The sequence below is a fragment of the Streptomyces sp. NPDC002566 genome, assembly GCF_042889585.1.
GTDB lineage: Bacteria > Actinomycetota > Actinomycetes > Streptomycetales > Streptomycetaceae > Streptomyces.
In genome coordinates this window covers 50675-107574 of record NZ_JBIARD010000006.1, presented here as the reverse complement: position 1 = coordinate 107574, position 56900 = coordinate 50675, and the positions used below count along the sequence as shown (strand labels likewise).

49 protein-coding genes, 9 tRNA genes and 1 other RNA gene (1 of these 59 cut by a window edge) are annotated in these 56900 nt (G+C 72.1%); 24 read left to right on the top strand and 35 right to left on the bottom strand.

What is annotated here, in order from left to right:
• Both ACFYXA_RS24660 and ACFYXA_RS24655 read right to left on the bottom strand, forming a co-directional pair.
• On the bottom strand, positions 1-1614 hold the 5' portion of the coding sequence (locus ACFYXA_RS24660) for an MFS transporter (protein ID WP_389036374.1). It extends 939 nt beyond the left edge of the window; the window shows 1614 of its 2553 coding nt (coding positions 1-1614); its start codon is at positions 1612-1614; the stop codon falls past the left edge of the window.
• A 13-nt stretch (positions 1615-1627) separates the two neighbouring features.
• A complete protein-coding gene (locus tag ACFYXA_RS24655; protein WP_352252216.1) occupies positions 1628-2158 on the bottom strand; it encodes a MarR family transcriptional regulator in 531 nt (176 codons plus the stop codon).
• Positions 2159-2399: 241 nt separating this feature from the next.
• Here ACFYXA_RS24655 and ACFYXA_RS24650 point away from each other — a divergent pair, with 241 nt between their 5' ends.
• Entirely contained in the window at positions 2400-2597 is a 198-nt protein-coding gene (locus tag ACFYXA_RS24650; protein ID WP_130439352.1) for a hypothetical protein, read from the top strand.
• An 884-nt stretch (positions 2598-3481) separates the two neighbouring features.
• On the opposite strand, the gene ACFYXA_RS24645 is transcribed toward ACFYXA_RS24650, so the two are convergent.
• The 8 genes from ACFYXA_RS24645 to ACFYXA_RS24610 form a co-directional block, all read right to left on the bottom strand.
• On the bottom strand, positions 3482-4393 hold the full coding sequence (locus tag ACFYXA_RS24645) for an RNA polymerase sigma factor SigF (RefSeq protein ID WP_352252218.1): 912 nt from the start codon (positions 4391-4393) through the stop codon (positions 3482-3484).
• Positions 4394-4739: 346 nt separating this feature from the next.
• Positions 4740-5615, bottom strand: a complete 876-nt coding sequence (locus ACFYXA_RS24640; protein ID WP_130439605.1) for an RNA polymerase sigma factor SigF — start codon at positions 5613-5615, stop codon at positions 4740-4742.
• A 199-nt stretch (positions 5616-5814) separates the two neighbouring features.
• On the bottom strand, positions 5815-6108 hold the full coding sequence (locus ACFYXA_RS24635) for a Dabb family protein (protein WP_130439356.1): 294 nt from the start codon (positions 6106-6108) through the stop codon (positions 5815-5817).
• Between the two features lie 18 nt (positions 6109-6126).
• Positions 6127-6303 (bottom strand): hypothetical protein, encoded by a 177-nt coding sequence (locus ACFYXA_RS24630; protein ID WP_351338634.1) that lies wholly within the window; start codon positions 6301-6303, stop codon positions 6127-6129.
• An 85-nt stretch (positions 6304-6388) separates the two neighbouring features.
• Positions 6389-6473: transfer RNA gene (locus ACFYXA_RS24625), tRNA-Ser, on the bottom strand.
• A 67-nt stretch (positions 6474-6540) separates the two neighbouring features.
• Positions 6541-6972, bottom strand: a complete 432-nt coding sequence (gene tadA, locus ACFYXA_RS24620; protein WP_130439382.1) for a tRNA adenosine(34) deaminase TadA — start codon at positions 6970-6972, stop codon at positions 6541-6543.
• A 38-nt stretch (positions 6973-7010) separates the two neighbouring features.
• Complete coding sequence (locus ACFYXA_RS24615) at positions 7011-7532, bottom strand: hypothetical protein (RefSeq protein WP_130439611.1); 522 nt, start codon at positions 7530-7532, stop codon at positions 7011-7013.
• Between the two features lie 357 nt (positions 7533-7889).
• Positions 7890-8084: a hypothetical protein gene (locus tag ACFYXA_RS24610; RefSeq protein WP_130439384.1), complete on the bottom strand. Its 195-nt coding sequence runs from the start codon at positions 8082-8084 to the stop codon at positions 7890-7892.
• Between the two features lie 154 nt (positions 8085-8238).
• Between ACFYXA_RS24610 and upp the strand changes: the two genes are divergently transcribed.
• Complete coding sequence (upp, locus tag ACFYXA_RS24605; protein WP_352252222.1) at positions 8239-8874, top strand: uracil phosphoribosyltransferase; 636 nt, start codon at positions 8239-8241, stop codon at positions 8872-8874.
• Between the two features lie 71 nt (positions 8875-8945).
• On the opposite strand, the gene ACFYXA_RS24600 is transcribed toward upp, so the two are convergent.
• Together ACFYXA_RS24600 and ACFYXA_RS24595 are read right to left on the bottom strand one after the other, a co-directional pair.
• Positions 8946-9578 (bottom strand): LytR C-terminal domain-containing protein, encoded by a 633-nt coding sequence (locus tag ACFYXA_RS24600; RefSeq protein ID WP_352252242.1) that lies wholly within the window; start codon positions 9576-9578, stop codon positions 8946-8948.
• A gap of 159 nt (positions 9579-9737) precedes the next feature.
• Complete coding sequence (locus tag ACFYXA_RS24595; RefSeq protein WP_004943146.1) at positions 9738-10034, bottom strand: type II toxin-antitoxin system VapB family antitoxin; 297 nt, start codon at positions 10032-10034, stop codon at positions 9738-9740.
• Positions 10035-10140: 106 nt separating this feature from the next.
• On the opposite strand from ACFYXA_RS24595, the gene ACFYXA_RS24590 reads away from it, so the two are divergent.
• Entirely contained in the window at positions 10141-11703 is a 1563-nt protein-coding gene (locus tag ACFYXA_RS24590) for a helicase HerA-like domain-containing protein (protein ID WP_389036367.1), read from the top strand.
• 24 nt (positions 11704-11727) lie between these two features.
• On the opposite strand, the gene ACFYXA_RS24585 is transcribed toward ACFYXA_RS24590, so the two are convergent.
• The 4 genes from ACFYXA_RS24585 to ACFYXA_RS24570 all read right to left on the bottom strand — a co-directional run bounded on the left by ACFYXA_RS24585 (position 11728) and on the right by ACFYXA_RS24570 (position 13787).
• Entirely contained in the window at positions 11728-11871 is a 144-nt protein-coding gene (locus tag ACFYXA_RS24585; protein ID WP_352252227.1) for a hypothetical protein, read from the bottom strand.
• Between the two features lie 64 nt (positions 11872-11935).
• Positions 11936-12268 (bottom strand): hypothetical protein, encoded by a 333-nt coding sequence (locus tag ACFYXA_RS24580; protein WP_389036364.1) that lies wholly within the window; start codon positions 12266-12268, stop codon positions 11936-11938.
• Positions 12269-12379: 111 nt separating this feature from the next.
• Positions 12380-12976, bottom strand: a complete 597-nt coding sequence (locus ACFYXA_RS24575) for an HhH-GPD-type base excision DNA repair protein (protein ID WP_389036361.1) — start codon at positions 12974-12976, stop codon at positions 12380-12382.
• A gap of 88 nt (positions 12977-13064) precedes the next feature.
• Complete coding sequence (locus ACFYXA_RS24570; RefSeq protein ID WP_389036358.1) at positions 13065-13787, bottom strand: siderophore-interacting protein; 723 nt, start codon at positions 13785-13787, stop codon at positions 13065-13067.
• 77 nt (positions 13788-13864) lie between these two features.
• Between ACFYXA_RS24570 and ACFYXA_RS24565 the strand changes: the two genes are divergently transcribed.
• The 4 genes from ACFYXA_RS24565 to ACFYXA_RS24550 all read left to right on the top strand — a co-directional run bounded on the left by ACFYXA_RS24565 (position 13865) and on the right by ACFYXA_RS24550 (position 19150).
• Complete coding sequence (locus ACFYXA_RS24565; protein WP_389036355.1) at positions 13865-16033, top strand: penicillin acylase family protein; 2169 nt, start codon at positions 13865-13867, stop codon at positions 16031-16033.
• Positions 16033-16632, top strand: coding sequence for a GNAT family N-acetyltransferase (locus tag ACFYXA_RS24560; protein ID WP_389036352.1), 600 nt, complete (start codon positions 16033-16035; stop codon positions 16630-16632). The genes ACFYXA_RS24565 and ACFYXA_RS24560 overlap by 1 nt, the downstream gene beginning before the upstream one ends.
• 262 nt (positions 16633-16894) lie before the next feature.
• Positions 16895-18712: a copper resistance CopC/CopD family protein gene (locus tag ACFYXA_RS24555; protein ID WP_389037156.1), complete on the top strand. Its 1818-nt coding sequence runs from the start codon at positions 16895-16897 to the stop codon at positions 18710-18712.
• Positions 18713-18814: 102 nt separating this feature from the next.
• Positions 18815-19150, top strand: coding sequence for a hypothetical protein (locus ACFYXA_RS24550; protein WP_389036349.1), 336 nt, complete (start codon positions 18815-18817; stop codon positions 19148-19150).
• A gap of 90 nt (positions 19151-19240) precedes the next feature.
• Here the strand turns inward: ACFYXA_RS24550 and ACFYXA_RS24545 are convergent.
• Positions 19241-19328, bottom strand: a tRNA-Ser gene (locus ACFYXA_RS24545).
• Between the two features lie 72 nt (positions 19329-19400).
• Here ACFYXA_RS24545 and ffs point away from each other — a divergent pair.
• From ffs to ACFYXA_RS24515, 6 genes are all read left to right on the top strand, one after another.
• Positions 19401-19499: signal recognition particle sRNA small type (ffs, locus tag ACFYXA_RS24540), an RNA gene on the top strand.
• A gap of 70 nt (positions 19500-19569) precedes the next feature.
• Positions 19570-22044, top strand: coding sequence for a DNA polymerase III subunit gamma and tau (locus ACFYXA_RS24535; RefSeq protein WP_389036346.1), 2475 nt, complete (start codon positions 19570-19572; stop codon positions 22042-22044).
• 130 nt (positions 22045-22174) lie between these two features.
• A complete protein-coding gene (purD, locus tag ACFYXA_RS24530) occupies positions 22175-23440 on the top strand; it encodes a phosphoribosylamine--glycine ligase (RefSeq protein WP_389036343.1) in 1266 nt (421 codons plus the stop codon).
• A gap of 513 nt (positions 23441-23953) precedes the next feature.
• Positions 23954-25711, top strand: coding sequence for a hypothetical protein (locus ACFYXA_RS24525; protein ID WP_389036340.1), 1758 nt, complete (start codon positions 23954-23956; stop codon positions 25709-25711).
• A 288-nt stretch (positions 25712-25999) separates the two neighbouring features.
• On the top strand, positions 26000-27565 hold the full coding sequence (locus ACFYXA_RS24520) for a N,N-dimethylformamidase beta subunit family domain-containing protein (RefSeq protein ID WP_389036337.1): 1566 nt from the start codon (positions 26000-26002) through the stop codon (positions 27563-27565).
• A 105-nt stretch (positions 27566-27670) separates the two neighbouring features.
• Entirely contained in the window at positions 27671-28570 is a 900-nt protein-coding gene (locus ACFYXA_RS24515; protein WP_352251243.1) for a phosphoribosylaminoimidazolesuccinocarboxamide synthase, read from the top strand.
• Positions 28571-28632: 62 nt separating this feature from the next.
• Here the strand turns inward: ACFYXA_RS24515 and ACFYXA_RS24510 are convergent.
• From ACFYXA_RS24510 to ACFYXA_RS24475, 8 genes are all read right to left on the bottom strand, one after another.
• Positions 28633-28705: transfer RNA gene (locus tag ACFYXA_RS24510), tRNA-Gly, on the bottom strand.
• 23 nt (positions 28706-28728) lie between these two features.
• The gene (locus tag ACFYXA_RS24505; protein ID WP_351094487.1) at positions 28729-29331 is read right to left on the bottom strand and encodes a response regulator transcription factor; all 603 of its coding nucleotides are present in this window, start codon (positions 29329-29331) and stop codon (positions 28729-28731) included.
• Positions 29332-29333: 2 nt separating this feature from the next.
• Positions 29334-30608 (bottom strand): sensor histidine kinase, encoded by a 1275-nt coding sequence (locus ACFYXA_RS24500; protein ID WP_389036333.1) that lies wholly within the window; start codon positions 30606-30608, stop codon positions 29334-29336.
• A 29-nt stretch (positions 30609-30637) separates the two neighbouring features.
• Entirely contained in the window at positions 30638-31462 is an 825-nt protein-coding gene (locus tag ACFYXA_RS24495; RefSeq protein ID WP_389036330.1) for an ABC transporter permease, read from the bottom strand.
• The gene (locus ACFYXA_RS24490) at positions 31459-32466 is read right to left on the bottom strand and encodes an ABC transporter ATP-binding protein (protein WP_389036327.1); all 1008 of its coding nucleotides are present in this window, start codon (positions 32464-32466) and stop codon (positions 31459-31461) included. The genes ACFYXA_RS24495 and ACFYXA_RS24490 overlap by 4 nt, the downstream gene beginning before the upstream one ends.
• A gap of 183 nt (positions 32467-32649) precedes the next feature.
• Positions 32650-32722, bottom strand: a tRNA-Gly gene (locus tag ACFYXA_RS24485).
• An 80-nt stretch (positions 32723-32802) separates the two neighbouring features.
• Positions 32803-32874, bottom strand: a tRNA-Gly gene (locus tag ACFYXA_RS24480).
• A gap of 147 nt (positions 32875-33021) precedes the next feature.
• Complete coding sequence (locus ACFYXA_RS24475) at positions 33022-33339, bottom strand: Lsr2 family protein (RefSeq protein WP_130439416.1); 318 nt, start codon at positions 33337-33339, stop codon at positions 33022-33024.
• 334 nt (positions 33340-33673) lie between these two features.
• Here ACFYXA_RS24475 and purS point away from each other — a divergent pair, with 334 nt between their 5' ends.
• The 6 genes from purS (at position 33674) to purM (ending at position 40653) form a co-directional block, all read left to right on the top strand.
• Positions 33674-33937, top strand: a complete 264-nt coding sequence (purS, locus tag ACFYXA_RS24470) for a phosphoribosylformylglycinamidine synthase subunit PurS (RefSeq protein WP_015659417.1) — start codon at positions 33674-33676, stop codon at positions 33935-33937.
• Entirely contained in the window at positions 33934-34614 is a 681-nt protein-coding gene (purQ, locus tag ACFYXA_RS24465) for a phosphoribosylformylglycinamidine synthase subunit PurQ (protein ID WP_352251250.1), read from the top strand. The genes purS and purQ overlap by 4 nt, the downstream gene beginning before the upstream one ends.
• On the top strand, positions 34611-36869 hold the full coding sequence (purL, locus tag ACFYXA_RS24460; protein ID WP_389036322.1) for a phosphoribosylformylglycinamidine synthase subunit PurL: 2259 nt from the start codon (positions 34611-34613) through the stop codon (positions 36867-36869). Before purQ ends, purL begins: the two co-directional genes overlap by 4 nt.
• 118 nt (positions 36870-36987) lie before the next feature.
• Positions 36988-37785 carry a sterol carrier family protein gene (locus ACFYXA_RS24455; RefSeq protein ID WP_389036319.1) on the top strand — a complete coding sequence of 266 codons (798 nt, stop codon included), beginning with the start codon at positions 36988-36990 and terminating at the stop codon, positions 37783-37785.
• Between the two features lie 217 nt (positions 37786-38002).
• Positions 38003-39529 carry an amidophosphoribosyltransferase gene (purF, locus tag ACFYXA_RS24450; RefSeq protein ID WP_352251255.1) on the top strand — a complete coding sequence of 509 codons (1527 nt, stop codon included), beginning with the start codon at positions 38003-38005 and terminating at the stop codon, positions 39527-39529.
• 44 nt (positions 39530-39573) lie between these two features.
• The gene (purM, locus tag ACFYXA_RS24445) at positions 39574-40653 is read left to right on the top strand and encodes a phosphoribosylformylglycinamidine cyclo-ligase (RefSeq protein ID WP_352251257.1); all 1080 of its coding nucleotides are present in this window, start codon (positions 39574-39576) and stop codon (positions 40651-40653) included.
• 85 nt (positions 40654-40738) lie between these two features.
• Here the strand turns inward: purM and ACFYXA_RS24440 are convergent, their stop codons facing one another.
• Entirely contained in the window at positions 40739-40990 is a 252-nt protein-coding gene (locus ACFYXA_RS24440; RefSeq protein WP_130439428.1) for a DUF3073 domain-containing protein, read from the bottom strand.
• A 373-nt stretch (positions 40991-41363) separates the two neighbouring features.
• Positions 41364-42467 (bottom strand): Glu/Leu/Phe/Val dehydrogenase dimerization domain-containing protein, encoded by a 1104-nt coding sequence (locus ACFYXA_RS24435; RefSeq protein ID WP_352251259.1) that lies wholly within the window; start codon positions 42465-42467, stop codon positions 41364-41366.
• Between the two features lie 244 nt (positions 42468-42711).
• Between ACFYXA_RS24435 and ACFYXA_RS24430 the strand changes: the two genes are divergently transcribed.
• On the top strand, positions 42712-43554 hold the full coding sequence (locus ACFYXA_RS24430) for a hypothetical protein (RefSeq protein ID WP_352251261.1): 843 nt from the start codon (positions 42712-42714) through the stop codon (positions 43552-43554).
• 609 nt (positions 43555-44163) lie between these two features.
• Positions 44164-44370 carry a developmental transcriptional regulator BldC gene (gene bldC / locus ACFYXA_RS24425; protein WP_003949541.1) on the top strand — a complete coding sequence of 69 codons (207 nt, stop codon included), beginning with the start codon at positions 44164-44166 and terminating at the stop codon, positions 44368-44370.
• A gap of 592 nt (positions 44371-44962) precedes the next feature.
• Here bldC and ACFYXA_RS24420 read toward each other — a convergent pair.
• The 8 genes from ACFYXA_RS24420 to ACFYXA_RS24385 all read right to left on the bottom strand — a co-directional run bounded on the left by ACFYXA_RS24420 (position 44963) and on the right by ACFYXA_RS24385 (position 53703).
• Positions 44963-45868: a DUF6274 family protein gene (locus tag ACFYXA_RS24420; RefSeq protein ID WP_389036313.1), complete on the bottom strand. Its 906-nt coding sequence runs from the start codon at positions 45866-45868 to the stop codon at positions 44963-44965.
• 143 nt (positions 45869-46011) lie between these two features.
• A tRNA-Asp gene (locus tag ACFYXA_RS24415) sits at positions 46012-46086 on the bottom strand.
• Between the two features lie 96 nt (positions 46087-46182).
• Positions 46183-50136, bottom strand: coding sequence for an ATP-dependent RNA helicase HrpA (gene hrpA / locus ACFYXA_RS24410; RefSeq protein WP_352251265.1), 3954 nt, complete (start codon positions 50134-50136; stop codon positions 46183-46185).
• Positions 50137-50200: 64 nt separating this feature from the next.
• Positions 50201-51451 (bottom strand): acyltransferase family protein, encoded by a 1251-nt coding sequence (locus tag ACFYXA_RS24405; protein WP_389036309.1) that lies wholly within the window; start codon positions 51449-51451, stop codon positions 50201-50203.
• Between the two features lie 227 nt (positions 51452-51678).
• Positions 51679-51752: transfer RNA gene (locus tag ACFYXA_RS24400), tRNA-Phe, on the bottom strand.
• Between the two features lie 24 nt (positions 51753-51776).
• Positions 51777-51851 (bottom strand) — tRNA-Asp (locus tag ACFYXA_RS24395).
• A 37-nt stretch (positions 51852-51888) separates the two neighbouring features.
• Positions 51889-51961 (bottom strand) — tRNA-Glu (locus ACFYXA_RS24390).
• Between the two features lie 80 nt (positions 51962-52041).
• Positions 52042-53703 (bottom strand): metallophosphoesterase, encoded by a 1662-nt coding sequence (locus tag ACFYXA_RS24385; protein ID WP_389036306.1) that lies wholly within the window; start codon positions 53701-53703, stop codon positions 52042-52044.
• An 84-nt stretch (positions 53704-53787) separates the two neighbouring features.
• On the opposite strand from ACFYXA_RS24385, the gene ACFYXA_RS24380 reads away from it, so the two are divergent.
• The 3 genes from ACFYXA_RS24380 to ACFYXA_RS24370 form a co-directional block, all read left to right on the top strand.
• Positions 53788-54138 carry a metallopeptidase family protein gene (locus tag ACFYXA_RS24380; RefSeq protein WP_055637702.1) on the top strand — a complete coding sequence of 117 codons (351 nt, stop codon included), beginning with the start codon at positions 53788-53790 and terminating at the stop codon, positions 54136-54138.
• 138 nt (positions 54139-54276) lie between these two features.
• A complete protein-coding gene (locus ACFYXA_RS24375; RefSeq protein WP_389036303.1) occupies positions 54277-54816 on the top strand; it encodes a hypothetical protein in 540 nt (179 codons plus the stop codon).
• Positions 54817-55113: 297 nt separating this feature from the next.
• The coding region (locus tag ACFYXA_RS24370) for a DEAD/DEAH box helicase (protein ID WP_389036301.1) at positions 55114-56900 on the top strand (1787 nt) is incomplete at its 3' end.

The following is a 56900-nucleotide window of genomic DNA, read 5'->3' as shown; positions in this document are numbered from 1 at the left end:
GGCGGTCTCCTCCGTGGCTCCGGCAGCCGCCTGCGCCAGCGCGCCCTTGGTCCGCAGCGGGACCTCCTTGATGAACAGCGTGATGAGGAAGGCGAGCAGCGCCAGCACGGACGCGATCAGGAAGACGTCGGCGATGCCGTGGCCGTACGCGCTCTCCATCACCGTGCGCAGCGGCGCGGGCAGCTTGTCCATGTCCGGGATCTCGCCGGTGGAGCCGGCGCCGGAGGCGAGGGAGGCGTACCGGGGGCCGAGGTCGGCGATGCCGTCCTGGGCGTAGTCGGTGATCCGGTGGGCCATGACGGCGCCCAGCGCGGAGACGCCCATCGCACCGCCGAGGGAGCGGAAGAAGGTGACGGTGGAGCTGGCGGCGCCGAGGTCGCCCGGGTCGACCTGGTTCTGCGTGGACAGCACCAGGTTCTGCATCATCATGCCGATGCCCAGACCCAGCAGCGCCATGAAGACGGCGGTCTTCCAGTAGTCGGTGTCGTAGCGGATCGTGCCCAGCAGACCGAGGCCGGCCGTGATGAGGACGCCGCCGCCGACCAGCCAGGCCTTCCACTTGCCGGTGCGGGTGATGAGCTGGCCGGAGACCGTCGAGGAGACGAACAGGCCGCCGATCATGGGGATGGTCAGCACGCCGGACATGGTGGGGGACTCGTCCCGGGCCAGCTGGAAGTACTGGGCGAAGAACACCGTGCCGGAGAACATCGCGACGCCCACGAACAGGGAGGCGATCGACGACAGGGTGATGGTGCGGTTGCGGAAGAGGCGCAGCGGGATGATCGGCTCGCTGGCCTTGGACTCCACGAGCAGGAAGACCAGCGCCAGCACGACCGCGCCCGCGACCATCGCGTATGTCTGCCAGGACAGCCAGTCGTACTTGTCGCCCGCGAAGGTGATCCAGACGAGCAGCAGCGAGACGGCCGCCGAGATGAAGAACGCGCCGGCCCAGTCGACCTTGACGTCCCGCTTCACGACCGGCAGGTGCAGGGTCTTCTGCAGCACGATCAGGGCGATGACGGCGAAGGGCACGCCGACGTAGAAGCACCAGCGCCAGCCGAGCCAGCTGGTGTCGGTGATGACGCCGCCGAGCAGCGGGCCGCCGACGGTCGCGACCGCGAACGTCGCGCCGAGGTAGCCGGAGTAGCGCCCGCGCTCACGCGGGGAGATCATCGCGGCCATCACGATCTGCGCGAGGGCGGACAGGCCGCCGACGCCGACGCCCTGCACCACGCGGCAGGCGATCAGCATGCCGGAGTTCTGCGAGAGACCGGCGGCCATCGAGCCGAGCACATAGATGACCAGCGCTATCTGGACGAGCGCCTTCTTGTTGTACAGGTCGGCGAGCTTGCCCCACAGGGGGGTCGCCGCGGTCATCGCCAGCAGTGTGGCGGTGACGACCCAGGTGTAGGCGGACTGGCCGCCGCCGAGGTCGCCGATGATCTCCGGGAGGGCGTTGGAGACGATCGTGGACGACAGGATCGCCACGAACATCCCGAGCAGCAGGCCCGAGAGGGCCTCCATGATCTGCCGGTGCGTCATCGGGGCGTCGTCGCCGTGCCCTCCGGCGTGCTTCGCGTGCGCCCGCACACCGGCTGGTGTGGTCGTTGCCATGGGCTTCCTTCTCTTACGTCGCTTGTGCGGGTGTACGGGTGGTCGGTTCGCTCCCGGGAACGGGAGGGGGCGAGGGAGGTGCGGGCGGCGGCCGGTGCGCTGTCGTACGGCAGTCGCCGAAGCTGGCGCGCAGGCGGGTCATCAGCAGGATCAGCTGGCCCACCTCGTCCTCGGTCCAGTCGCTCAGCCGCTCCGCCAGGAGGTCGGTGCTGCGGCGGGACAGTTCGAGGAGCATCGCGGTGCCCTCGGGGGTCAGGCGCAGGATGCGGGAGCGCTTGTCGGCGGGGTCGGGGGAGCGTTCGATCCAGCCCCGCTCGGCGAGGTGCGCGGCGTGCCTGCTGGTCACCGACATGTCGACGGCGAGCAGCTCGGCGAGCGCGCTCATCCGGAGGTCGCCGTGGCGTCCGAGCAGCGTCAGCACCGCCGCGGAACCCGCGGAGCAGTCGGCGGGCAGGATCCGCCCGAGGTCCCGCTTCACGGCGCCCACGCCGCTGAGCTGGCGTGCGAGTTCCGCATACTGCGCGTACTGCGCCTGCTCGGCCATCACACCTCCCGTGTTTGTTGCTTAGGGCAACCATAGGAGCGCTTGGTTGCTACAGGCAAATAAATAGGTGGCCAGGGCCGCAAAAACTTGGCAAAGGCAAGTATTGCGGCAGTAAACGCGCAGGTGGGCGGCTCGGAGCCGGGCCGGGTCCCGTGGGGAGACTGCACAGGGGTCCGAGCGAGGACCCCTGGAAGGGGCCCCACTTGGGGCGGCACCGGCGTTTTCGCTAGGGTCTCGGGGCATGGCTAACACCCAGGGCCCCCAGGGCAACCACGACCCCGCCGGCAGCACCCAGATGTTCCGCGCGTTCGTCGACGAGGGCGCACCCCAGTCCTCCCGCCAGGCCCCCGCTCCGGCCGGCCCCCGCATCGGTCTGATCGTGGGCGTAGTGGTGGCGGTGGCAATCGTCGCGGCAGTCGCCTGGCTGGCACTCAAGTAGCCCCCGCGGCAAGGAACTTCCCCCTCGCAGACATAGCACCGCCGGCCGAACGCACCCACCCGCCGTCCGGCGGGCCGGGCATCCCTGCCCGCTGCCGTCGCGCACGTATCCCTGCGGGCATCGCACGCCGGTGAGGCGCACCCGCCCACCCGGCGGGCCGGGCCTTTCCCCGCCCGCTGCGGCACCGCACTTCACCCTCGCGGGCATCGCACGGTCGGCCGGGCGCGCCCGCCTGCCTCTCCGGCGGGCCTAGGTGTCCCCCGTCCGGTGCCGCCCCACATGCAACGACGGCAGTCGGCGCGCCCTCTAGGCACCCTGGCGGGCAGGTCATGCCACCCGGCCGACGCGTTCCTCACGCCGCCGGGGGTGTCTTCCCCGCCTGCTGCCGCACGGCACTTCGCCCTCACAGGTGTCGCACCGCCGGTCGGGCCCACCTGCCTGCCGTCCGGTGGGCGGGCCCTTTCCCGCCCGCTGCCGTAACGCACCTCCCCCTGCAGGCAGCGCACCGCCTGCAGGACCCACCCGCTTGCCCGCCCGACGGCCGCACGACGACGGCCGCACGACGACGGCCGCACGACGCGCCCTCAAGGCACCCCGGCGGCCACGTCATATCACCCGGCCGACGACTTCCTCCCGCCGCCGGGGCCTTCTTCGCCCGCTGCGGCACCGCACTTCACCCTCGCGTGCATCGCACCGCCGGTCAGGCGCACCCGCCTGCCCACCCGGCGGGCCGGGTATCCCCCGCCGCTACCGCCCCGCGCACGACGACGGCCGCCGACGCGTCCTCAAGGGCGCCCCGGCGGCCATGTCGTGGCATACGGACGGCGCGTTGCTCACGCCGCCCTGATCATCGCGCCTCCGCGGTCTGAGCCGTCGGACAGGCGTCAGTCGGAGATCAGGCCCTCGCGCAGCTGGGAGAGCGTGCGGGTCAGGAGGCGGGAGACGTGCATCTGGGAGATGCCGACCTCCTCGCCGATCTGCGACTGCGTCATGTTCGCGAAGAAGCGCAGCATGATGATGCGGCGCTCGCGCGGCGGCAGCTTGGCCAGCAGCGGCTTCAGCGACTCGCGGTACTCGACGCCCTCCAGGGCCGTGTCCTCGTAGCCGAGGCGGTCGGCCAGGGAGCCCTCGCCGCCGTCGTCCTCGGGGGCCGGGGAGTCCAGCGAGGAGGCCGTGTACGCGTTGCCGACCGCGAGGCCGTCGACGACGTCCTCCTCGGACACGCCCAGCACGGCGGCGAGTTCGGCGACCGTGGGCGACCGGTCCAGCTTCTGGGAGAGCTCGTCGCTGGCCTTGGTGAGGGCCAGGCGCAGCTCCTGGAGCCGGCGCGGCACGCGCACCGACCACGAGGTGTCCCGGAAGAAGCGCTTGATCTCACCGACGACCGTCGGCATCGCGAACGTCGGGAACTCCACGCCGCGTTCGCAGTCGAAGCGGTCGATCGCCTTGATCAGGCCGATGGTGCCGACCTGGACGATGTCCTCCATCGGCTCGTTGCGGGAGCGGAACCGGGCCGCCGCGTAACGCACGAGCGGGAGGTTGAGCTCGATGAGGGTGTCCCGGACGTAGGCGCGCTCGGGGCTGTTCTCGTCCAGGGCGGCGAGCCGCAGGAACAGGGAGCGGGACAGGGTGCGGGTGTCGAGGGCCCCGGTGGCCGGGAGGGCCGGGGCGGGCGCGGCCTCGAGGGCCGTGACGTCGTCGAGCACGTCGGGCTCGACCGGCGTGACGGGCTCGGCGGGCGCGGTTTCGCTCGGCGTGAGCGTGAGCACCTTCGAGCTGCCCTGGTCTGCGGACATGCCACCCCCTTTGGGTCGCGGGACGGTCGCGGCTGACGCTCCCGGAGAGGAAGGTCGGCCTTCACCTGAATACCGGAGCCGAAGCCCCGGCAAACGCTCTTCCCGCAGAATGTCACATGTCGGCAACACGCTGTAGTGACATGTCGACATCTGAGTGACGAAACAGCCCTGGAAACAGGGGGTATGACGGGGTATCAGCGCAAATCTGTCGGGATCCGTCCTGGTGAGCGATTCGCTCGGGACGGTGACCGATCGATCCTTTGTCCGGTCGGGTGTCGGTCCGTCAGTCTTCTGTCCGTCAGACGCCGATTCACTCCGTCGGTAGCCAGGTCAGGCGCCCGTCCGGTCAGGCGTCGATCCGGTTCGCGGAGCGCAGCCGCTGGAAGCTGCGCGCCAGCAGCCGGGACACGTGCATCTGGGAGACCCCGAGCTCCGCGCTGATCTGGGACTGGGTCAGATTGCTGTAGTAGCGCAGCAGCAGGATGCGCTGCTCCCGCTCCGGGAGCTGGACGAGGAGGTGGCGGACCAGGTCGCGGTGCTCCACCCCGTCCAGCGCGGGATCCTCGTAGCCGAGGCGGTCCAGCAGTCCGGGCAGTCCGTCGCCCTCCTGCGCGGCCTCCAGGGAGGTGGCGTGGTACGAGCGCCCGGCCTCGATGCAGGACAGCACCTCGTCCTCGCCGATCCGCAGCCGCTCGGCGATCTCGGCGGTGGTCGGCGTGCGGCCGAAGCAGGTGGTCAGGTCCTCCGTGGCACTGTTGACCTGCACCCACAACTCGTGCAGCCGGCGCGGGACGTGGACGGTGCGCACGTTGTCGCGGAAGTACCGCTTGATCTCCCCGACGACCGTCGGCATCGCGAAGGTCGGGAACTGCACCCCGCGGTCGGGATCGAAGCGGTCGATGGCGTTGATCAGGCCGATGGTGCCGACCTGGACGACGTCCTCCATCGGCTCGTTGCGGGAGCGGAACCGGGCCGCCGCGTAACGCACGAGCGGGAGGTTCGCCTCGATGAGCGCCCCGCGCACGCGGTTGTGCTCCGGTGAGCCGGGGGAGAGCTCCTTCAGCTGGCCGAAGAGCACCTGGGTGAGCGCCCGGGTGTCGGCGCCCCGGCGTTTCTCCGGTACGGGAGCCGGGTCGGCGCCCGGATCGGGGGCGGCGGGGTCGGGGGCCGGAGCGGCGGATGCCTCCACCTGGGGCGGCGCAGTACTGGCCGACACGGTCAACGCCACCTCTTCATCGGTCAATCATCCGTCAAAAGCGGTCATAGCATCACAAGACATGTGCACTGTGTGCAAGCACCCCATAACGCCGTGTTGAGGGACAAGTTGAGGGGTGACCCGGCCGCCCGGCGTACGTGAAAGCCCCCCGCCGTTCCGGCGGAGGGCTTCCCTGGGTCCTGCGGCCCGGTCGCGGGCGCGCGGCTCAGAACTCGTAGTCGGCGACCACCCAAGTGGCGAACTCCCGCCACAGGGCGACGCCCGCCTGGTGGGCCGGGTGCTCGAGGTACCGCTTCAGGGCGTCCGCGTCCTCCACCGCCGAGTTGATGGCGAAGTCGTAGGCGACGGGGCGCTCGCTGACGTTCCAGCCCAGTTCCCAGAAGCGAAGCTCCTCGATCTGGCCGCCCAGGGCCCGGAAGGCGGCCTCGCCCGCCACCACGCGGGGGTCGTCGCGCCGGACGCCGTCGTGGAGCTTGAAGAGGACCAGGTGGCGGATCATGGGCACTCCCGATGCGTGCTACTTCGCCCCGTCGGCGAGCCAGGTGAAGAAGTCGCCGATGGCCTTGGCGGCGTCCGATATGCCCTCGAAGCCTATCTGGACGTAGTCGGCGGCCTTGGCCGGGTCCGTGATGATCACGTACAGCGCGAAGACCACGAGCACGTAGACGGCGATCTTCTTGGCGTTCACCGCCACCGCGGCCTCCCCTGTCACACTGATGGCTAAATGAGCGCACATGATCGCACGAAGGGCCCCGTCTCACGACGGGGCCCTTCTCAAGCGGTAGCGGAGGGATTTGAACCCTCGGTGACTTGCGCCACACTCGCTTTCGAGGCGAGCTCCTTCGGCCGCTCGGACACGCTACCGAGGGAGACCTTACAGCACGCCGGGGCGTGCTCCGAAATCGATATCCGCAGCCGGGGCCCGCTGAGGTCAGCGGGTGCGGAAGAACTCCGTGAGGAGGCCCGCGCACTCGTCGGCGAGGACGCCTTCGATCACCTCGGGCCGGTGGTTGAGCCGCCGGTCGCGGACGACGTCCCAGAGGGAGCCGGCCGCGCCCGCCTTGTCGTCGCGGGCGCCGTAGACGACACGGTCCACGCGGGACTGCACGAGCGCGCCCGCGCACATCGTGCAGGGTTCCAGCGTCACGACGAGCGTGCAGCCGGTCAGCCGCCACTCGCCCGTCTCGGCGGCCGCCCGCCGCAGGGCGAGGACCTCCGCGTGCGCCGTCGGGTCGCCGCCGGCCTCGCGTTCGTTGTGACCGGCCGCGAGGACGGTGACGCCGTCGGGGGCCAGCACCACGGCGCCGACCGGGACGTCCCCGCCCCGGGCGGCCAGCGCGGCCTCCGTCAGGGCGAGCCGCATGGCGGCCCGCCAGGGATCGCGCACGGGGTCGGGTGCGCTCAGCGGACGGTCTCCAGGACCTCCGAGGCGCCGAGGGCCTCGGCGATCTCGGTGAGCGCGTCCGAGGACAGCGACTTCAGCTCCTTCACGCCGACGCCGAGGTCGTCGAGGATGCCGGGGTCGCCGACCGGGCCGTGCGGCACCGCCTCGCCGGCGGAGCCGTCGTCCTCGTCGGAGTCGTCCTCACCGTCCTCGGTGCCGTCGAGGTCGAGGGCGTCCAGGTCGTCGGCGGCGTCGGAATCCCGGCCGAGCAGTTCGTCGGTGAGCAGGATCTCGCCGTACGAACTGCGGGCCGCGGCGGCGGCGTCGGAGACGTAGATGCGAGGGTCCTCCTCGCCGTCGATGCGGACGACCCCGAACCAGGAGTCCTCCTGCTCGATCAGCACGAGCACCGTGTCCTCGTCGGGAGAGGCTTCCCGGGCCAGGTCGGCCAGATCCGACAGGGTCTCCACATCGTCGAGCTCTGTGTCGCTCGCTTCCCACCCGTCTTCGGTGCGCGCGAGCAGTGCGGCGAAGTACACCGTGACTCTCCCACTGGTCATAGGCGTGCCGGTTGGGGGTCCCCCCGGCGGAGGTTACGGGCGGAGAGAGCTGTGCTCCGAGCCCCGCCCACTCGGAATCGTGGCAGAAACAAGGCGTTCAGGGGACGTCTTCCGCCCCCTGTGTCCGGTCGTTTTGATCGCGGGTCCGTGCGCGTCCGCGCACGTCCGTCCACGAGCAACCCACCGGCGCACTCGTTGCCGTCACGAGCGGATCGTACGCGGGTTTCCCGTGGGCCCACGCACGACCACCCCCTGCGGCGCCCGTGACGCCGGCGATCTTCGCGCCGGGGGCGGACGATCGTCCCTGTACGGGCCACGGGCGGGCGGCCGGCGGGGCTACCAGCGGAACGTGCGCATGCGCATCGCGTGTCGCAGACGGGCGACCTTGGCGCGGCGCGGCTGGACGCGGTCGCGCAGCGCGCGGGCCTCGGCCAGTTCGCGCAGGAACTGGGCGCGCCGCCGACGGCGCTGCGCCTCGGTCAGCGGCGCCGCGTCCGCTTCTCGTGCCTTCTGGTCAGGCAGGTCATGCATTGCTGTTCACCACCCCGGTCCGTCCAGTCCGGTTTCCCCCCGAAGGGCGGTTGATGCGGGCGGACGGCTCACCGCGGTTGCCGTCACGGGGTCGTCACGGGGCTCGCCGGGCGGGCGGGCGGTGGGCGGGCCGGGCCCGGTTACTGTTGTGGACATGCGTCTTCACGTCGTCGACCACCCCCTGGTCGCCCACAAGCTCACCACCCTGCGCGACCGGCGCACCGACTCCGCGACCTTCCGCCGTCTGGCCGACGAGCTGGTCACCCTCCTCGCCTACGAGGCCACGCGTGACGTGCGCACCGAACGGGTCGACATCGTGACGCCGGTCGCCGAGACCACGGGCGTCAAGCTGTCCCACCCGCGTCCGCTGGTGGTGCCGATCCTGCGGGCCGGGCTCGGCATGCTGGACGGCATGGTGCGGCTGCTGCCGACCGCCGAGGTGGGCTTCATGGGCATGATCCGTGACGAGCAGACGCTCCAGGCCTCCACCTACGCCACGCGCATGCCGGAGGACCTGTCGGGCCGCCAGGTGTACGTGCTCGACCCGATGCTGGCCACCGGCGGCACGCTGGTCGCGGCGATCCACGAGCTGATCAAGCGCGGCGCGGACGACGTCACGGCCGTGGTGCTGCTGGCCTCGCCCGAGGGCGTGGCGGTCATGGAGCGCGACCTCGCCGGCACCCCGGTCACGGTGGTCACCGCGGCGGTCGACGACCACCTCAACGACCAGGGCTACATCGTCCCGGGCCTGGGCGACGCGGGCGACCGCCTGTACGGCGCGGCGGAGTAACCCTCCGGGGAGCCACCCCGCCATTGCCGGGCCGAGCTCCAGCGGGCCCCTTGCGGACTCGCGGCTCGGCCCTAGCAGTGCTTCTTCGTGGTCGCCGTCGCCGCGGGGTGAGGGGCCGTCAGGGCGGTCAGGGCCCTGGTGGCTTCCGGCTGGGCGGTGAGGGCCGTGAAGGCGTTGCCGATGATCAGGTCGATCGCCGGGCCCTTGCGGGCGGCGTCGGTGCGGCGCTCGGCCGTGGCGAGCTGGGTGGCGAGGACCGGCAGCGAGGTGTTCAGGGAGGCCGCGGGGCCGAGCAGGACACCGGCCCCGGGGACCTTCTTGTCGTACTCGTTGCTCGCGTTGCCCACCTGGCCGATCTTGAAGCCGCGCTTCTTCAGCTCGTCCGCCGTGGTCTTGGCGAGGCCGCCGCGCGTGGTGGCGTTGAAGACGTTCACGGTGATCTGCGCGGGCGCCGGCAGCACGGCGGGCGACGCGGCGGCCGCGGGGCTCGCCTTGGCCGCCTTGGTGGTGCAGCCGGCTTTGGAGCCCGCCGTCGAGGCCGTGCCTCCGCCGCCCGTGAAGACGTCGATGAGCTGCAGCGTCCCCCAGCCGCCGACGCCCAGCACGGCGCCACAGGCGACGACCACGACGACCAGCCGGCCCCGCCGCCGGGGCGGGCGCATACGCGGGTACTTGTCCCCCGTGATCCGGTACTTGCCGCCCATGCCCGGGGGAGTCAGCATGCTCATGAACGCAGCGTAGTGCGCCGCGGCGGCCATGCCTACTAGATGATCATTCGACTCCCCGCAGGAGAACCCGAAAGGGGCAATCCGCGAAGGCCGGCGCAGCCGCCCGACAGGGAGTCAGCCGCGCCGGCGGAGCCGTCAGTCCAGCTCGAGCACCCGGGCGTGCAGCACCTGACGCTGTTGCAGGGCCGCCCGCACGGCGCGGTGGAGGCCGTCCTCCAGGTACAGGTCGCCCTGCCACTTCACGACGTGCGCGAAGAGGTCGCCGTAGAACGTGGAGTCCTCGGCGAGCAGGGTTTCCAGGTCGAGCTGCTGCTTGGTGGTCACCAGCTGATCGAGGCGGACCGGGCGCGGCGCGACGTCCGCCCACTGCCGGGTGCTTTCCCGGCCGTGGTCGGGGTACGGCCGGCCGTTTCCGATGCGCTTGAAGATCACACGGAAAGCCTACCGGCCCAGACCTTCCGGGCGCAGCCATGGCGGGCGAGTGCGACGCTGGAAAAAACAAGCTGAACGGGGGCGAAACGGGAGCGAGGGGCCGTCGATGAGTGCCAGCGAGATCGCTGCCGGGTACGCCTTCACCGGTCCCGCCCTCGACCTGGGCGCCCTCCTGTGGGACGGGGCCTGCCTGCCGGACGCCCCGATCCGCGTCCCCCTCGCCGTGCTGAACCGGCACGGCCTCGTCGCCGGCGCCACCGGCACCGGCAAGACCAAGACGCTCCAGCTCATCGCCGAGCAGCTCTCGGCGCAGGGCGTGCCGGTCTTCCTCGCGGACGTCAAAGGCGACCTGTCCGGCGTCGCGGCGCCGGGCGCGCCGAATCCCAAGGTGGCCTCCCGCTCCGCCGAGGTCGGTCAGCGGTGGGCGCCGGCCGGCTTCCCCGCCGAGTTCTACGCCCTCGGCGGTCTCGGCCACGGCATCCCCGTCCGGGCCACCGTCACCAGCTTCGGGCCGGTGCTGCTCGCCAAGGTGCTCCAGCTCAACCGCACCCAGGAGCAGTCGCTCGGCCTGATCTTCCACTACGCCGACCGCAAGGGCCTGGAGCTGGTCGACCTCAAGGACCTGCGGGCCGTCGTCGCCTTCCTCGCCTCCGACGAGGGCAGGAGCGAGCTGAAGGACGTCGGCGGGGTGTCCCCGGCCACCGCCGGGGTGATCCTGCGGACCCTCACCGTGTTCGAGGCGCAGGGCGCGGCCGACTTCTTCGGCGAACCGGAGTTCGACACGGGCGAGTTGCTGCGCACCGCGGACGACGGGCGCGGGATCGTCTCCGTGCTGGAACTTCCCGCCGTGCAGGACCGGCCCCAGCTCTTCTCCACCTTCCTGATGTGGCTCCTGGCCGACCTCTTCCACGATCTGCCGGAAGTCGGCGACGTCGACCGGCCCAAGCTCGTCTTCTTCTTCGACGAGGCGCACCTCCTCTTCGACGGCGCCTCCCGCGCGTTCCTGGAGGCCCTCACGCGGACCGTCCGGCTCATTCGCTCGAAAGGAGTCGGCGTGTTCTTCGTCACACAGACCCCGAAGGACGTGCCCGCGGACGTCCTGGCCCAGCTCGGCAACCGCGTCCAGCACGCCCTGCGCGCCTTCACCCCGGACGACCAGAAGGCCCTGCGGGCCACGGTGAAGACGTTCCCGGACTCCGCCTACGACCTGGAGGAGCTGCTGACCGGTCTGGGCACCGGCGAGGCGGTGGTCACCGTCCTCGACGAGAACGGCGCCCCCACCCCGGTCGCGGCGACCAGGCTGCGCGCCCCGGCGTCCCTGATGGGCCCGGTCGACGCGGCGGCCCTGGACGCAGCGGTGCGCGCCTCGGCGCTGTTCGAGCGGTATGCACAGGCTGTGGACAGAGAGTCGGCCTACGAGCGGCTGGCGGCGGCGCGGGGTCCGGCCGAGGCGCCCGGCAGGCCGGGCCGGCCCTCCGGCGGTCCGATGGCCGAGAGCCGGAGGCCCGCCGGACGCGCCGACCACGCCGGACATGCCGAGCCCGAGCCTTCCCTCGCTGAACAGGTCGTCCACAGCGGTGTGTTCAAGTCCCTGGCGCGTTCCGTGGGCACGCAGATCGGCCGGGAGATCACCCGTTCGCTCTTCGGCACCGCGAGACGGAGGCGGTGACCCCGCCTCCGTCCCGTCCCCGGGTCAGCGGCCCCGGCCGCTCCGGTGGTCCTCCGGGACCTGCCGCGACTCCTCCCGGTCCTTGATCGTCGACCTGGACTTCGGCGCACTGCGGGCCGCCTCCGCGCGCAGCAGGGCGCGCAGAACGGCATAAGGGTCTGTAGGCATGGCTGGGTCCTGTGTTCCTCGTTCGTACCTGGTGCTGACGGGCTTTCCGCGGGAGCGGTCCCGGTCAGCAGCGCAGGACGACGCTGCGCAGGACGTCCGGCACGTCCAGGGCGTACGGCGGGCAGGCCCGGGGAGGCAGGAGGCGGCCCGGGGGAGCGGCGGGCGGCCGGGCCGGGCGGGACGAGGGCCGGGCGGGCGCGACGGCGCGGTGGGCGCCGCCCGCCGGGGGACGCGGGGCGGCGTCGAAGCCGTCGTGCTCGGCGCTCTCGACGACCGCGGCGGGGAGCGCCGGGACGGCGGCGGCCTCGGCGGCCGCGCCCGGCACGAGGACGGCGAGCAGCAGCACGAGGACCCGCAGCCAGCGGCGGCTGCCCGGAAGGCGTCGTGCGGTGCTCATGGGAGGTGCTCTGCCCACGACACACCGGCCGCCCAGCACGCGGAACCCGGGAACCGCCCGTTCGGAGCAGCGCCCGCCCGCTCGGCCGCGAGTCCCCGGGAGCGTGCGGCGTCAGCTCGAAGAGGCCTTCTTGGCGGCCTTGGCCGCCGCCTTCATCTCCTGCTTGTGCGCCCGCACCTTCGCCAGCGACTCCGGGCCCGTGATGTCGGCGACCGAGCGGAAGGAATCGGGCTCGCCGTAGGCGCCGGCGGCCTCACGCCAGCCCGTCGGCCGCACACCGAGCCGCTTGCCGAGCAGCGCGAGGAAGATCCGCGCCTTCTGCTTGCCGAAGCCCGGCAGTTCCTCCAGCCGCCTGAGCAGCTCCTTGCCGGTGCCTGCGTCCTTCCAGACGGCGGCGGCGTCACCGTCGTAGTGCTCGACGAGGTACTGGCACAACTGCTGGATCCGCTTGGCCATGGAGCCCGGATAGCGGTGCACGGCCGGCTTCTCGGAGAGGAGGGCGGCGAACGCCTCGGGGTCGCGGACGGCGATGTCGTGCGCGTCGAGGTCGTCCGCGCCGAGCCGGTCGGCGATCGTCCGCGGCCCCTTGAACGCCCACTCCATCGGGACCTGCTGGTCGAGCAGCATCCCGACCAGCGCGGCGAGCGGCGAGCGTCCGAGGAGTTCGTCGGCGTCGGGGTCCTGGGCGAGGTGAAGGGTGACGTCCATGCCCTCGATCATCCCGCGTACGGGCCGGGGCTGCCCGCCGTGCCCCCTCCCGCCCGGCAGGCTCATCGGGGCCGCCAGCGCCCCCGGCTCAGTCCGCCCGCCAGTACCCCAGAGCGTGCGCGCGGTCCTTCGCCACGCCCAGTTCCTTGCGCACGTACGTCGACAACGCGCGCGTGGTGCGCGTGTCGCAGGCGATCCAGACGTACGGGTCGGGCGTCAGACGGAGCAGTTCGGGGAGTTCCGCCTTCACCCGCTCCACGAGGTGCGCCCCGTCGTCGCGGCGGGGCACGTGCCGTATCTCGTGCCGGGACGGGTCGGCGCGGAAGGGCAGGCCGTCCGCGTCGCCCTCGAACCACACCGTCGCCGGCGCCGAGCCCAGCGCGTCCAGCAGGGAGTTGATCGCGGGCAGAGAGGCCGGGTCGCCGACCGCGAGGACGTGCGAGGGGGACGGCGACGGCTCCTCGAACCCGGTGCCCTGGACGGTCGCCTCGATGGTGTCGCCGGGTTTCGCCGTCCGCGCCCAGTCGCTGGCCGCGCCCTCGTGCAGCGCGAACTCCAGGGAGAAGGCGCCCGCCGCCGGATCCGGGTCGACCAGGGTGAACGCCCGCTGGTGCGGCTTGCCCGCGTCGGTGAACCACAGCCGGACCCACATCGTCGGATGCACCCCGCTCGCCGCGAGCAGGCCGCCGTCGGTGAGGCGCACCCGGCGGTAGTGCGGGGTGACGTCCTCGGCGTCCGTCACCGTGAGCGTGTAGTCCTTCGCCCGCATCAACTTGAGGACCGCGCCCTCCCAGCCCCGCCCCTGACCCATGACCTCTGCACCCCTCGCGTACGATTCCTGGCCTGATCGTTAGGTGAGGCTAACCTAAAAGCAAGAGGGGTCACAGGGTGACGACCGAGACCGACGGACCCGAGGGCGTCTTCCGGGACGCCTGGGGCATCCCGCACGTGCGCGCCGGAAGCGCCCGCGAGCTCGCACGGCTCCAGGGGCGGGTGACCGCCCGCGACCGCGCCTGGCAGCTGGAGGTCGAACGGCACCGCGCCCGCGGCACCTCGGCGTCCTTCCTGGGCGCCGACGCCCTGCCCTGGGACCGCTTCGCGCGCCGCGCCCGCCTCGACGACACCGCCCGCCGCTGCTTCGCCGCCCTGGAGGAGCACGACCCGGAGACCGCCGACTGGGTACGGGCGTACGTGGACGGCGTCAACGAGGGCCTGACCGGGGCCGCCGCCGCCCCGGAGTCCACCGCGCCGCCCGCCCCCGAGTTCGCGGACCTCGCCCTGGCCCCCGGCCGCTGGGAGCCCTGGACCCCGCTCGCCGTCTGGCTCTCCACCCACATCCTGTTCGCAGGCTTCCCCGCCAAGCTGTGGCGCGAGGAGGCGATCCGGCACCTCGGCCCGGAGGCGGTCGGGCTGTTCGCCACCGACGGCCCCGGCACCTCCGGCAGCAACGGCTGGCTGGTCGCAGGCGAGCGCACCCGCACCGGGCAGGCCGTCATCGCCGGTGACCCGCACCGCTTCATCGAGGACCCCGGCGTCTACCAGCAGATCCGCCTGGCCTGCGACGAGTTCGACGTCGTGGGACTCGCCGTGCCGGGGATCCCCGGCATCGCCCACTTCGGGCACACCGGAACCGTCGCCTGGGCCATCACCAACGCCATGGCCGACTACCAGGACCTCTACCGCGAGCGCCTGCGCCGCACGGGCACCGACGTCGAGGCCCTCGGCCCGGACGGCGTCTGGCGGCGGGTCACCCGGCACACCGAGCTGATCCGGGTCGCGGGGGAGGAGAGCGTCGAGGTCGAGATCCTGGAGACCGAACGCGGGCCCGTCATCGCGGGCGGACCCGAGGGGATCGCGTCGGACCGTGACGGTGTCACCGGGGGCCGCCCCGAGGGGGCTGCGTCGGACCCCGACCAGGCCGGCGCCCCGCTCGCCCTGGCCCTGCGCTACCCGCCCCGTGTCACCGCCGACCTCGGTTTCAGCGCCCTGCTGCCGCTCCTGCGCGCCCGCCGGGTCGCCGACGTGGACCGTGCCTTCGACCGCTGGGCCGAGCCGGTCAACGTCGTCCAGGCCGCCGACACCGAGGGCGGACTGCTGCACCGGGTCGCCGGCCGCGTCCCCGTGCGCGCCGAGGCCAACCGCGTCCGTCTGGTCCCCGCCTGGGAGCCCGGCCACGAGTGGACCGGCTGGCACGAGACGCACCGCGCCGGTCTCACCGACGGCGTCGCCGTCATGGCCAACCAGCGCGGCCCGGCCGCCCCGCTCGGCGTCGAGTTCGCCCCGCCGCACCGCGCCGACCGCATCCGGGAACTGCTGGACGGACGCAGGCAGTGGTCGGCGGCCGACATGCCGGCCCTGCACACCGACACCCACCTCGCGTCCGCCGGCCCGCTCCTCGATCACCTCGCCGCCCTCGACGACCTGACCGGGCCGGCCGCCGGCCTGCGCGAACGCCTGCTGCGCTGGGACCGCCGCATGGACGCCGACAGCCAGGACGCGGCCGCCTACGCCGCCCTGCGCAGCGCCGTCGTGCGCCGCCTCGCCGCTCATCCGGCCTTCGCCGCCCTGACCACCCCGCCCGCCTACCCCGAGGTGCTCCTGCCCTGGCTGGCCCTCGTCCCGCGCATCGGCTTCGCGCTCGCCCACCTGCTCAGCGCCGACGAGCTGTACGGCGTCGACCGCCGCGCGCTCGTCCGCGAGGCCGTCGATGAGGTCGCCGGACAGCCGGCCGCCCGCTGGGGCGACACCCACCGCCTCGCCCCCTGGCGGGCCCTGCCCGACCCGTCGTACGAAGCCCCTGCCCTCTCCGGCGACCACGACTGCGTGCTGTGCACCTCCGCCGTGCCCGGCTGGACCGACCTCGCCGCACGCGGCCCGGCCGCCCGCTACGTCTGGGACCTGGCCCGCCGTGAGGACAGCCGCTGGGTCGTGCCCTTCGGCGCGTCCGGCCGCCCCGACAGCCCCCACCACCACGACCAGCTCCCCCTCTGGCTCACGGGCGAGCTCGCGCCGGTCGTCACCGACTGGGCGCTGCTGAAGAAGGAGAGCGACCACTGATGTCCGACCGGTATACGTACGAGCAGACCGTCGACGGGTTCGGAAGCGTCGGCATCCGGCCCCTCGACGCCGAGGGCGACGCGGACGTCGTCCACCGCTGGACGAGCGAGGAACGCGCCGCGTTCTGGGGCATGAACGGCCTGACCCGCGACCAGGTGGCCGAGATCTACGCCCACATGGCCGGCCTCGACACCCACCACGCCCACCTCGTCGAGCTGGACGCCGAACCGGTCGGCCTGCTCCAGACGTACGACCCGGCCGCGGACCGCGTCAGCGAGTGCTACCAGGTCGAGCCCGGCGACATCGGCATCCACCTGCTCCTCGCGCCCGCCGGTGCGCGGGGCGCGCGGTCAGGCTGGTCGGCGCTGCTGATGGGCGTGCTCGCGGCGTACGTGCTGCTGGGCCTGGAGAGGCGGCGGGTCGTCGTCGACCCCGACGTGCGCAACGAGAAGGCGATCACCCGCTTCCTGCGCCAGGGCTTCGAGGCGGGGCCGGTCGTCACCCTCCCGGAGATCGACCTGCCGGACGTGTTCCTGCCCGAGAAGAAGGCGCAACTGGCCTTCTTGCGCCGGGAGGTGGCCTTCCCCGGGGCACGTTGACCTGGGCGGCGGGACGCCCGGCCCGGTGACCTGCGAGAAGCCCGGGTGAGCAGGACCGCCGTCCGCTCCGTACGTATCCCCGAGCACACGAGTCGTACGGAGCGGTGACGTGAGCGAAGGGCGCGATGGCGGACGACGGCGCGGTACGGCAGCCGGCGCGGCGGACGAGAAGGGCGCGGGAAGCGCCGGTCGGGTCCGGGCCGCGGGAGGCGCAGGAAACGCGGGCGGTGACGGAAGCGGAGTCCGGCGGCTTCAAGGGCTGGTGCTGCTGGGCGCCCTGCTGGTCCTGCTCGTCCTCGGAGGCGCGGGCCCGGCGTCGGCCCACGCCGCCCTCCGCTCCACCGACCCCGCCGACGGAAGCGTCCTCAAGAGCTCCCCTGGCAGCATCACCCTGACCTTCACCGAGTCCGTCAGCCTCCTCGACGACTCCTTCCGCGTCCTGGACCCGGACAACCAGCGCGTCGACACCGGCGGGGCCCGGCACGCGGACGGCCGCTCGGAGACGGCGCAGGTCCCCCTCTCCGAGAAGCTCGGCACCGGCACGTTCACGGTGGCCTGGCGAGTGGTCTCGGCGGACAGCCACCCGGTCTCCGGAGCCTTCACCTTCTCCGTCGGGCAGCCGTCCCCTACGACGGCCGTGCTGTCGTCCGGACCCACCGAGGACCCGGCCACCAGCGGCCTGTTCAAGATCGGCCGCTATCTCGCGTACGGCGCCGCGACCCTCGTCATCGGCATCGGCGTCTTCGTGGCGGTCTGCCGCCCCCCGGACGCACGCCCCCTGCGCAAACCGCTGCTGGCCGGCTTCTGGGTCCTCGTCGGCACGTCGGTCTTCCTGCTCCTGTTGCGCGCCCCCTACGAGGAGGGCACGGGCCCGGCGGGGGCGTTCGACCCGGCGGGCCTGCAACGCACCCTGACCGGCCGCCCGGGACTCGCGCTGCTCGCCCGGCTGGCCCTGCTCGCGGCGACCGCCGCCCTGCTCCTGCGGCTGCGGCGCCTACGACGACAGGGCGACCGTGAGCGGCCCACGCGCGCGTACCTCGCCTTCGGCGCCGTGCTCGCCGTGGGCCTCGCCCTGACCTGGGCCGCCGCCGAGCACGCCTCGGCCGGCATCCAGGTCCCGGCCGCGATGGCCTCGTCGGCGCTGCACCTGCTCGCCATGGCGGCGTGGCTCGGCGGCCTGGCGTCCCTGCTCACCCTGCTGCACCGCACCGACCTGCCGGCCGTCGTGGCCGCCCGTTTCTCCCGCGTGGCCACCGCCTCGGTGATCGTCCTGGCGGCGACCGGCGTCTACCAGTCCTGGCGGGGCCTCGGCACGCTCGACACCCTCACGACCACGACGTACGGGCGGGTCCTGCTCGCCAAGCTGGCGGCGGTGGCCCTGCTGCTCCTGGCCGGCGCGTGGTCGCGGCACTGGACGAAGCGATGGACGACGGTGGAACCGAAGACGACGGCCGAGGCGACGACGGAGGCCGCGCTGAAGACGGAACCGACCCCGGTGGCGGTGGGAGCGAACATGACGGCGAAGCAGCCCGCGGCGACGGACACCACACCGCAGCAGCCGGCCACCGACCCGGCGCGTGTCGCACCGCAGGAGGACGCCCACCGCCGCGCCCTGCGCCGGTCCGTCCTCGTGGAAGTGGCGGTCTCCGTGGTCGTCCTGCTGCTGACGACGATCCTCACCGCGACGCTCCCCGGCCGGGCGGCGGCCGAGGCGGCCGCCTCGGAGCGGTCCGCGGGCCTGCCGGTCGCCTCCGTGACCGACGTCCCCTTCGCCGTCGGCAACGCCCGCGGCAAGGTCCAGGTCACCCTCGACCCGGGCCGCGTCGGCAGCAACTCGGTCCAGGCCGTGGCCTACGCGGTCGACGGAGGGCTAGTCCCCCTCCCCGAGCTGCGCATGTCCTTCACCCTCCCCAGCCAGGACATAGGCCCCCTGGACGCCAAGCTCACCGACCGGGGCGGCTACTGGAGCACCCCCTCCGTCAACCTCCCCCTCCCCGGCACCTGGGAGATGAAGCTGACGGTGCGGGTGTCGGAGATCGACCAGGTGAGCGTGACCCGCCCGGTACGCATCGAACGCTGAGGGACAGCTCGCCCGCGGCTGCACGTACTCATGCAGTGGGCGAAGCCTGGCTGAGTAGCCGCACCCATGCGGTGACCTGGTCGCCGACGACATGCTGAAGCCGTGAACGTCACCCGGAACGTCAAACCCCGCGACCTGGCCGACTCGCAGGCCTGCCGTTGCCTGGCCGTCTTCTTCTGGGCCTGGGCGGCACTGATCACCTTCGGCCCGGTCCTTCTCCTGACGGCTCTGTCCGTCGCCTGGGCGCAACCGCTGATCAGGGCGGACTCCGTGAAGGTGACCGTGCTCCAAGTCGCCCTCACCGCGGCTGTAGCGACGCCCCTCTACTTCGCCCCCGGCATCGCCCGCCTGGCCCGCTCCGCCCGTCTCGCCCTACTGGGCCCCGCGGCCATCGCCGTCACCCTGACCGTGCTCCTCGGTGCGGACCCCTACGCCTGAGCCACATCGCGCGGCACCACTGAGCCGGACAACGTCGAAGGGCCCCGCTGCAAGCAGCGGGGCCCTTCGACATCGTGCCCGGTGAGGCACTGGCGGAGGATACGAGATTCGAACTCGTGAGGGGTTGCCCCCAACACGCTTTCCAAGCGTGCGCCCTAGGCCTCTAGGCGAATCCTCCGCCGGAAACATTACATGACCGAGAGGAGTGCTCGCGAACTCGATCCCCGGGTGCGGGATCAGGTAACCTGAGCGCAGCTCCCCACGCGGCGCTATCTGACTGAACTCCCCCAGGGCCGGAAGGCAGCAAGGGTAGGTTGGCTCTGGCGGGTGCGTGGGGGGCGTTTTGCGTTCCCGGGGGAGTCGAGGGGCCCTCCGGGCGGCGGGGCCGGTTGTCAGTGTGCGCCTATAACCTCGTAAGCGTGTCGTCTCTCGCGCTGTACCGCCGCTATCGCCCGGAGTCGTTCGCCGAGGTCATCGGGCAGGAGCATGTCACCGACCCGTTGCAGCAGGCGCTGCGGAACAACCGGGTCAATCACGCGTACCTGTTCAGCGGTCCGCGCGGGTGTGGCAAGACGACCAGCGCGCGCATCCTCGCCCGGTGCCTGAACTGCGAGAAGGGGCCCACGCCGACGCCCTGCGGCGAGTGCGAGTCCTGCAAGGACCTCGCCCGCAACGGGCCCGGCTCCATCGACGTCATCGAGATCGACGCCGCTTCGCACGGTGGTGTCGACGACGCGCGTGACCTGCGTGAGAAGGCCTTCTTCGGGCCGGCCCGCAGCCGCTACAAGATCTACATCATCGACGAGGCCCACATGGTCACGTCGGCCGGCTTCAACGCGCTCCTCAAGGTCGTCGAGGAGCCGCCGGAGCATCTGAAGTTCATCTTCGCCACCACCGAGCCCGAGAAGGTCATCGGGACGATCCGGTCGCGGACCCACCACTACCCCTTCCGCCTCGTGCCGCCGGGGACCCTGCGGGACTACCTCGGCGAGGTGTGCCGCCAGGAGGACATCCCCGTCGACGAGGGGGTCCTTCCGCTCGTCGTGCGCGCGGGCGCGGGGTCCGTGCGTGACTCCATGTCCGTCATGGACCAGCTCCTCGCCGGCGCCGGCGAGGACGGTGTGACGTACGCCATGGCCACCTCCCTCCTCGGCTACACGGACGGCTCGCTGCTCGACTCCGTCGTCGAGGCCTTCGCCACCGGCGACGGGGCTGCCGCCTTCGAGGTCGTGGACCGGGTGATCGAGGGCGGCAACGACCCCCGGCGGTTCGTCGCCGACCTGCTGGAGCGGCTGCGCGACCTCGTCATCCTGGCCGCCGTTCCGGACGCGGCCGACAAGGGGCTCCTGGACGCCCCCGTCGATGTCATCGAGCGCATGCAGGCCCAGGCCGGCGTCTTCGGCGCGGCCGAGCTCAGCCGTGCCGCCGATCTCGTCAACGAGGGCCTCACCGAGATGCGCGGCGCCAACTCGCCCCGTCTCCAGCTCGAGCTGATCTGCGCGCGCGTGCTGCTGCCCGCCGCCTACGGCGACGAGCGGTCCGTCATGGCCCGCCTCGACCGGATCGAGCGCGGTGTGAACTTCGCCGGGGGCGGCGGCATGCCCTCGATGGGATACGTGCCGGGGCCGGAGGCACACGGCGGCGGTTCCGGTTCTGGTTCCGGTTTCGCGGCGGGGGCTGCTCCCGCTGCCGGTCCTGCCCACGGCGACACCGCGCCTGTGCCGCCCGGCGGCGGTGCGGCCGCGGCCCGTGCGGCGGTGCGTGGTCCCGGTGGGGGCGGTCCTGCGGGCGGTCAGGCCGTCCAGCCCGCCCAGGCCCCCGATCCCACGCCGCCCGCCCCGGCGCCCCAGCCCGCGCAGCAGCAGCCCGTCGCCGCGCAGGAATCCGCCCCGGCCGCCCCCGCGGACACCGGCTCCCCTACGGTGCCCGCCCCCGGCGCCTGGCCGACTCCCACCGCCGCCGGCAGCGGCCGTCGGCCCGGCGGCTGGCCCACGGCCGCCGCTGCGGGTGGCGGAAGGCCCCCGGCGGGCCCCGGACCGGCCTCCTCCGCCCCTTCGGCCCCCGCCCCCGGGCCGCAGGCCGCGCCCCAGCCCGCGGCCCCCGCGTCCCCGGCGCCTGCGTCCTACGCGCCCCCCGCAGGCGGTCTCGACCCCCGCATGCTCTGGCCGAACATCCTGGAGGCGGTGAAGAACCGCCGCCGCTTCACCTGGATCCTGCTCAGCCAGAACGCGCAGGTCACCGGCTTCGACGGCACCACGCTCCAGCTCGGCTTCGCGAGCGCCGGAGCCCGCGACAACTTCGCCGGGAGCGGCAGCGAGGACGTGCTGCGTCAGGCGCTGAGCGAGCAGTTCAGCGTCCAGTGGAAGATCGAGGCGGTCGTCGACCCGTCCGGCGGCGGATCGGCCTCAGCCCCGCCGTCCGGCGGCTTCGGCGGACCCGGCCCGTCCGGCCACTCGGGTCCGTCCGGCTACTCGGGCTCGCCCGGCGGCTTCGGCGGCCCGGGCGGTCCCGGTACGTCCGGGCAGGGTCCGGGCCACGGTGGAGGCGGTGCCCACAGCGGCGGCGGCTACGGCAGTCCCGGCTCGCCTGGAAACACCGCCAGCCAGAGCGGCTCCGGCGGCTACGGCGGCGGCTCAGCCTCGAACGCCGGGTCCTCGGCCTCCGCCGGCGGCTCCGGCGCGCCCTCCTCCGGCTCCACGTCGTCCTCCGGTCCCGCGCCCGCCCAGCGGCCGCCGACCACCGCCGCTCGGCCCTCCGCCCCGGACCCGGTGTCCATCGAGGACGACATCCCCGAGGACGACGATCCCGACCTCAACGAGTCCGCGCTCTCCGGGCACGACCTGATCATGCGCGAGCTGGGAGCGACGGTGGTGGAGGAGTTCACCAACGAGTAGCCGGGCGGCCTGCCGCTCGGGGAAGCGCACCGTGCAGGAGCCGCCTTGTAGGAACGCACAGCTCCCCCGCCCCCCTCCTCTCGGAAGCCCGCACAAACCCGCGTGCCCTCAGCCCGTTAGGCTGACCCCCGTGAACGTCCTCGTCATCGGTAACGGCGCCCGCGAACACGCCCTGTGCCGCTCACTGTCCCTCGACCCCGCCGTCACCGCGCTGCACTGCGCCCCCGGCAACGCCGGCATCGCCGAGGTCGCCGAGCTGCACCAGGTCGACGCCCTGGACGGCGGGGCCGTGACCGCGCTGGCCACGGAGCTCGGCGCCGAGCTGGTGATCGTGGGCCCCGAGGCGCCGCTCGTCGCCGGGGTCGCCGACGCCGTGCGCGCGGCGGGCATCCCGGTCTTCGGCCCGTCCGGCGAGGCCGCGCGGCTCGAAGGCTCGAAGGCGTTCGCCAAGGACGTGATGGCCGCTGCCGGCGTGCCCACCGCCCGCTCCTACGTGTGCACGACGCCGGAGGAGGTCGCCGAGGCGCTCGACGCGTTCGGCGCCCCGTACGTCGTCAAGGACGACGGTCTCGCCGCCGGCAAGGGCGTCGTCGTGACCGGTGACGCCGAGGCGGCGAAGGCGCACGCGGCGCGCTGCGAGCGGGTCGTCATCGAGGAGTTCCTCGACGGCCCGGAGGTCTCCCTTTTCGCGATCACCGACGGCGAAACGGTCGTCCCGCTCCAGCCCGCGCAGGACTTCAAGCGCGCGCTCGACGGCGACGAGGGCCCGAACACCGGCGGCATGGGCGCGTACTCCCCGCTGCCCTGGGCGGACCCGAAGCTGGTCGACGAGGTCGTGGCGACCGTCCTGCAGCCCACCGTGGACGAGATGCGCCGCCGGGGCACGCCTTTCTCCGGGCTGCTCTACGCCGGCCTCGCGATCACGAGCCGGGGCGTCCGCGTCATCGAGTTCAACGCCCGCTTCGGCGACCCCGAGACGCAGGTCGTCCTCGCCCGCCTGAAGACCCCGCTGGCCGGCGTCCTCATGGCGGCGGCCACCGGCAACCTCGGCGACCTCCCGCCGCTGCGCTGGAGTGACGAGGCCGCCGTGACCGTCGTCGTCGCCTCGCACAACTACCCCGGCACCCCGCGCACCGGCGACCCGATCACCGGTCTCGACGCGGTCGCCGCCGAGGACGCCCCGCACGCGTACGTGCTGCACGCGGGCACCAAGCGGGACGGCGACGCCGTGCTCAGCGCGGGCGGCCGCGTCCTGTCCGTCACCGCGACCGGCTCGGACCTCACCGAGGCCCGCGAGCGGGCGTACCGGGCGGTCGCGCGGATCGGCCTCGACGGCTCCCAGCACCGCACGGACATCGCGGCGAAGGCGGCGACGGAGGCCCCGACGGGGGCGTGACCCGTCTGGCTCCGCAGGGGGCGCGAGCCGTCTCGGCGCGCGCCTCGACCAGTCTCAACGGCAGGCAGCACCCGGACGGACCCGCGGCGCGAACGACGCACACCCTCACGCCGACTTCGCACACAGCTCGAACGCGCCGCCTCGCACGCCCCTTCGAGCAGACCCCCGCGCCCCCGTGAACCGGACCGCGCGCCCCCTTCGAACAGACCCCGCACGCCCCTCGGACAGGCCCCGGAACCCCCACGGCGACAGTCGTGCAATCCGGGGCCTGACCTTTGCCCAGCGGCATCCACCTCTCCCCAGAGCCATTCCATCGTGTGAGCGCTGCCCCATCCGGCTGACGGGGGCCGAAGCGCCAACTAGGGTGCGGCGCAAGCGTTCCGGCACTTGGCTCACCGGCATTGCGATGTCAGTGGCGGGTGCCACAGTGGGGGAGTGAGCACTACGAAGCCGACGGGGCGTGCCGCCACGGCAAGCACCGCAAGGACCGCGGGGAGGGGGTGACGTCCGGTCGTGACCGGAACGGGAGTGGAAGCGGGCGCGCAAGCCGCGCGCGCCCGGGCGCTTGCCGTGCTGCGCGTCCGCAGCCGGGCGCTCGCCGTCGCGCTGCTGCCCTCGGCGGCCGCCGTGATCCTGCTCGCCGGTGGATCCACCGGCCACCTCGTGGGCCCTGGGTGGAACGCAGCCCGCTGGACGGTCGGCGTCCTCGCGGTCCTCGTCCTGCTGGCCGCCGCCGTCGTCGCCCTGGTCGTCGCGCGCGCCCGTCCCGCCCTCAGTCCGACCGTCGCCGTAGCCGAGAGCGCGGCCCCCGACCTGTACCGGATGGTGCGCGACCTGGCCGACCGGCTGGACGTGCCCGCGCCGTCCGCCATAGCGCTCACCCCGGACTGCGACAGCTGGCTGGAGGACCGCACCCACCCGGCGCACGGCCCGCCCCCGCCCCGGGAGCGCGACGAGATCGCCGGCGCCGCCCAGCACCGGCTGAACCGCCGTACGGCCACCGCGCCTGTCCTCGTCATCGGCTCGCCGTTCCTCTGGTGGATGCGGGTGGGCGAGCTGCGTGCCGTCCTCGCGCCGGTCGTCGCCGGTACGGGCCCCTCCGCGCACCCCGACATAGCGGCGGCCCGGCGGTTCGTGCGCGGCCTGGACGCCGCGGTGGCCGTCTCCGCCGACCGCGGGCGCTGTCCCGGCGTACGGCTGGTGTGCGCGGGCATCGGCTGGGCCGCGCGCGTGATGCTGCGCGCCTGCCAGGCGCACGCCGCCGAGATGGAGCGCGGGGTGGCCGCCGCTGCGGCGGAGCGCGCGCAGGCCGTGGACTACGGGCTGCGGATCGTCGCCCAGGAGCAGGTCGGGCTCGCGTACGCGGGCTGGGACCGCCTCCTCACGCGCGTGGCGCTGCCGGCCTGGCGGATGGGCCGCTGGCCGTCGCGGCTGGACGCGGGAGTCGTCGCCGCCCTGACCGAGCTGTCCCGGCGCGACCGTCTCGCCGAGGGGTTCGCCTCCCGCCTGGGCGAGCGTCCGGCCTGCGACCTCCTGGAGGAGCCCGGCGCGATCGACGAGGCGGCCTCCCTCCTCGCGGCCCGCCTCTTCCACGGCGGCCCCGCGGAGTGCGGTCCCGACTGGGCGCCGGTGGGCTGGCAGGAGTATCCCGACGAGGTCGTCGACCGCAAGTGGCGCACCGACGCGGCCCGGCTGCACCGCGTCCTCGACGCCCTGGGCGTCCGCCGCACCGCCGACCCCGAGGTCCCGTCGCCCGACGGCCCGACGCTGGCCCGGGTGCTGGACCACCTGACGGAGAGCGCGCGTCGGGGCGCGAAGGGCACGGGGCCGACCGCGCCGGAGGCCGACGACGCCGACGGCTCGGAGAGCGCCCTGGCCGTCCGGCTCGGCGTCGAGGTCGCGCGGGAGGAGGCCGAGGCCGCGCCGCAGTCGGCGCACGGCGCGGTCGCGGTAGCCGCCGGTCAGGGCCTCGACGCCGCCCTCTGGGACGACGCGGCGCTCCCGCTCTTCCCGCTCCAGCCCCCGCGCACCGAGCGCGAGCTGCTCGCCGACCATGTCACGGCGATGGTCTGCTGTGCCGCGATGGACACCGTCGGCGCCACGCCCGGCCTGGACTGGCTCGACGGCCCGACCCTCCTGGTGGACGGAGTGCGCGTGGCCGACCTGACGCCCAGAGTGCTCAGCCTCGTCGAGGACGGAGACGCGGTGCCGCTGCGCACCTGGCTGATCGAGCTGGGGATACGCCCGGAGAAACCGGTGCGGCTCGGCTGAGGCGACCAGCGACCAGTGACCAGCGTCCGGTGACCCGCGAGCGGGGACCGGTGAGGAAGCTTTGGTTCCACTTTCAGCCAATTAGCAACGAATAGTGACTGCCTACGCGCGTTATGTGATGTGCTGGGACCGATAGAGCCCATGGCATGGGCGTGCGACATAGGACAACCACACGAACAGCCGAACGCCGAGCGCCGTCCTGACGCCGAACACGCACAACGCCGTCCGGGCACCGCAGGAACGCGCCGCACCGCACACGACCACGGGGGCCATAGGGAGGGGAGCACCATGGGAGGACAGGCGCACATCCGCCGATGGGAGTCGGGGGCGCTCGCGCACGCCGTGACGGACCCCTTCGGACAGGGGCCCCTCCCCTGGCTGCGCGGCGCGGAGACGTACTTCGACGACACGGGCCGGCTCGTCCCCTGGTACGTCGACCAGACCGCCGCCACGGCTTCCGCGTCGGTGTCGTCCCCTCGCTCGACGCAGGCCCGGCCGGCCGGCCCCGCCGACGCCACCACCCGTACGGCCACCCCCAGGATCCCCCTCCCGCGCGCCGCGACCGGGGGCCCCCGGTCCGCCGACGACGTGCGCCGACAGATCAAGGGGTTCACCTCCACCGGCAGGGTCGCCCCCGGCGAGGCCGCCGACTTCCACATCACGGTCGACCCGCCGCAGGAGTTCAGCGTCGACATCTACCGCGTCGGCCACTACCAGGGCGACGGCGCCGCCAAGATCACCACCAGCCCGCGACTCGCCGGCATCGTCCAGCCCCCGCCCCTCACCGCCGACCGCACGGTCTCCTGCCACCACTGGTGGCTCTCCTGGCGGCTCCAGGTGCCGTCGTACTGGAACGTCGGCGCGTACGTCGCCGTCCTCACCACCGCCGACGGCCACCGCTCGCACATCCCCTTCACGGTCGGCGACGACCGCCCCGCCGACCTGCTGCTCGTCCTGCCCGACGTGACCTGGCAGGCGTACAACCTCTACCCAGAGGACGGCCGCACCGGCGCCAGCTTCTACCACGCCTGGGACGAGGACGGCCGTCTCCTCGGCGAGGCCGACGCCGCGACGACGGTCTCCTTCGACCGCCCCTACGCGGGCGCGGGCCTGCCCCTGCACGTCGGCCACGCCTACGACGTCATCCGCTGGGCCGAGCGCTACGGCTACGACCTCGCCTACGCCGACGCCCGCGACCTGGAAGCCGGCCGGGTCGACCCCGCCCGCTACCGCGGCCTGATCTTCCCCGGCCACGACGAGTACTGGTCGCGGGGCATGCGCCGCACCGTCGAACTCGCCCGGGACAAAGGCACCTCCCTCGTCTTCCTGTCCGCCAACAGCCTCTACTGGCAGGTCGAGCTGGGCCCGTCGCCGTCGGGTGTCCCCGGCCGGCTGCTCACCTGCCGCAAACGCAGGGGACCGGGCAAGGCGGCCCTGTGGCGGGAGATCGACCGCGCCGAGCAGCAGTTGCTGGGCATCCAGTACGCGGGCCGTGTGCCCGAGCCGCACCCGCTGATCGTCCGCAACGCCGGCCACTGGCTGTGGGAGGCGACCGGGGCGCACGAGGGCGACGCGATCGAGGGCCTCGTGGCGGGCGAGGCCGACCGCTATCACCCCCGCACCGCGCTCCCGCCCCACGAGGAGCGCGTCCTGCTCGCCCACTCGCCCTACACCGACGCCCGAGGCGTCCCGCGCCACCAGGACACCTCGCTGTACCGGGCCCCCTCCGGCGCCCTGGTCTTCGCCTCCGGCACCTTCGCCTGGTCCCCCGCCCTCGACCGCCCCGGCCACGCGGACCCCCGTGTCCAGCGCGCCACGGCCAACCTCCTGGACCGCATCTGCAAGCGCGACTGAAGTCCGTAGCCCCCCTGCCCCCGCCCCTCCCCCGACCCTCCGTCCCGGGCCCGCCCCCGTGTACGGGACAATCAGGCCATCTGTACAGAACCACGGGGAGGAACCGTGTCCGGATTCGTAGAAAAGCCCGAGCCGCTTCAGGTGCCGGGCCTGGTGCACCTCCACACCGGCAAGGTGCGCGAGCTGTACCGCGACGAGGCGGGCGATCTCGTGATGGTCGCCAGCGACCGTACGTCCGCGTACGACTGGGTGCTGCCGACGGAGATCCCCGACAAGGGCCGCATCCTCACCCAGCTCTCCCTCTGGTGGTTCGACCAGCTCGCCGACCTGGTCCCCAACCACGTCCTGAGCACCGAACTCCCCGCCGGCGCCCCCGCCGACTGGGCGGGCCGCACGCTGGTCTGCAAGTCGCTGCGGATGGTCCCCGTCGAGTGCGTGGCCCGCGGCTACCTCACCGGCTCCGGCCTCGCCGAGTACAAGGAGTCCCGCACGGTCTGCGGCCTCGCCCTCCCCGAGGGCCTGGTGGACGGATCCGAGCTGCCCGGCCCGATCTTCACCCCGGCCACCAAGGCCGCCGTCGGCGACCACGACGAGAACGTCTCCTACGAGGAGGTCGCCCGCCAGGTCGGCGCGGAGACCGCCGCCGAGCTGCGCCGGACGACCCTCGACGTCTACGGCCGCGCCCGTGACATCGCCCGCGAGCGGGGCATCGTCCTCGCGGACACCAAGTTCGAGTTCGGCTACGAGGACGAGACGCTCGTGCTCGCCGACGAGGTCCTCACCCCGGACTCCTCCCGCTTCTGGCCGGCCGACCGGTGGCAGCCGGGCCGCGCGCAGCCGTCGTACGACAAGCAGTTCGTGCGCGACTGGCTGACCTCGGCGGAGTCCGGCTGGGACCGCACGAGCGAGCGCCCGCCGCCGCCGCTGCCCCAGGAGATCGTCGAGGCCACCCGGGCGAAGTACGTCGAGGCCTACGAGCTCCTGACCGGCACGGCCTGGAGCTAGCGCCCCGGCACCTGCCGACATGCCGAAGGCCCCGGTCCACTGGACCGGGGCCTTCGAAACGGAGCGGACGACGAGGTTCGAACTCGCGACCTCAACCTTGGCAAGGTTGCGCTCTACCAACTGAGCTACGTCCGCAGTGCGCCGTGGCGCGAGAGCAACTATACCCAACCGCGCTCTCGTGCGAGACGCACCGCCGCGTGCCGGTTCTCCGCCCCCAGCTTGGACACGGCCGACGAGAGGTAGTTCCGCACGGTCCCCGGTGACAGCGCGGCCCGCTCCGCGATCTCCGCCACGGGCGCGCCGTCGGCGGCGAGTTCCAGCACCTCCGTCTCCCGCGCGGTCAGCGGCGAGTCCCCGGAGGCGATCGCGTCGGCGGCCAACTCGGGGTCGACATACCGGTTCCCGGCGTGCACGGTCCGGATGATCTCCGCGAGGCGCTGCGCGCTCACCGTCTTCGGGACGAACCCGCGCACACCCGCCGCGAGCGCCCGCTTCAGATGTCCCGGCCGGCCGTGGCTGGTGACGATCAGCACCCGGCAGTCGGGCAGCTCGGCCCGCAGGGATGTGGCGACCTTCACACCGTCCGCGCCCGGCATCTGCAGGTCCAGGACGGCGAGGTCCGGCCGGTGCGCCCGCGCCATCGCCAGCGCCTCCGGGCCGGTGGCCGCCTCGGCGACGATCACGAGGTCGTCCTCCAGCGACAGGAGCGCGGCCAGCGCGCCCCGGATCAGATGCTCGTCGTCGGCGAGCAGCACCCGCATCGTCACGAGGCGACCTCGCTCAGCGCGGCGGTCCCGCTCAGCGGCACCTCGGCCACCACCCGGAACGTCCCGGCCTGGGCGAAACCCGCCTCCAGTCTCCCGTCGACCAGCCGCAGCCGCTCCCTCAGCCCGGCGAGCCCCGATCCACCGCCCCGGGTCCCGCCGTTGCCACCCTCGCCGGAACCGGCCCGGCCGCCCCGGGTCCCACCGCCGCCGGCCCCGTCGTTCTCCACCGTCAGCACCACAAGCCCCTCGGTCACCCGTAGTTCCACCGAACACCGCGCGGCGTCGCCGTGCCGCAGCACGTTGGTGGTGGTCTCCCGCACCACCCAGCCGAGCGCCGACTGCACCTCGGCGGGCAGCCCAGCCGCCTCCCCGCGCACCTCGCAGTCGATCCCGGCAGCCGTCAACACCCCGTGCGCACCGCTCAGTTCGACCCCGAGGTCGGCCTCCCGGTAACCCCGTACGACGTCCCGCACCTCCCGCTGCGACTCCTGCGCGATCCGCTGCACCTCGATCATCTGCTCCACGGCCTCCGGCCGCCCCCGCCGGGCCAGCTGCACCGCCAGCTCGCTCTTCAGCGCGATCACGGCCAGGTTCCGTCCCATCACGTCGTGCAGGTCCCGCCCGAACCGCAGCCGCTCCTCGGCGACGGCGAGCCGGGCCCGGGTCTCGCGGGCCTCGTCGAGCTCGTACACGGCGTCCAGGAGCCACACGGAGAAGACGAGGGTGGCGGCGAGGAACGCGGCGCCGAGCAGCAGCGCCACCGTCGAGACCAGGACGTCCGGCACGGGTGTTCCGAAGGCGAGCATCAGGGCCCCGCTGGCCAGGCTGTAGCCGACGACGACCGCGCTCACGCGCCGCCGGCCGCGCACACCCAGCGTGGAGTTGCCCGCGGCGAAGACCAGGGTGACCCCGTAGACCCCACCGGCTGCGGACTCGACGCCGTCATGGCCCCCGCTGTGCTCGGCGATCCACAGCGCGAGGACGCCCACCGCCGCCGTGGCGGCGGCGAGCACCCACATCAGCCGGACGGGCCGGGGGCGGCGGCCACGCGTCCAGTCCAGCGCCCGCGACGCCATCACCGCGCAGAGCACGCAGTGTCCGACGACCAGGAGCGGCAGCCACAGCGCGGCCCCCGTCCACAGCCCGCCGCCGAACGGCAGTGCGGCCGTGCTGAGTTCGACCAGCGCGAAGAAGTGGAACGTCCACCGTGTGTACGTCTCCACCTTCGCGGGCGTGCTCTTGCGCCGCCACCAGCCGCCGGCCTTGCCCATCCCCACGACTCCCCCGTCCCCCCGGCCCGTCAGCGCCGGGGCTCCCACCGGAACCACCGCCGTACAGCAAACACCGCCAGCACGGTCCAGGCCAGCGCGGTCGCCAGGCAGCCCAGCGCCTCGTACGCCGACAGGTCGCCGCTCCAGCCGTTGCGAACGAGGGTGATGACCGGTGTGAGCGGCAGCAGTTCGAGGAAGGAGGCGGCCCGGTCGGGCAGCATCTCCAGGGGCACGCTGACGCCGGAGGCCGCCATCGAGAGCAGCAGGAACGGCAGGGTGGTGACCTGAGCGCTCTCCACGGTACGGGTCACGCTCGACGTGAGAGCCGCCAGCGCCGCACACATCACCAGGCCCAACAGCACGCCCGGTACGACGAGTTGGGGCGACTCGGGTGCGGGTGCGTCGAGGAAGGCGACGCAGCCCACGGCCATCACCAGACACTGGACCAGCCCCAGGACCACCACCGGCAGCGCCGATCCGGCGACGACCTCGGCGTCCCTCAGCTCACCGGTGCGCAGCCGCTTCAGCACGAGTTCCTCGCGCCGGGCGGTGTAGATCGCGGTGAGCGCCGCGTACACGCCGAACAGCAGCGAGAACCCGATCGCGGCGGGCAGCAGCACGAGCCCGACGGTGAGCCCGGCGTCCTCGAGTTCCATGTCCTCCAGGAGCGGCCGCAGGCTGAGCGGCAGGGCGAGCGGCACCAGCACGCCCGTGAGGAGCGTGGCCTTGCTCCGCCCGAGCAGCGACAGTTCGGCGCGGCCGAGAGCCGCCATCCGACCGGCCGGCGTGGTCACCGCCCCCCGGCGCGCCCCCGTCGCCGCCGTGTCCGAATCCTTGACCATGGCGCCGCTCATGCCGCGACCTCCCGTTCCGAAGACGTCTCCACCGCACCCGCCGTACCGGACGCGCCCGCTGACCCCGCCGTTGCCGCCGCGTCCCGGGCGATGCCGAGGAACGCCTCCTCCAGCGACGCCGACCGCACATCCAGCCCCCGCAGTTCGACCCCGGCCCGTTCGGCCCAGACCAGCAGTCCGGTGGCCGCCCGCTGCAACTCCCGTGTCCGCAGCCGTACGACCCGGTCGTCGACCTCGTGGCCGCACACGCCCAGCTCGCCCAGCGGCGGCAGATCGCCGAGGAAGTACCCGTCGGGCAGCCGGAAGGAGATCCGGTAGGGCTGGGCGGCGGTCACCTCGGCGGGTGTGCCGGCGGCCGCGATGCGCCCCTTGTGCAGGATGGCCAGCCGGTCGGCAAGGCCCTCCGCCTCCTCCAGGTAGTGCGTGGTCAGCAGCACCGTCGTCCCGGCGTCGCGCAGCGAGCGGACCAGGTTCCAGGTGTCGCGGCGGCCCTCGGCGTCCAGGCCGGTGGTCGGCTCGTCGAGGAACAGCACCTCGGGCTCGCCGAGCAGCGCGAGCGCCAGGTCGAGCCGGCGCCGCTCACCGCCGGACAGCTGCTTCACCCGTACGCCGGCCTTCCCGGCGAGTCCTACGAGGCCCAGCGCCTCGTCGACCGGGCGGGCGCCGCTGACGCAGCCCGCCCACATCCGCGCGGTCTCCCTGACGGTCAGCTCCGAGGGGAAGCCGCCTTCCTGCAGCATCACCCCGGTGCGCGGCCGTACGGCGGCGCGGTCGGCGTAGGGGTCGTGTCCGAGGACCCGCACCCGTCCGCCGTCGGGCCGCGTCAGCCCCTCCAGCAGTTCGACCGTCGAGGTCTTCCCGGCCCCGTTCGTGCCCAGCAGCGCGAAGACCTCGCCCCGGCCGACGTGGAAGGAGATCCCGCGGACCGCCTCGAACCCGCCCCCGTACACACGCCGGAGGTCGGTGACCTCGATCACGTGCTCTTTCGTGTCCCTGGCTTCCATGACTCCAGCGTCCCGGCAGGCGGACGCCGTCGGCAGTGCGCGCTGTCACCACTGCGTATGACAAATGTCAGAAGGCGGCGGGCGGGGAGTGATCGCACAGCACGGTGAAGGGTGGAGGGTGGAGGGTGGAGGGTGGAGGCACACGAAAAGACCCCGGTCCGATGGACCGGGGTCTGATTCCCGAGCGGACGACGAGGTTCGAACTCGCGACCTCAACCTTGGCAAGGTTGCGCTCTACCAACTGAGCTACGTCCGCATTGCCTCCGACCGGCTCTCACCGATCGGCGCGAGCACCAGCCTACCCGATCGAACAGCTTGATCGGGACGGTGATGCAGAGCGGGTGACAGGGATCGCACACTGCGCCTTCCCCCTGGAAGGGGGATGTTCTACTACTGAACTACACCCGCGTGGCCTCCGTGAGCTGGGCTTTTCGGCCCTGCCTGGCGGCGTGCTCCAGACATTAGCCGACCATGTGGGGGGTAGCGCAAGTCGGTTGCCCCCGGGGCCCGCTGAGGACCCCGGGGGGACGCCGGCGCAGGGCGGGCGCGGGCGGTTCAGCGGGCGTCGGCGAACGCCTCGTAGACCTTCTTCGGGATCCGTCCGCGCGCGGGGACCTCCAGCTTGTTGGCCTGGGCCCAGGCCCGGACCGCCGCCGGGTCCGGGGCGACCTCGGTCTGCCGGTACGCCTTGCCGGACCTGGACCGCTTGCGGCCGGCCTCCACGTAAGGCGCGAGCGCCTTGCGCAGTTTCCTGGCATTGGCTTCATTCAGGTCGATCTCGTACGACTTGCCGTCGAGTCCGAAGGCGATCGTTTCCGCCGCTTCCGAGCCGTCGATGTCGTCAAAGAGAGTGACCACGACCTTCTGCGCCACGAATATCGGTCCCTTCGTTCGGCACGGCATACAGCTCAGCTGCCTGCGACGTGCCGAGTCTCGGCTATTTCTAATTCATTTGTACAGTGCGCGGCAATGCAATGTGAAGCTCGACTAAATCTGTCCGCGTGTCCGAGTGCAATAGGTATCCGGGGTTCATCGGGGATCTTTCCCGTAACTTTTCGCGTACGTCCCCTTCCGGTACCGGATCGTGATGGCTGTCACGTAGCTTCCTACAACTCTACTCGCGTAGAAATTTTGTGCGGGTAGTCTGAAGACACCTGTTGGAGACATCTGCGGGCACCTGCTCAGCACCACAACACCGGGAGTGCCAGTGGCACGCGTCGTAGTCGACGTCATGCTCAAGCCGGAGATCCTCGACCCCCAGGGCCAGGCGGTGCAGCGCGCACTGCCGCGGCTCGGTTTCGAGGGGATCTCCGACGTACGTCAGGGAAAGCGATTCGAACTGGAAGTTGACGGCCCGGTCGACGAGGCCGCGCTCGCCCGCATCCACGATCTTGCGGAATCCTTCCTCGCCAACACCGTGATCGAGGACTTCACCGTCAAGGTGGAGGAAGTCGCGGAGGCCGCGAAGTGACCGCTCGTATTGGCGTCGTCACTTTCCCGGGCAGCCTCGACGACCGGGACACCCAGCGCGCGATCCGCCTCGCGGGCGCCGAACCGGTCGCTCTGTGGCACAAGGACAAGAACCTCCACCAGGTCGACGCCGTGGTGCTGTGCGGGGGCTTCTCCTACGGCGACTATCTGCGCGCCGGCGCCATCGCGCGCTTCTCGCCGGTGATGGAGCCCCTCATCGAGCAGGCCAAGGCCGGGCTGCCGGTCCTCGGCATCTGCAACGGCTTCCAGATCCTCACCGAGGCCCACCTCCTCCCGGGCGCGATGCTCGGCAACGACCACCTCCACTTCATCTGCCGCGACCAGAAGCTGCGGGTGGAGAACGCGGACACCGCCTGGACCGCCGACTACACGGCCGGCCAGGAGATCCACATCCCGCTGAAGAACATGGACGGCCGGTACGTCGCCGACGAGTACACCCTCGACAAGCTGGAGGCCGAGGGCCGGGTCGCGTTCCGCTACAGGGACTTCAACCCCAACGGCTCGCTCCGCGACATCGCCGGCATCGCCAACGAGGCCGGCAACGTCGTGGGCCTCATGCCGCACCCGGAGCACGCCGTCGAGCCCCTCATCGGCTCCGGCCGCACCGACGGACTCCCGTTCTTCACCTCGATCCTCAAGAAGCTGGTCAACGCATGAGCCGGACGCCTCTGGACACGGTCGAGCACGCGGCCGCGACCCCCGACGTCGAGCTGCCCTGGGCCGAACTCGGCCTGAAGAAGGACGAGTACGAGCGGGTGGTGGAGATCCTCGGCCGCCGCCCGACCGGCGCCGAGCTCGCCATGTACTCCGTCATGTGGTCCGAGCACTGCTCGTACAAGTCCTCCAAGGTCCACCTGCGCCAGTTCGGCGAGAAGGCCCCGCAGAGCGACGCCCTCCTCGTCGGCATCGGCGAGAACGCCGGTGTCGTCGACGTCGGCCAGGGCTACGCGGTCACCTTCAAGGTGGAGTCGCACAACCACCCCTCCTACGTCGAGCCCTACCAGGGCGCGGCCACCGGTGTGGGCGGCATCGTGCGCGACATCATCGCGATGGGCGCCCGCCCGGTCGCCGTCGTCGACCCGCTGCGCTTCGGCGCGGCCGACCACCCCGACACCAAGCGCGTCCTGCCGGGCGTCGTCGCCGGCATCGGCGGCTACGGCAACTGCCTGGGCCTGCCCAACATCGGCGGCGAGGTGGTCTTCGACGCCTGCTACCAGGGCAACCCGCTGGTCAACGCCGGCGCCATCGGCGTCATGCGGCACGAGGACATCCACCTCGCGAAGGCGTCCGGCGCGGGCAACAAGGTCATCCTCTACGGCGCCCGGACCGGCGGCGACGGCATCGGCGGCGCGTCGATCCTCGCCTCCGAGACCTTCGACGACGCCAAGCCGTCGAAGCGTCCCGCGGTCCAGGTCGGCGACCCCTTCCAGGAGAAGCTCCTCATCGAGTGCACCCTGGAGGCCTTCGCCGAGAAGCTCGTCGTCGGCATCCAGGACCTCGGTGCGGCGGGCCTGTCCTGCGCCACCTCCGAGCTGGCCTCCAACGGCTCCGGCGGCATGCGCGTCACCCTGGACGACGTTCCGCTGCGCGACTCCACGCTCTCGCCCGAGGAGATCCTCATGAGCGAGTCGCAGGAACGCATGTGCGCGGTGGTCGAGCCGGAGAAGGTCGACCGCTTCCTAAAGATCTGCGACAAGTGGGACGTCATCGCCACCGTCATCGGTGAGGTGACCGACGGCGACCGCCTGGAGATCTACTGGCACGGCGGCAAGATCGTCGACGTCGACCCGCGCACGGTCGCCCACGACGGCCCGGTCTACGAGCGCCCCTACGCCCGCCCGGACTGGCAGGACGCCCTCCAGGCCGACGACGCGAACAAGCTGCCCCGGCCGGAGACGTCCGAGGAGCTGCGGGAGCAGGTCCTGAAGCTGGTCGGCTCCCCCAACCAGGCCTCCAAGCAGTGGATCACCTCCCAGTACGACCACTTCGTACAGGGCAACACCGTCCTCGCCCAGCCCGAGGACTCCGGCATGATCCGCATCGACGAGGAGACCGGCCTCGGCGTCGCCATCGCCACCGACGGCAACGGCCGCTACGCCAAGCTGGACCCGTACCACGGCGCCCAGCTGGCCCTCGCCGAGGCGTACCGCAACGTCGCCACCACCGGCGCCAAGCCGCTCGCCGTCTCCGACTGCCTGAACTTCGGCTCGCCCGAGGACCCGGCCGTCATGTGGCAGTTCGCCGAGGCCATCCGCGGTCTCGCCGACGCCTGCCAGCAGCTCGGCACGCCGGTGACCGGCGGCAACGTCTCGCTCTACAACCAGACGGGCGAGGTCGCCATCCACCCGACCCCGGTCGTGGCCGTCCTCGGCGTCATCGACGACGTGGCCCGCCGCACCCCGGTCGCCTTCCAGGAGGAGGGCCAGCTGCTCTACCTCCTCGGCGACACCCGCGAGGAGTTCGGCGGCTCGGCCTGGTCCCAGGTCGTCCACGACCACCTCGGCGGTCTGCCGCCCAAGGTGGACCTGGAGCGGGAGCGGCTCCTCGCCGAGATCCTGATCTCCGCCTCCCGCGACGGCATGATCGACTCCGCGCACGACCTGTCCGACGGCGGTCTGATCCAGGCGGTCGTCGAGTCGGCGCTGCTGGGCGGCAAGGGCGCGCGGCTGATCGTCCCGGACGGGCTGGACGCGTTCACCTTCCTGTTCTCGGAGTCGGCCGGCCGCGCGGTCGTCGCCGTCCCGCGCTCGGAGGAGCTCCGCTTCAACGACATGTGCGGCGCCCGGGGTCTGCCGGCCACCCGCATCGGCGTGGTCGACGGGGACACCGTGGACGTCCAGGGCGAGTTCGCGCTCTCCCTGGCCGAACTGCGCACGGCGCACGAGGAGACCATCCCGGCGCTGCTGGCGTAGGAGCCGCACGGCCTGCTGAGCCGTCGTACGACGCCGAAGGCCCCGCCCGTCCGAGACGGTTCTCGGCGGGCGGGGCCTTCGTCCGTCCCCGGGTGGGCCGCCGCATAGGCTCATGGGCATGTCCCCGGCGAAGAAGCGCACCAGGAGCTACGACCCCGCCAGGATCCGCGCGGCCGTCCTCGGCCAGCTCGGGCACGTCCATCTGGCCGTCCGCCGGCTCACCCCCGAGCAACTGGCCCTCCCCACACGGCTCGACGGATGGAACGTGCGGGCGCTGGTCGCGCACGTCGGGACAGCCCTCACGGCCGTCGGCCGGGCCCTCGATCTCCCGGAGCCGGCACGACAGGACGCCACGGTCCTCGACTGGCCGTTCGCCACCGCCGCGAACGCCGCGGCCATCGACGAGTCCGCCCGCGCGCTCGCCGAGCGCACCCCCGACCTGGACGTCCACCTCACAGGTGTGGCCCGGCAGCTCGCCGAGCAGCTCGACGCCCACCCCGGCGACAGGCTGCTGCAGACCGCGGCCGGGGCCATGCCGCTCGGCGACTACCTGGTCACGCGCGCCGTCGAACTGGTCGTCCACACCGACGACCTGAACGCCGCCGTCCCCGGTCTGGACGTCCCGTACGACCGCCAGGCCCTCGCCGCCGCCACCCGGCTCCTCGCCGACGCCCTCGCGGTCAGGGCCCCCGGCGGAGCGACCGAGGTGCGGGTGCCGCCGTTCGCCGTCGTGCAGTGCGTCGAGGGGCCCAGGCACACCCGGGGCACCCCGCCCAACGTCGTCGAGACCGACCCGCTGACCTGGATCCGGCTGGCGACCGGACGACTCGCCTGGGCGGACGCGGTCGCCGGGGCGAAGGTGAGCGCGAGCGGCGAGCGCGCCGACCTCGCCTCACTGCTGCCGCTGATGGGCTGACACCCGCCGATCGGTGTGCGACACCTCACTCGCGCCTTTGAGGAGGGCTCCGGGGCGGGTGTCGCGGGAGCGCTCCCGGAGCCCTGGAGAAGCAGCGAAACGCGGAGCTGACCTGGGCAAACGCGCCCGGTGGGCGAGGCCGGCGCAGCTCAAGATCGAGTTACCGGCGAGTATCCCCAATTCGGACCAGTGGACGACCTCGCCTACACTCGATGTCGTGCCACGTGGTGACGGTCGACTCAGTCATGATCTGCTCCCCGGCGAGAAAGGCCCCCAGGACGCTTGCGGCGTCTTCGGTGTCTGGGCTCCGGGTGAAGAGGTCGCCAAGCTCACTTACTTCGGGCTCTACGCCCTCCAGCATCGGGGTCAGGAATCCGCGGGAATCGCGGTAAGCAACGGCTCCCAGATCCTCGTCTTCAAGGACATGGGCCTCGTGTCCCAGGTCTTCGACGAGACCTCGCTCGGTTCGCTCCAGGGTCATATCGCGGTCGGACACGCCCGCTACTCGACCACCGGTGCCTCCGTGTGGGAGAACGCCCAGCCGACGTTCCGCGCCACCGCGCACGGATCGATCGCGCTCGGCCACAACGGCAATCTCGTCAACACCGCCCAGCTCGCCGAGATGGTCGCCGACCTGCCCAAGCAGGAAGGGCGCACCCAGCGTGTGGCGGCCACCAACGACACCGACCTGCTCACCGCGCTCCTCGCGGCCCAGGTCGACGAGGACGGCAAGCCCCTGACCATCGAGGAGGCCGCCCACGCGGTCCTGCCGAAGGTCCGCGGCGCCTTCTCCCTCGTCTTCATGGACGAGCACACCCTCTACGCAGGCCGCGACCCGCAGGGCATCCGCCCGCTGGTCCTCGGCCGGCTGGAGCGCGGCTGGGTCGTCGCCTCCGAGACCGCCGCCCTCGACATCACGGGCGCCAGCTTCGTCCGCGAGATAGAGCCGGGCGAGTTCGTGGCGATCGACGAGAACGGTCTGCGCACCTCCCGATTCGCGGAAGCGAAGCCCAAGGGCTGCGTCTTCGAGTACGTGTACCTGGCCCGCCCGGACACCGACATCGCCGGCCGCAACGTGTACCTCTCCCGCGTGGAGATGGGCCGCAAGCTCGCCAAGGAGGCGCCGGCCGAGGCCGACCTGGTGATAGCGACCCCGGAGTCCGGCACCCCGGCCGCCATCGGCTACGCGGAGGCCTCCGGAATCCCCTTCGGCGCCGGCCTGGTCAAGAACGCCTACGTCGGCCGGACCTTCATCCAGCCCTCGCAGACCATCCGGCAGCTCGGCATCCGCCTGAAGCTGAACCCGCTGAAGGAAGTCATCAAGGGCAAGCGCCTGGTCGTCGTCGACGACTCCATCGTGCGCGGCAACACCCAGCGGGCCCTGGTCCGCATGCTGCGCGAGGCGGGCGCCGCCGAGGTCCACATCCGGATCTCCTCGCCGCCGGTGAAGTGGCCCTGCTTCTTCGGCATCGACTTCGCCACGCGCGCGGAGCTCATCGCCAACGGCATGACCATCGACGAGATCGGCACCTCGCTCGGTGCCGACTCCCTGGCGTACATCTCCATCGACGGCATGATCGAGGCGACCACCATCGCCAAGCCGAACCTGTGCCGCGCCTGCTTCGACGGCGAGTACCCGATGGAACTCCCGGACCCCGAGCTGCTCGGCAAGCAGCTGCTGGAGACGGAGCTGGCCGCCGGCCCCGCCGCCACGGCCGCCGCCGACGCGATCCGCCGCCCGTAGACGGTCCGTAACACCCGCCGTACGACACGAAGGTTCTCCTAGCCATGTCTGAGACACCCATCGCCGAGGGCGGCGCCAGCTACGCAGCCGCGGGCGTCGACATCGACGCGGGCGACCGCGCCGTCGAGCTGATGAAGGAGTGGGTGAAGAAGACGCAGCGCCCCGAGGTCCTCGGCGGCCTCGGCGGCTTCGCCGGCCTCTTCGACGCCTCCGCCCTCAAGCGCTACGAGCGCCCGCTGCTCGCCTCCGCCACGGACGGCGTCGGCACCAAGGTGGACGTCGCGCGCCGGCTCGGCGTCTACGACACCATCGGCCACGACCTGGTCGCCATGGTGATGGACGACATCGTGGTGTGCGGCGCGGAGCCGCTGTTCATGACCGACTACATCTGCGTCGGCAAGGTCCACCCCGAGCGGGTCGCCGCCATCGTCAAGGGCATCGCCGAGGGCTGTGTGCTGGCCGGCTGCGCCCTGGTGGGCGGTGAGACGGCCGAGCACCCGGGCCTGCTCGGAGAGGACGACTTCGACGTCGCCGGGGCCGGTACGGGCGTCGTGGAGGCCGACCGCCTGCTGGGCCCCGACCGCATCCGCACGGGTGACACGGTGATCGCCATGGCGGCCTCCGGCCTTCACTCCAACGGGTACTCGCTCGTCCGGCACGTCCTGCTGGACCAGGCCGGCCTCTCCCTCGACGCGCACGTCGAGGAGTTCGGCCGCACCCTGGGCGAGGAGCTCCTGGTGCCGACGAAGATCTACTCGCTCGACTGCCTGGCGCTCACCCGCACCACCGACGTCCACGCCTTCTCGCACATCACCGGCGGCGGCCTGGCGGCCAACCTCGCCCGGGTCGTCCCGGACGGGCTGCACGCCGTCGTCGACCGCTCCACCTGGACGCCCGCCCCGGTGTTCGACCTCGTCGGCAGGACCGGCCGGGTCGAGCGGCTGGAGCTGGAGAAGACGCTGAACATGGGCGTGGGCATGGTCGCCGTGGTCCCCGCGGACTCCACCGACGTGGCCCTGGCGACGCTGGCCGACCGAGGGGTCGACGCCTGGGTCGCCGGCGAGATCACCGAGCGCGGCGAGCACCCCACGGGAGCGGAGCTCGTCGGGGACTACGCGGTCTGACGCCTGCGGGCGCCGGGCCCCGCGCGCAGCACAAGACCCGGTCGGCGACCGAAGTCACCGACCGGGTGAGTGCACTGATGCAGGGTCAAGCGCCGCGACGGTGTTGGTGCGGGGACTCCTCGTCCTCGCCATCGTCGTCGTCCCCGTACAGCTCGGCGTACCGGGCGTACGGGTCGTCGTCCTGCTCATCGTCCTCGAACGGCTCGCCATTCGGCGGCATGTTCGATGGCGATGCGCCCAGCTCTTCGGCCAGGCGTGAGAGATCCGTCCCGCCGCTGTTGTACTTCAGCTGGCGGGCGACCTTCGCTTGCTTGGCCTTGGCCCGGCCGCGCCCCATGGCTCGACCCCCTCAACGACGGGGCTCGACGGCCCCAGAGTCTTGACACGCGTTCATGATCCGGAACGGACTCTCCGCAGAGAGGCCGGTCCGTAGGGCTTCCACGGTACCTGAGCCCGCACCCATACGGTACGTCGCCCGTGGCACGCGCGTGTGCACAGAGCCTTCGAGGCGCCCCGTCCTCGCTGGTCAGTGGCGATTTTAACCACTTATCCGCGGCCGACCCGCCGGGAAGAGTGAGAGTTCTCTCCAACTTTCCGCCCGGCGGTACCGGCGAAAGCCTCCGGAGCGGCCCCGCGGTCTCAGCGGAACCGTACGCTCCGGTCGGCCGCCGGGCTCGCCGCCCGGCCCCTCGTCCGCCCGGTCGCCCGGCTCAGCGGCCGCGCGCCCGGGCCGCCTCGTGCATCCGCTGCTCGGCGATCCGGTCGGCCGCCGCGGCCGGCGGAATCCCGTCTTCCTTCGCACGTGCGAAGATTGCGAGCGTGGTGTCGTAGATCTTCGCGGCCTTCGCCTTGCACCGGTCGAAGTCGAACCCGTGCAGCTCGTCGGCGACCTGGATGACCCCGCCGGCGTTCACCACGTAGTCCGGCGCGTAGAGGATCCCGCGGTCGGCGAGGTCCTTCTCGACGCCGGGGTGGGCGAGCTGGTTGTTGGCCGCGCCGCACACCACCCTGGCCGTGAGCACCGGGACGGAGGTGTCGTCGAGCGCCCCGCCGAGGGCGCAGGGCGCGTAGATGTCCAGGCCCTCGACGCGGATCAGCTCCTCGGTGTCCGCGACGGCCGTCACGCCCTGCGGATGCCGGTCGAGGATCCGGCGTACGGCGTCCTCGCGCACGTCCGTGACGACGACCTCCGCGCCCTCGTCGCGCAGGTGCTGCACCAGGTGGTGGCCGACCTTGCCGACGCCGGCGACGCCGACCCGGCGGCCGCGCAGGGTGGGGTCGCCCCACAGGTGCTGGGCGCTCGCCCGCATGCCCTGGTAGACGCCGAACGCGGTCAGCACGGAGGAGTCGCCCGCGCCGCCGTTCTCCGGGGAGCGTCCGGTCGTCCAGCGGCACTCGCGCGCCACGACGTCCATGTCGGCGACATAGGTGCCGACGTCGCAGGCGGTCACGTACCGCCCGCCGAGCGAGGCCACGAAACGGCCGTACGCGAGCAGCAGCTCCTCGGTCTTGATCGTGTCGGGGTCACCGATGATCACGGCCTTGCCGCCGCCGTGGTCGAGCCCGGCCATGGCGTTCTTGTACGACATCCCCCGCGCGAGGTTCAGCGCGTCGGCGACGGCCTCGGCCTCGGTCGCGTAGGGGTAGAAGCGGGTGCCGCCCAGGGCGGGGCCCAGTGCGGTGGAGTGGAGGGCGATGACGGCCTTGAGGCCGCTCGCGCGGTCCTGACAGAGCACGACTTGCTCATGACCCCCCTGGTCCGAGTGGAACAGGGTGTGCAGTACATCAGCGTGCGCGCCGGATACGTCGGTCACTGTGGTGACTCCTGGGTAACTAGCGGCGGGTGGGGACGGGGGCCCCGTAGAGGTGGCGGGGCCCGTGGGATGAGCGTAGAGCCTGGACGGTCCGCTGATCGCCTGCTGTGCGCGATCACTTTGCCGTGGGGCGGCGATCCCCTTCTCCCGGAGTAAGGACGCGGGACGATTTCCATGTTTCCGGCCCGCCCGCCAGGCGGGCCCGGAAGGTTTCCCGGCCGGTCTGACGGGGAGGGAAGGAGGCGTGCCCCAGGTGTCCTCGGTGACCGTCCCGTACGCGGCCTATCTGCGCGTGTACGAGCCGCTGGCCGCCTTCCCCGAGCCGGAGCGCGGCCACTGGGAGCGCTACGCCCGCCGTACCGACCGGCCCTCCTACCAGGACGAACTGCGCCGCTCGCTGGCCGACCTGCTGGCCACCCCGCCGATCGCGGTGCCGGTGCAGGAGAGCGGGGACGCCTTCGTGCTGGAGGTGGAGGGCGTGGTGTGCGTGTGCCCCTGGCGCACCCGGCTGCGCGGCTGGCAGGCCCTGGGCGAACTCGGCGACGAACTGCCCGGGCCGGTGCTGGACGCGGTCCTGCCCCCGGTGGTCCGGCTCCAGGCGACGCAGGACTACGAGCGCTGGCTGACCCGCAACCCCGACGCCCGCCCCTGGATCCGCACCGCGACCTGGCAGGTCCCGCTGAACTGGTTCGCCCTCGTCTCCGACGAGGAGCGCGAGTACGACAAGGGCGCCGCCGGGCTCGCCCCGGTGCTGCGCTACCGCACGCCGATGGTCCAGGCCCGGCGGCGCGTCGCCCGGTCCCTGCGCGCGCTGAAGGAGGCCCTCGACGAGGGGCCGCTGATCGAGGGCCTGGTGGACGTGGGGCGCTGGCTGGAGGAGTTCCACCCGCGCTCGCTGGTCGAGCTGGACTACGGCGGGCTGGTCCACGCGCTGCCGGCCGGCGAGCTGGAGGACGACCACTCGGCGGCGGACGTGGCCGCCGGCGTCGACGCCCTGCGCGAGGGGGACGGCGCGGCGGCGGGCGAGGCCTACGGCAGGCTCGTCGAGCGGTGGCGGTCGGTGCGGGACCGGCGCTCCGCGAACTGACGGGGCGGCAGCGCGGGCGCGGCGGCAGCGCGGCAGTGGCGAGAGCGTGGCGGCGGCGGTGGCGTGCCCTTTTCCGATGATCTGTCCGTTGAGTGACCTGGGTCACGGCCATAAGCGGGCGATCAGCGTACGGTCGACCGAACTTCACGGAACGGACGGGACGTAGATCCCGATCCGGGCTTATGTCTCAAGGGTGACGGACCGCACGTACGGGGCCCTTGCGTCGCTTGCCCCTCCTCGTGCCAAAATAGGACAAGGAGTCCGGGGAGGACTCCGTCCGTCCACTTGTGCTCCATCGTGGGGGGAATCTCAGCATTGCACGCTTTGGGGGGTCTGGTGACTCCTGATCGCCATGTGACTGATCGTCACACCGGCGTGACTGTCCGCTATGGCATGGTCCATCGGCTTCCGTCGCCGATGAACACCTGGGGGGCAATTCCATCGGTTTGGCCGACGCGGCTGGACAGATGGTGTAGTTGTAGTGCCGAGGACAAGCCGTTCGTCCTATAACCGACTCGACTCGCGTCCGCCATTTCGGGCAACGCGGGTCAAGGTGCAGAATTTAGAGGAAAGAACCGAGAAGGTTCGGTTCTCCCGAGGAGGCCGCTCATGACCGCTCGCACCCCTGATGCTGAGCCGCTGCTGACCCCGGCTGAGGTCGCCACCATGTTCCGCGTGGACCCGAAGACGGTCACGCGGTGGGCGAAGGCCGGCAAGCTCACGTCGATCCGCACGCTCGGCGGGCATCGCCGTTACCGCGAGGCTGAGGTCCGCGCTCTGCTGGCGGGCATCCCGCAGCAGCGCAGCGAGGCCTGAACAACTCAATAACCGGGCAAAACGGCAGGTCCCCCAATCTGTCGAGGTGCCTGAACCCTAGCTCCAAACGACGCGGGTCCTGCCCCAACAGGCCCGTCGCCCACACGGTGCGTCGTCGATCGCGCTGGACTCCGCCGGGTCCAGCGCGATTCTTTTTTGCCCTCCGGCCCGCTACCCGCCGGTGCTCATGGGTGGGTTGCGGGGGGCTCGGCGGGGGTTCTTCGGGTCGTGGCGGGGTGTGGCGGGCGGCGGTGTGAGCGACGCCTTTGGCGGGGCGGTGAGCGGCCTTGTCGGAGTCTGGGGAGTCTCTGGGAAGGTTCGTGGAGGGTTGCGCGGGTGGCCTTTCAGCGTAGTGCAATTGCACATATTAAATTGACCAGTTGTAGGAGACTGGTAAGAACCGGGGTTCTGGAAACTCATGCGGTGACACCCGTCACATGCTGTTGACCTTGAACGCGTCATCCCAAGTGCGCTAGTGGAAGCGCTTGTTGTACGGGGTGGTGGTGCCCGCCCCGGTGAGCGGGTGCGGCCCGGGAGGGTCTGTGGGGGTGTCCAGCGGGGGCGGCCAGGAGGGGCGGGCTTGCGCGATCCCTCACGACTCCCCGGCTGAGGGACGCCGCGGCGGGACCTCTGGCGGTGCTTCGGCTCGGCGGGGCTGCGGCGGGGCCGCTCGCAGCGGCTCGCCTTGGCAGCTCTGTGGCGGGGCCGCTCGTGGTGGTTCGGCCGGGCGGCTCTGTGAGGGGTCGTGCGGGGGTTCGGCTCGGCGGGGTTGCTGGGGCTCGTTCCCTTGTTCGGCGTGGCGCGGCTGCGGGGCCCCGTGCGGCAGTTCGGGCCCGCGGCTCGCCGGGGCTCCGCGTGGCGGTTCAGCTCGGCGGGGCTGCGGCGGGGCCGCTCGCGGCGGCTCGCCTTGGCGGCTCTGTGGCGGGGCCGTTCCTGGTGGTTCGGTCCGCCGTGGCTGCGAGGCTCCGCAAGGCAGTTCGGGCGGGCGGCTCGGAGGGGCTGCGTGTGGCGGCTCGGCCTGGCTGGACTGTGGCGCGGCGGCGTGTGGCGGCTCAGCTTGGGGTTGTGGCCGGGCGTCTCGTGGTGGCTCGGCTTGAGGGCTCGGAGGGGTTTTGGGCGGCACTCCGGGCTGGCGGCGGTCCGGCTGTGGTTCCGGCGGCCGTCCGGGCGTTCCAGGGGGCTGCTGGGGGACGTGAGCGTCCCCGGCTTCGCCCGGTGGTTCCGTTCGGTGGGGCTGTCGGCTCCCGGCGGCCTCCGGATGTCCGCCGGCTTCCCGGTCGGGCCGGCCTGTCGGGACCGCCTGGGACTCTCGGCCCTCGAAGGCGCAGACCTGCCGGGGCTCTTGGCTCTCCCGATCCTCTTCCCTGAGGTCGCTCTCGGCGAGGCGCAGGAGGCGGTGGCAGATGGGGCAGTGGCGGGTGAGGTGGCGGTAGGACGACGCGGCCGACAGGTGCGCGCGGAGCAGCGCCCGCGTCTCGTGCCCGGCCGATGCCGCCATACGCCACCTCCAGCGGGACCACGCCGACGGCGGTGTCCTGAACTCCGGGGTACCGAGGGAACGTGACGCCGTCAAGGGCGCGGCGCGTGACCGGGACGCGAAAAGAGCCCGGGTCCGAAGACCCGGGCTCTTTTCGATCTGTGCGGTCCTGACGGGATTTGAACCCGCGGCCTCCACCTTGACAGGGTGGCGAGCACTCCAAACTGCTCCACAGGACCAGGCTTTGCGGCGCCTTCCCGCTGCGCCGTGCTGCGAAACGAGACTCTACAGGAGGGTGGCCCGCCTGGTCGAACTCACCCTCCGTGCAGTGCCCGTCACGGCGCGGCGGCGTCGATCGCCTTCACGATCCGCTTGTCCGAGACGGGGTACGCCGTGCCCAACGCGTGGGCGAAATAGCTGACCCGGAGCTCCTCGATCATCCAGCGGATGTCCAGGACCGAGGACGGCACCGGCCGGCCCTCGGGCAGCTGCTCCAGCAGCCAGGCGTACTCGTCCTGCATCTCGTGGACCTTCTCCATACGGGTGGTGTCCCGCTGGACGTTGGTCGGCATCTGCTGCAGCCGCCGGTCCACGGCGATGAGATACCGCATCAGGTCCGGCAGCCGGCGCAGACCCGTCTGCGTCACGAACCCGGGCCGCACGAGCGCGTCCAGCTGCTTGCGCACGTCCGCCAGGTTCGGGAGAAGCGTGGGGCTGCGTACGCCCTTCAGCCGGCGCTCGCAGGCCTGCCAGGCGGCCAGCACCTGCTGCACCTGCCCCACGGCCCGCACAGTCGTGTCCACGATCTCGGCGCGCACCTTGTCGTACAGCTTCCGGTACGACTCCTCGTCCCATACCGGACCGCCGAAGTCGCCGATCAGCTTGTCCGCGGCCGCCATCGCGCAGTCGTCGAACAGCGCCTGGATCGAACCGTGCGGATTCGCCGACAGCGCGAGCTTCTGAGCGTTCGTCATCTTCTCGGACGCGAACTTCGCCGGATTGACCGGGATGGACCGCAGGATGAGGCGGCGCGTGCCCTTCCACATCGCCTCCGCCTGCTCCGCCTCCGTGTCGAACAGCCGTACGGAGACGGTGTTCTTCGCCGGGCCGTCGTCGACCAGCGCCGGATACGCCTTCACCGGCTGCCCGGCGCGGCGGGTCTCGAAGACGGGGGTCAGCGCGCCGATCGTCCAGTCCGTCAGCCCCGACCGCTCCAGGGACTCGCCGCCCTGCCGCTCGGCGGTGGCCGCGGCGGCCTGGGAGAGGGCCTGGCGCGCCTTCGGCTTCAGCCGCAGCTTCAGCGTCTCAAGGTCCTTGTCCTCGGCGAGCTTGCGCCGCCGCTCGTCGACGATCCGGAACGTGATCTTCAGATGGTCCGGGACCTTCGACCAGTCGAAGTCCTCGGCCTCGAAGGGCACGCCGACCATCCGCTTGAGCTCACGGCTCATGGCGACGGTGATCGGCTCCTGAGAGGGCGCCGCCTGCTCCAGGAACCGCTTGGCGAAGTTCGGCGCCGGCACGTAGTGGCGGCGGATCGGCTTCGGCAGGGAGCGGATCAGCTCGGTGACGATCTCCTCCCGCAGGCCCGGGATCTGCCAGTCGAAGCCCTCGTCGGTGACCTGGTTGAGCACCTGGAGCGGGATGTGGACGGTCACGCCGTCCGCGTCCGCGCCCGGCTCGAACTGGTACGTGACCCGGAACTTCAGCTGCCCCTGCCGCCAGGAGTCCGGATAGTCGGCCTTGGTGACCGCCTCCGCCGACTCCCGGATGAGCATCTCCCGCTCGAAGTCCAGGAAGTCGGGCTGCTCGTGCCGCTTGCGCTTCCACCAGGAGTCGAAGTGCGCGCCGGACACCACGTGCTCGGGCACCCGCTGGTCGTAGAAGTCGAACAGGGTGTCGTCGTCGACCACGATGTCCCGCCGCCGGGCCCGGTGCTCCAACTCCTCGACCTCGCTGAGGAGCTTGCGGTTGTCGGCGTAGAACTTGTGGTGCGTGCGCCAGTCGCCCTCCACGAGCGCGTTGCGAATGAAAAGCTCGCGGCTCGTCTCCGGGTCGATGCGGCCGTAGTTGACCTTCCGCTGGGCGACGATCGGCACGCCGTACAGCGTGACCTTCTCGTACGCCATCACCGCCGCCTGGTCCTTCTCCCAGTGCGGCTCGCTGTACGTCCGCTTCAGCAGATGACCGGCGAGCGGCTCGACCCACTCGGGCTCGATCTTCGCGTTGACGCGGGCCCACAGCCGGCTCGTCTCCACCAGCTCCGCCGACATCACGAACCGCGGCTGCTTCTTGAACAGCGCCGAACCCGGGAAGATCGCGAACTTGGCGTTGCGGGCGCCCAGGTACTCGTTCTTGTTGCCGTCCTTCACGTCCTTCATCCCGACGTGGGAGAGAAGGCCGGCCAGGAGGGATACGTGGACGCTGTCGCCGGCGGCTTCCTGTTCGTTGAGGTGGATGCCCATCTGCTTGGCGACCGTGCGCAGCTGCGTGTAGATGTCCTGCCATTCGCGGATGCGCAGGAAGTTGAGGTACTCCTGCTTGCACATGCGGCGGAACGAGGACGAACCCCGCTCGCGCTGCTGCTCCCGCACGTACCGCCACAGGTTCAGGTAGGCGAGGAAGTCGCTGGTCTCGTCCCGGAAGCGGGCGTGCTGCTGGTCGGCCTGCGCCTGCTTGTCGGCCGGGCGCTCACGCGGGTCCTGGATGGACAGCGCGGCGGCTATGACCATGACCTCGCGTGCGCAGCCGTTCTTGTCGGCCTCCAGGACCATCCGCGCCAGGCGCGGGTCGACCGGCAGCTGGGCGAGCTTGCGACCGGTCTGGGTAAGCCGCTTGCGGGGGTCCTTCTCGGCCGGGTCCAGCGCGTTCAGCTCCTGCAGCAGCTGCACGCCGTCGCGGATGTTGCGGTGGTCCGGCGGGTCGATGAACGGGAACTTCTCGATGTCGCCGAGGCCGGCCGCGGTCATCTGGAGGATGACGGAGGCCAGGTTGGTGCGCAGGATCTCCGCGTCCGTGAACTCCGGGCGGGCCTCGAAGTCGTCCTCGCTGTACAGCCGGATGCAGATGCCGTCGCTGGTGCGTCCGCAGCGGCCCTTGCGCTGGTTGGCGCTGGCCTGCGAGATCGGCTCGATGGGCAGCCGCTGCACCTTGGTGCGGTGGCTGTAGCGGCTGATGCGGGCGAAGCCGGGGTCGATGACGTACTTGATGCCGGGGACGGTGAGGGAGGTCTCGGCGACGTTCGTCGCCAGCACGATCCTGCGCCCGGTGTGCGCCTGGAAGACGCGGTGCTGCTCGGCGTGGGACAGACGGGCGTAGAGGGGGAGGACCTCCGTGAACCGGTATCTCTTCTTCTCCAGCGCGTCCGCGGTGTCGCGGATCTCCCGCTCGCCGGAGAGGAAGACGAGGATGTCCCCTTGCCCCTCGCCCATCAGCTCCTCGACGGCGTCGCAGATCGCGGTGATCTGGTCCCGGTCGACGTCCTCGGAATCCTCCTCCAGGAGCGGCCGGTACCGCACCTCCACCGGGTACGTCCGCCCGCTGACCTCGATGATCGGAGCGTCCCCGAAGTGCCGGGAGAACCGCTCGGGGTCGATGGTCGCCGAGGTGATGACGACCTTGAGGTCGGGGCGGCGGGGGAGCAGCTGGGCGAGGTAGCCCAGCAGGAAGTCGATGTTGAGGGACCGCTCGTGGGCCTCGTCGATGATGATCGTGTCGTAGGCGCGCAGCTCGCGGTCGGTCTGGATCTCCGCGAGCAGGATGCCGTCCGTCATCAGCTTGACGAAGGTGGCGTCAGGGTTCACCTGGTCGGTGAACCGCACCTTCCAGCCGACGGCCTCGCCGAGCGGGGTCCTGAGCTCCTCCGCGACCCGCTCGGCCACGGTGCGCGCGGCGATCCGGCGGGGCTGGGTGTGCCCGATCATCCCGCGCACGCCGCGCCCCAGCTCCATGCAGATCTTCGGGATCTGCGTGGTCTTGCCGGACCCGGTCTCACCGGCCACGATGACGACCTGGTGATCACGGATGGCGGCCGCGATCTCGTCCTTCTTCTGGCTGACCGGCAGCTGCTCGGGATAGGTGACGGCGGGGACGCGGGCACGCCGCGTCCCCATCCGTTCCTCGGCCCGTACGACCTCGGCCTCGATCTCGGCGAGCACGGCGGCCCGCGCCTCCGGCTTGCGGATCTTGCGCGCACCTTCGAGCCTGCGCCCGAGCCGGTGCGCATCGCGCAGCGACAGCTCGGTCAGACGGGGGGCGAGGGCGCCGAGGGCGGGGGCGGGGTGCGTAGACATACGCGTTCCAGGATCTCATCCCGTGGAAAATCCTGGCGAACCCTTTTGCCGGGCGGTGTGGGGCTCAGCCCTGGCGGTGCCCCGCGGAGGAGGACGAGGGGGCTGCCGGCGACGCGACCGGCTTCGCCGGACGGAAGCGGGCCGCCTTCAGCCAGCGGCGCATGGCCGTGGCCATGGGGCGCTCGACGAAGCGGTGCACGACATAGCAGAGCAGCACCAGCCCGATCACCGTGCCCACGATCAGCAGCCGGGGGTCGACCCGGTCGCCGAAGCGGTAGGCGACGGTCAGGCCGATGGGGCTGTGCAGCAGGTACAGCGGGAAGGTGAGCGTGCCCGCGACGCTCAGCCACCGCCAGCGGATCCGGTGGGTCCAGCCCAGCGCGATCGCGGCGATCATGAAGAAGAACGCCGTGATCACCAGGATCAGCCAGCCGCGCCACGGCGACCACTCGTTCCAGCTGATACGGCCCCCGCCCGGCGTCAGCAGGAAGTGCAGCGCCAGCAGCCACGACATACCGACCACGCCCCACAGCAGCGGCGTCGGACGGAAGCGGTACATGAGGTAGAAGGCCATGCCGGCGATGAAGTACGGCGCGGACGGCGGGTTGACCACCAGCGTCAGCAGCGGCATGTCCGCGGCCGGCGCGAGCACGGCGGCAACCGTCCACAGCCCCGCGAAGACCAGCACCCGCTGGTAGGTGAGGCCCTTCCACACCACGACCGCGAAGGTCAGGTAGAAGCACAGCTCGGGCCAGAGCGTCCAGTACACCGAGTCGAGGTGCTCCACACCCAGCGGCTTCTGCAGCATCGTGAGGTTGGCGAGGATCACCCGCGGCTCGGTGCTCCCGAACGGCGCACCGGCGAACTTGATGCATATCGCCGAGACCACGACCCCGATCCAGTACATCGGGTAGAGGCGGGTGACGCGGGATATGAAGAAGTCGCGCGGGGTGCGGCCCCAGGCGCTCATACAGATGACGAAGCCGCTGATCAGGAAGAACAGGTCGACCCCGAGCCGTCCGAAGGCGAAGACCGGGTGGGCGTCCGGGAAGATGTTCTCCGGCGTGCGGCCCCAGAGGTGGACCATCGTCTTCGGCTTCTGACCGATGAAGTGGAAGAGCACCACGGCCAGCGCCGCCAGGAACCGCAGCCCGTCCAGCGCGGCCAGCCGCCCCCCGCCGGCGCCAGAGCGGGACACGATCACGCGTCCGGAGGCGGGCGCGGCCTGCGTCGGCGGTGTCTGCTGCGCCGCTGCTCCCTCACCTCCCAGGTCCGTGGTCGCGTCGACCTGTCCCGTTCGGTGCGTCGTCGTCATCCCTCTACCGTTCGTAGGCGTCGTCTGTGGGCCCGCTGAGCCAGCCTGACAGTCTGACCGGCGGACGGATGGAAGGGTTGTGAGGACCAGGAGAAAATGTTTTGGCTTTGTACTGCCTGGCCCCGCCCCGCCCGGAGGCGCGCACATACCCGCAACCTCTGGGAAGCCCGGATCCGGTGCGGCGAAAAAGCGGAAGCCCTGTCCACGAGGACAGGGCTTCCGGGCTGTGGCTGGGGCCGGGGTCGAACCGGCGACCTTCCGCTTTTCAGGCGGACGCTCGTACCAACTGAGCTACCCAGCCACGAGGTTTCACGTGAAACCTCAGCGGTCCTGACGGGATTTGAACCCGCGGCCTCCACCTTGACAGGGTGGCGAGCACTCCAAACTGCTCCACAGGACCAAGCGTTGTGTACGACAGTGTCGCACACGGTGTTGCGTGCCCCCAACGGGATTCGAACCCGTGCTACCGCCTTGAAAGGGCGGCGTCCTAGGCCGCTAGACGATGAGGGCTATCGGCCCGCCTGGGCGCTTCTCAGCGCGTCGGGGACGTGAGAAGCATATGGGATGGCGGGAGGGATCGCCAAAACGGTTTACCGGGCGGGTGCGGAGGGGGACGGGGACGGGGTGCCGGGAGCCCTTGTGGGAGGGGTGTTCGCGGGGGCCGTGGGCGGTGCGCCCGTCGGCGCTCCGGACGGTCCCGTCGGTGTTCCGGAGGGGCTGGGCGAGGTGGCGGCGCCCGGTTGGTTCTCCTTCGGCAGGTGGCGGCTGACCTCGGCGGTCGTCAGGCCCAGGCCGCCCAGTTTGATCTCGTCCCAGGCCTGGAGGCGCCGGGTGTCGCGGTCGAAGTAGAGGATCGAGGCCTGGATGGGGTCGGGGTACTTGCCCTCGACGGCACGCAGGCCGCTGCCGCCCGTGGACCCCTCGACGCGCAGCCGGGTGCCGTTCTTCAGGATCTCCATGTCCTCGTGATGGATGTGACCGGCCAGGGCGAGGGGCACCTCGCCGTCGGTGCGGCGGGCGGCGGCGGGCTCGTGGGCGACGGCCACGTCGACGGGCGTGCCGGCGGCCCGCTGGGCGCGGAGCGCGTCCGCGAGCCGGTCGCCGGCCGCTTCCTGAACGTCCTGGCCGCTCTGTTCGGTCGAGCGGTCGGGGGTGAACTGCGGGTCGCCGACGCCGGCGAAGCGCAGGCCCGCGAGGGTCACGGCGCGGCCGTCGTCGATGACGTGGACGTTGCGGACGCCTTCCAGGTAGCGCTGGGTGGTCGCCGAGTCGTGGTTGCCCCGGACCCAGACGTAGGGCGCGCCGAGGTCGGCGATGGGGTCCAGGAAGCCGTTCTCCGCCGCTGATCCGTGGTCCATGGTGTCGCCGGAGTCGACGATGACGTCCACGTCGTACTGGTCGACGAGGGAGGAGATGATCTTCCAGCTGGCGGGGTTGAGATGGATGTCCGAGACGTGCAGCACGCGGACGGTGGTGGGGTCCGGCTGGTAGGTCGGGAGGGTCGAGGTGACGTCGTAGAGCTTGGTCACATTGGTGACCAGCCGGGCCAGTTCCTTCTGGTAGACGTCGAACTCGGTGACGATGCTGCGGGCGTTGCCGACCAGGGAGGGGGCCGAGGAGAGCAGGCCCGAGAAGCGCGGTTCGAGGACCGACTTGGGATTCCAGGTGGCCCACGCGGTGGCGCCCGAGGCGGCGAGGAGGCCGAGGGCGAGGCCGCCGGCGGCGAGGGCGCGGCGGGGGCGGCGGTAGACGGCGAGGCCCAGCGCGGTGGCGCCGGTGACGACGGCGACGCAGGAGCGGAGTGCGAGGTCGATGGTGCCGTGCTCGACGTCGCGGGCGATCTCGTCCTGGAGGCCGGAGAGGCGCTCGGGGTGGTCGACGAGGGCCTGGGCGCGGACGGGGTCGAGCTGGTCGACGTTGACGTCCAGCCGGACGGGCCCGGTGTGGCTGTCCAGCTGGAGGGCGCCCAGCGGAGAGACGTTGATCTTGGTGCCGCCGGTGGTGGAGGGGCGCAGGGTCATCGTCGTGTTCATCGGTCCGACGGGGGCGCGGACGTTGCCGACGATCAGCAGTCCGAGCCAGGCGCCGAGCAGCACGACGGCGGTGAGACCGAGGGCGCGGGTCCACGGGCGGGGCCGGGCGGCGAGTTCGGGGGTGGTGCGGGGAGCGGCGGGGCGGGAGCCGGGCTTGCGGTGCTTCATGGGGTTCAGGGCGGCGGTGGAGGCGCGGAGGGGGACGCGGACGCGGACCATTCGTCGCGTATGCCCAAGCGCGCGACCGGATATGCGGGCCGTTCGCACCCCTCGTACGGCGGTGTCGTACCGGAGAATGGGCGTGTGCTGGAGATGACGCGCGAGGAGTTCGAGGAACTGGTCGCCGAGGCGCTGGACCGGATTCCGCCGGAGTTGACGCGGTTGATGGACAACGTCGCGGTGTTCGTCGAGGACGAGCCGCCCGCGGACGATCCCGAGCTGCTCGGGCTGTACGAGGGGACCCCGCTGACCGATCGCGGCGAGTGGTACGCGGGGGTGCTGCCGGACCGGATCACGATCTACCGGGGGCCGACGCTGCGGATGTGTGCGACCCGGGAGGAGGTCGTCGCGGAGACCGAGGTGACGGTGGTGCACGAGATCGCCCATCACTTCGGGATCGACGACGCGCGGCTGCACGCGCTGGGGTACGGCTGAGTCGCTCGGGCCGGCTGAGCCGCTGATGGCCGGACCCGGCTGAGGGGGTGCGGGCCGCAGGGCCTTCGGGTCGCGTGTCCTCCTGCGGGTGGCGGGAGTTGAAGTGGTTGACTCCCGCTTCGTCACCGGAGGTGGCCCGTGCGCCCCTTGTACCTACCCGTTCGTCTGGCCGCCACGGTCCTGGTCGCCGCGGCGGCCGCCGGTTGCATGAGCGTGGGCGACGACGAGGGCGGCCGGGTCCGGCCGTCGCACTCGGCAGGGCATCGGGGCGGTGAGGCGGCGGACGCCGGGGGCGGCGGGTGGGCCGGTGGGCACGGCTTCGCCACGGCGGGCGGCGAGGGCAGGCACGGGCGGGGCAAGGGCGGGAAGAAGGGCGAGCCGGGCGCGTCGGCGGCCCCGTCGGAATCCGCCTCGCCGAAGGTGAGCGCGGCGCCGTCGGTGAAGACGCAGCCGGGCAAGCCCGGGCAGAGCGAGAAGCCGGGGGTGCCGGAACCGCCGAAGGAGGAACCGGCGCCCACGCGTCCCGCCGAACCGCAGACGCCGGCCCCGCAGCCGGACCCGCCCCTGCCCAGCGTGCCGGAGCCGACGGTCGCCGAGCCGTCGTCGTCGGCGCACGAGGAGCCGGCGCCGCAGCTGGTCGAGCGGGAGCCGGCGCCGGTGGCCGGGGTGCCGGTGTAGGCGTGCCGGCTCAAGGGCGTTGCGGTGGCGGCTCGTTCGCGTTCGGGCGGGGTGCGCCTCGGTGCGAGGTCGCTGTGCCGGGTGTGACGTACGTCTACAGGGCTCGGTTTGCCTTAGGGGGTGCAGGGTGCGTATGGTGGTAGATCGTTTGATCCCATTGCCCGGCGCCACCGCAGAGCGCGCCGTGTGGCGCGTACTCTCCCTTGCCGTGACGGCGGACCGCATAGAGGCGGTCGTAATGCGAACACGGAGTTGACGGGCGCGTGCCGACGAGACTCCGGAAGGTTTCGCATTCGCATGTCCATTTCCAGTACTGATCACGCCGTCGTGCCCGAGAACGTCGTGACCGACAACGTCGACGCCGACCTCGTGAACGACGAGGCCGCCGACACCCAGGTCGACGAGACTCCCGAGCTCACCTTCGCCGACCTCGGCCTCCCCGAGGGCGTCGTGCGCAAGCTGGCGCAGAACGGCGTGACCACCCCCTTTCCGATCCAGGCGGCGACCATTCCGGACGCCCTGGCCGGCAAGGACATCCTCGGCCGTGGCCGCACCGGCTCCGGCAAGACCCTCTCCTTCGGTCTGCCGACCCTGGCCACGCTGGCCGGCGGCCGCACCGAGAAGAAGAAGCCCCGCGCGGTCATCCTGACCCCGACGCGCGAGCTGGCCATGCAGGTCGCCGACGCGCTCCAGCCGTACGGCGACGTCCTCGGCCTGAAGATGAAGGTCGTCTGCGGCGGTACGTCGATGGGCAACCAGATCTACGCCCTCGAGCGCGGCGTCGACATCCTGGTCGCCACCCCCGGCCGCCTCCGCGACATCATCAACCGCGGCGCCTGCTCGCTGGAGGACGTGCAGATCTCCGTCCTCGACGAGGCCGACCAGATGTCCGACCTGGGCTTCCTGCCCGAGGTGACGGAGCTGCTCGACCAGGTCCCGGCGGGCGGTCAGCGCATGCTGTTCTCCGCGACCATGGAGAACGAGATCTCCACACTGGTCAAGCGCTACCTGAGCAACCCGGTCACGCACGAGGTCGACAGCGCCCAGGGCAACGTCACGACCATGTCGCACCACATCCTGATCGTGAAGCCCAAGGACAAGGCGCCGGTCACCGCCGCGATCGCCTCCCGCAAGGGCCGCACCATCATCTTCGTCCGCACCCAGCTCGGCGCGGACCGCGTCGCGGAGCAGCTGTGCGAGGCGGGCGTGAAGGCGGACGCGCTGCACGGCGGCATGACCCAGGGCGCGCGCACCCGGACGCTGGCCGACTTCAAGGACGGTTACGTCAACGTCCTGGTCGCGACGGACGTGGCCGCCCGCGGCATCCACGTCGACGGCATCGACCTGGTGCTGAACGTCGACCCGGCCGGCGACCACAAGGACTACCTGCACCGAGCCGGCCGCACCGCCCGCGCGGGCCGCACCGGCACGGTCGTCTCCCTGTCCCTGCCGCACCAGCGGCGTCAGATCTTCCGTCTGATGGAGGACGCGGGCGTCGACGCCGGGCGTCACATCATCCAGGGCGGAGCCGCCTTCGACCCGGAGGTCGCCGAGATCACCGGCGCCCGCTCGATGACGGAGGTCCAGGCCGAGTCCGCGGGCAACGCCGCGCAGCAGGCCGAGCGCGAGGTCTCCCAGCTCACCAAGCAGCTGGAGCGCGCGCAGCGTCGTGCGACCGAGCTGCGCGAGGAGGCCGACCGGCTGGTCGCCCGGGTCGCGCGCGAGCGGGGCGAGGACCCCGAGGCGGCGGTGGCCGAGGCGCAGGCCGCGGCCGTCGAGGCCGTCGAGGCGCCGGCGGTGGCCGAGGTGTCCGTGCCGGAGCAGCCGGCCGCGCGGGACATCGACCGCAGCGACCGTGACCGTGGCGGCCGTTCGTTCGAGCGCCGTGACGACCGTCGGGACGACCGTGGTGGCCGTTCCTTCGAGCGTCGTGACGACCGGGGCGGTTTCAACCGCGACCGCGACCGTGACCGTGGCGCCGGCCGTTCCTTCGAGCGCCGTGACGACCGTCGGGACGACCGTGGTGGCCGTTCCTTCGAGCGTCGTGACGACCGGGGCGGTTTCAACCGCGACCGCGACCGTGA

Excerpts from the sequence above, each read along its gene's own strand:
- ACFYXA_RS24420 (WP_389036313.1), bottom strand. The coding sequence starts at position 45,868 with ATGGCGGCATCGGCCGGGCACGAGACGCGGGCGCTGCTCCGCGCGCAC.
- ACFYXA_RS24440 (WP_130439428.1), bottom strand. The coding sequence starts at position 40,990 with ATGGGGCGCGGCCGGGCCAAGGCCAAGCAAGCGAAGGTCGCCCGCCAG.
- ACFYXA_RS24590 (WP_389036367.1), top strand. The coding sequence starts at position 10,141 with ATGAGTGCCAGCGAGATCGCTGCCGGGTACGCCTTCACCGGTCCCGCC.
- ACFYXA_RS24490 (WP_389036327.1), bottom strand. The coding sequence starts at position 32,466 with ATGGAAGCCAGGGACACGAAAGAGCACGTGATCGAGGTCACCGACCTC.
- ACFYXA_RS24645 (WP_352252218.1), bottom strand. The coding sequence starts at position 4,393 with ATGTCCGCAGACCAGGGCAGCTCGAAGGTGCTCACGCTCACGCCGAGC.
- ACFYXA_RS24655 (WP_352252216.1), bottom strand. The coding sequence starts at position 2,158 with ATGGCCGAGCAGGCGCAGTACGCGCAGTATGCGGAACTCGCACGCCAG.
- ACFYXA_RS24405 (WP_389036309.1), bottom strand. The coding sequence starts at position 51,451 with ATGACGACGACGCACCGAACGGGACAGGTCGACGCGACCACGGACCTG.
- tadA (WP_130439382.1), bottom strand. The coding sequence starts at position 6,972 with ATGCGGCTCGCCCTGACGGAGGCCGCGCTGGCCGCCCGGGGCGGGGAC.
- ACFYXA_RS24505 (WP_351094487.1), bottom strand. The coding sequence starts at position 29,331 with ATGCGGGTGCTGCTCGCCGACGACGAGCATCTGATCCGGGGCGCGCTG.
- ACFYXA_RS24520 (WP_389036337.1), top strand. The coding sequence starts at position 26,000 with ATGGGAGGACAGGCGCACATCCGCCGATGGGAGTCGGGGGCGCTCGCG.
- ACFYXA_RS24580 (WP_389036364.1), bottom strand. The coding sequence starts at position 12,268 with ATGAGCACCGCACGACGCCTTCCGGGCAGCCGCCGCTGGCTGCGGGTC.
- hrpA (WP_352251265.1), bottom strand. The coding sequence starts at position 50,136 with ATGTCTACGCACCCCGCCCCCGCCCTCGGCGCCCTCGCCCCCCGTCTG.
- ACFYXA_RS24500 (WP_389036333.1), bottom strand. The coding sequence starts at position 30,608 with ATGGGCAAGGCCGGCGGCTGGTGGCGGCGCAAGAGCACGCCCGCGAAG.
- ACFYXA_RS24635 (WP_130439356.1), bottom strand. The coding sequence starts at position 6,108 with ATGATCCGCCACCTGGTCCTCTTCAAGCTCCACGACGGCGTCCGGCGC.
- purM (WP_352251257.1), top strand. The coding sequence starts at position 39,574 with ATGTCTGAGACACCCATCGCCGAGGGCGGCGCCAGCTACGCAGCCGCG.
- ACFYXA_RS24560 (WP_389036352.1), top strand. The coding sequence starts at position 16,033 with ATGTCCGACCGGTATACGTACGAGCAGACCGTCGACGGGTTCGGAAGC.
- upp (WP_352252222.1), top strand. The coding sequence starts at position 8,239 with ATGCGTCTTCACGTCGTCGACCACCCCCTGGTCGCCCACAAGCTCACC.
- ACFYXA_RS24575 (WP_389036361.1), bottom strand. The coding sequence starts at position 12,976 with ATGGACGTCACCCTTCACCTCGCCCAGGACCCCGACGCCGACGAACTC.
- bldC (WP_003949541.1), top strand. The coding sequence starts at position 44,164 with ATGACCGCTCGCACCCCTGATGCTGAGCCGCTGCTGACCCCGGCTGAG.
- ACFYXA_RS24585 (WP_352252227.1), bottom strand. The coding sequence starts at position 11,871 with ATGCCTACAGACCCTTATGCCGTTCTGCGCGCCCTGCTGCGCGCGGAG.
- ACFYXA_RS24650 (WP_130439352.1), top strand. The coding sequence starts at position 2,400 with ATGGCTAACACCCAGGGCCCCCAGGGCAACCACGACCCCGCCGGCAGC.
- ACFYXA_RS24600 (WP_352252242.1), bottom strand. The coding sequence starts at position 9,578 with ATGGGCGGCAAGTACCGGATCACGGGGGACAAGTACCCGCGTATGCGC.
- ACFYXA_RS24455 (WP_389036319.1), top strand. The coding sequence starts at position 36,988 with ATGTCCCCGGCGAAGAAGCGCACCAGGAGCTACGACCCCGCCAGGATC.
- ACFYXA_RS24570 (WP_389036358.1), bottom strand. The coding sequence starts at position 13,787 with ATGGGTCAGGGGCGGGGCTGGGAGGGCGCGGTCCTCAAGTTGATGCGG.
- ACFYXA_RS24385 (WP_389036306.1), bottom strand. The coding sequence starts at position 53,703 with ATGGTCCGCGTCCGCGTCCCCCTCCGCGCCTCCACCGCCGCCCTGAAC.
- ACFYXA_RS24495 (WP_389036330.1), bottom strand. The coding sequence starts at position 31,462 with ATGAGCGGCGCCATGGTCAAGGATTCGGACACGGCGGCGACGGGGGCG.
- ACFYXA_RS24610 (WP_130439384.1), bottom strand. The coding sequence starts at position 8,084 with ATGCATGACCTGCCTGACCAGAAGGCACGAGAAGCGGACGCGGCGCCG.
- purL (WP_389036322.1), top strand. The coding sequence starts at position 34,611 with ATGAGCCGGACGCCTCTGGACACGGTCGAGCACGCGGCCGCGACCCCC.